Genomic DNA, 49997 nt, shown 5'->3' with positions numbered 1-49997 from the left:
CAGGAATAACAAAATCCATCATGGACCTTCCCCAACCCGCGCACCGGACTCCGGTCAACAGAAAACCTGTCACACAAGAGCCTGACACACAGGGTGCGGGCGTCGAGTGCGCAGGGAACCGTCGAAATGGAGTGAGAGCCGGGGAGCCTAGCCGAGCAGTCCGAGGATCTCGGTGCGGGCAAACATCCGGGCGGCCTCGCGCGCTGTCGGAGCACCGGCGTCGGGATCGGCCCCGGCGTCAAGCAGAACCCGGGCCACCTCGGTGTAGCCCTTGAAAACCGCGCCGGCCAGCGGAGTCTGGCCGCGGTCGTTCGCGGCGTTTGCCTCGGCACCGTGGTAGAGCAGAAGCTGAACGGTCTGGGCGTGGCCATGGTACGCGGCGAGCATCAGAAGGGAGTCGCCCGCGGCAGTGCGCATTCCAGCCGGCGCACCGGCATTAAGGTAGCTTCGCAGGAGCGCTGAATTGCCTTCCCTGGCGGCGTCAAACAGGGTATGCGCCAAGGCAATGGCCTCCTCGTCGGCACCCGTCGCTTCGGCTTCAGCGCCAGCCTTTTCACTCATCGATGGGGTCCCTTCAGGAATCCGGTCTGACGCCCCACCACTTGTCCGGCGTCGGGCGCAACGATTACTTCTTGGGCAGCCGGATAGGGCTCCTCGCCGTCCAGCACGGTCAGCACTTCGTGCGGGTCTACGGACCGCTTGATCAGGGCCAGGCCTACTGCTCCCATCTCGAAGTGCTGGGCCACAGATGTCAGCGTACCCACCTTGCGTTCTCCGGCAAATATGACGCTCCCCGGCGCCGGGAGCGTGTGCTGCGAGCCGTCCAATTGCAGGAAGACGAGCCGCCGGGGCGGGTGTCCGAGGTTGTGGACGCGGGCGATGGTCTCCTGGCCTTTGTAGCAGCCCTTGGACAAGTGGACCGAGGTCCGGAGGAGGTCGAGCTCGTGCGGAATGGTCTTCTCGTCCGTCTCGGCGCCAAGGCGGGGACGCCAGGCCGCAATACGGAGCGCCTCCGCGGCCAAGGAGCCGGCGAGGGCCATGCCCTCGACGGCCGATTCAAGCTCGGCCGCGGGAATGAGGTACTCGAACCAGGGACGCTCAAGGCCCGGATGGGAGCTTTCCTCCACCAAGCTGTAGGAATAGCCGCCGACGCCGATGTGCGGCCACGGATCCTCCCAGACGAGCCGCCCGGACCAGGCGTCAACGGGTTTCGTCGAGCCGACGACGGCCCAATCGGAAGACACGTCCGCCACCTCGACGCGCAGCATGAACCGCATTTTGTTGAGCCACTCCGCCAGCGGGGCGGCCTCGGCGGCCTCGACCAGCAGCCAGGTGGTCTCGCCGTCGTCCACCACGCGGGCGTCGAACTCGATGCGGCCCTGGATGGTGAGGAGCAACAGTTCGCTTGAGACGCGCGGTTGGAGGTTGGTCAGATGCTGCGAGGAAAGAGTGTTGAGCCAGCTCAGGCGGTCCGGCCCGGTGACCGTGACAACGCCCCGATAGGAAAGATCGACGACGGCGGTGCCCGCGGCGAGTGCGCGCTGCTCAGGCAGGGGCTGGCCGTAGTGCGCTGCGACGCCGGAGTCCTCGCCGCCGCCTTCTACAGCTCCGGAGCGCGACAATAGGGGGCTCTTGTAAGTCATATGTAGTAGAAGTCCTCGGGGCTCAGCGGTATTCCGGGTTTTCAAAATCGAAGCGCGTGCCGGCTTTCCATTCGTCCGGGAGGTTGCCGTACGCAGGAATGCCGCCTACGTCCTTGAGCATCCGGGCGTAGTGGAGCAGGTTCCAGGTCATGAAGGTGGTGTTCCTGTTGGTGAAGTCGCTCTCGGGGCCGCCGGATCCTTCGTCGAGATAGCTGGGGCCGGGGCCGACGGCACCGATCCAGCCGGCATCGGCCTGGGGCGGAATGGTGAAGCCCACGTGCTGAAGGCTATACAGGACGTTCATCGCACAGTGCTTGATGCCGTCCTCGTTGCCGGTAATCAGGCAGCCGCCGACTTTTGGATAGTAGGCCCACTGGCCTTTGCTGTTGAGCTGGCCCGAATGGGCGTAGAGCCGCTCGATGAGCTTCTTGGTCTGGGAGGAATTATCGCCAAGCCAGATAGGACCGGCCACCACCACGATGTCGGCCTCCAGCACGGCTGGATACAACTCGGGCCATTCATCCGTGGCCCAGCCGTGTTCGCGCATGTCCGGATACACGCCGGGGGCAATGTCATGGTCAACCGTGCGGATCACGCGGGTCCTGACGCCCTGCTTTTCCATGATGCGCCGGCTGATGGCAATCAGTCCGTCGGTATTGCTCACTTGTGGCGAAGGTTTGAGCGTCCCGTTGAAAAAGACGGCCTTGAGATCGTCATACCTGGCGGGTTTTGCTGCTTCGTTCACTTGCTGCTCCCTTTGGCTCGAACTGCGAAACGGGACGTTCAGTGAGACCTCTTCGGTGAGACCTTGGAGCTAGGAACAGGCTTTCCAGGGGGAGATCGTTCAGGAAAGCTTGTTCAGGAAAGCCGAAGCATGGGCCTCGAGCGACTTGCCCGGAGTGGACACGTCCCAACGCCACAATAGATTGCCATCCACGAGGCCGAAGATGCGTGTGGCCGCAGTGTATTCCTTGGAGTGGCCGCCGCGCATCACCATATCGGTGCTCAAGTGGATCTGGGGCCCCTTGATTTGGCCGTAGTACAGCTCGCTGATTCCACCGGGATGTGCGATCGTCACGGCGATGTCGAAACCGCCCTCCGCGTTCCGGAGGGCCTCGACGTCGTCGGCCGTCTTCAAGACCGGCACGATCTCCGCGGGAATCAAACCGGGGCCGCCGTCGGCGTCGAGCATTTTCCGCTCCAGCGCCCAGAAGCCCGTTTCGACGGTGAGGGGGCGCAATTTCATGCCGTCCTCATCGCTGAGCCAGCTTTCCGCGCGGTACTCCAGGTACGGCAGGCCGTGGTGCCTAAAGGAGACATGCTGGATGAAGTGCTCGGAATCTTCTTCACCACTTCCCAGCCGTCCCCGGCCTTCCCACTCACCAATGAGCCAGGAAAGCGGTACCAATTCGGGTGTCAGGTCGGAAGGGATTTCGATGGGCACAGCAATTACCTCAGTGGACCGGAAGGAACGGAAGCAGAAGCTCTACTTCTGGCCCTTGAAGAGACGGTAGACGACAAAACCAGCGAACCACGCCATCGAGAGGCTGGCCAAGCCGAGGAGGACAAGGAAGAAGATTTCAAATGCAAGTACGGACATGATGCCATCCTAACTGTTAGTAGATGAGTAGTTTGTCGATGAAGTAGCACATGGCGCCAACCGCCCAGACGGGAGCGACGCCCATGCCAAGAACGGCCGGGAAATTCAGCCGGCCGAGCCGAAGCGTCACCATCCGGCGGAAACTGACCAGGATCGAGCCGATGACAACGCCCACCACGATGGCGGCCACGATCGCGATGTCGGAAAACACCAGGCCGGCCAGCGGAGCCACCAACCCGGCCGCCACGATGCCCAGCGGCGCCACGACCCGGTCCGGCCAGCGCAACAGGCCGGCAAAGAGGGCGACCGCGGCGCTGAGGGCGGCGACCAACACCATTTCCTTGATGCCGTTGAACCTGGCCCCCGCGATCCAACCCGCGCCAAGGCAACTCAGCAAGACGCCGGCGCAGCTACCAAGAGTGGATTCCAGCCTTTGGGCCTGACCCGTTCCGCGGATCAGCTGCACAACGAACACTGCAATCACACCCGCCGCGATAAAGGCGGGAGTCGCGTCGAGAAATCCGGGTGCCGGGACTGAACCGGCAGCCAAGGCTGAACCCGCGCCGCTCAGCCCGATGACGGCGGCAAGGGTCTTTTTGGCGGGCACCGCCAGGAAATGCGGCCATCCGACGCCCACCGCGGCCGACGCCAGGACACCGACGGCGACCACCCCCTCCGTCGGGCCGTAAGAGCTGGCGACGAAAACTGCGAGCGCCACGAGGCCGACCACCCCGATGCTCCAAGACTTCACTGTGTCCCTATCCTCGCTGTGTCCCTATCCTCGCTGCGCCCTCTGCCCACAGAGTCCCCCGCGGGGACCCGTTTCGTTCCAAGCTGCGACTAACCTCCTGCCAATCCTGCCTCATGCGGCAGAAATATGTCGCAAACAGGGGCTGAAGGTGACACGAATCCCTGACGGCGCAGGGGCCTTTGGGTATACTCGGTTGTCAACAGCGCTTCTGTTGCCACGCTTCCGTTACAACGGAACTACGCCCCATAAGCAGCTACCGGCCGGTGGAAACCCGGTTCAGACGCCCGATGATGCGCGGACCGCCCATTGGAGGAACTATGTCGCACATCCTGCTCCTGACGAACAGCACCGGGTCGTCGGTAGACATCCTGCCCGCCTTGGAGCTCTTGAACCACCGGGTGCACATCCTTCCGGCAGAACCAACGGCATTGCTCGAAACCGACCCCACCGACGTCGTGTTCCTTGATGCCCGCAAAGACCTGGTGGGAGCCCGTTCGCTGACCCAGTTGCTCAAAGCCACCGGCTTGAGCGCGCCCCTCATCCTGATCCTTACTGAAGGCGGCATGGCTGCCGTCTCTTCTGCCTGGTCGGTGGATGACATCGTCCTCGACTCGGCCGGACCTGCTGAAGTCGAAGCCCGGGTCCGCCTGGCCGTGGCCCGCGCCATCCCCGGCGAAGAAGAAACCAACACCGAAATCCGTGCGGCCGGCGTCGTGATTGACGAAGCAAGCTATACGGCGCGCGTGAACGGGCAACCGCTCAACCTGACCTTCAAGGAGTTCGAACTCCTGAAGTATCTGGCCCAGCACCCGGGCAGGGTGTTCACGCGCCAGCAGCTTCTCACCGAGGTATGGGGCTACGACTACTACGGCGGCACGCGCACCGTTGACGTTCACGTCCGGCGCCTTCGTGCCAAGTTGGGCGCGGACCACGAAAACCTCATCAGTACAGTCCGCAACGTCGGCTACCGGCTGACGTTGGTCCGATTGACGGAAGACGAGCTCACGGAGGCCTAGGCTTCCGAAAATGCCCAGGCACACACCCTCGAAACGCAACGGAAAACAGGGAAGGCCCGGACTCATTGAGTCGGGGCCTTCCCTTGCTTGAGTGGAGGACATACGGGTCGAACGTATCGAGGCCACCCCACTGGTGGATCCCCCTCGCATCCCGCTTCGCAAAGCCGGACGAGATATAGACCTTACATGCCCAAGGCCGTGCCTGCAAAATCCATCCCGCCAAACCAGCCCGGGACGTATAGCCTTGCAGCATGAGCCCTGTGCACCCGGAGAACTGGCCCGTCCTCGTCGTCAAAGGCGCCTCGGATGACGAGTTGTTGAAAGACATCAAAACGCTCGCCGCAGCCGCCGAGGAGTCGGACGGCAATCCCCCGCTGTCCGAACAGACCCTGGTGATGTTGCGCGGAGCCGATGCCGGCGACCACTCAGTGCTCACACTGGCTCTCTACGCCCCCGACGAGCAGTCCGATCCGGCAAGCGGCCAGGACCTGGCGGGAATCGCCGTCGTGGTTGAAGCGGACGACGGGACCGGAGTCCTGGAAATGGCGGTTCACCCCAGCTACCGCAACCAGGGTGTCGCGGGCAGGCTGCTGGATTCGCTTCGGGACAGCCGCGGGCTTGCAGGCCTGAACGCTTGGTCCCATGGGAATCACGAGGCCGCCGCGGAACTCGCGGCCCGCTCCGGCTACGCCCCGGTGCGGGAACTGTGGAAGATGCGGCTCATGTCCTCCACGGCGGAACTGCCCGACGCCGTCCTCCCCGAGGGAGTCTCGCTGCGCGCCTTCGTGCCAGGACAGGATGAGTCCGCTTGGCTCGCTGCCAACAGGGCGGCATTTGCCCATCATCCCGAGCAAGGGTGCCTGACCAGGGCGGACCTGGAAGCCAGGATGGCCGAGGATTGGTTTGATCCCGCAGGCTTCCTGCTCGCCGTGAACCCGGCCGGGGAGTTGCTTGGCTTCCATTGGACCAAAGTGCACCCGAAGCAAGGTCCCCATCCGGCCATCGGAGAGGTCTACGTCGTCGGTGTGACCCCCGCAGCACAAGGTCTGGGGCTTGGCAAGGCGCTCACTATCGCCGGGATCAAGTATCTCCAGAGCCACAATCTGCACTCCGTGATGCTGTACGTGGACGCTGACAACACCGCCGCCGTCGCCCTTTACCAGAAGCTGGGCTTCGTGCGCTGGGACGTCGATGTCATGTATGCGCCCTTGACCCGGAAGTAACCCGAACCAAGGCGTATCTGAAAGGCTAGGAAATCTAGGATTCCGGGACGTGGAATCCTTGTAGGGTTGAATCAAGCCCCGCGCTGAACGAAGGAGAGCCCCATGAACCCGGACCCGGCCGGAACCACCAAAACCGAGGTCAAGGGAGCAACCTTGCCTCCCCGCTTCGGGTCTTCCGAAGTCCCGGCCGCGCGGGCCACCCAGGACCGTATCGATATTCCGGAATTTGCGCCCTCCCTTGAGCCGGAAGGCGACATCACTCCGGACCGTTTCCTGGACCGCGAGTTGAGCTGGCTCGCCTTTAACGCCCGCGTCCTTGAGCTCGCGGAGGATCCGGACCTCTTCCTCTTGGAGCGGGTCAATTTCCTCTCCATCTTCGCCTCAAACCTGGATGAGTTCTTCATGGTGCGCGTTGCCGGCTTGAAGCGCCGCATAGCCACCGGACTCGCGGTGCCCTCCCCCGCCGGGCTGAGCCCCATCGAAGTCCTGGAGCAGATCGGCGATGCCGCCCGAAAGCTGCAGGAACGCCATGCCCGCGTGTTTGCCGAGCAGATCCGTCCCGCTTTGGCCTATGAGCACATCCACCTCATGCGCTGGGACGAACTCGACGACGAGGCCCAGCACCGCTTGAGCATCATGTTCGGCGAGAAGGTCTTCCCGATCCTCACCCCGCTCGCCGTCGATCCCGCCCACCCGTTCCCGTATATCTCCGGCCTTTCCCTCAACCTGGCGGTGATTGTCCGCAACCCCGTGAGCGAGAAGGAACTGTTCGCCCGCGTCAAGGTTCCGGACCAGCTGCCGCGCCTCATTTCGATCGACGGACCCCGCGCCGGCGCGGTCCCTGGCCGTGTGGCACGGTTCATCGCCCTCGAAGAGGTCATCGCGGTGCACCTGGACAAGCTGTTCCCCGGAATGGAAGTCATGGAGCACCACACCTTCCGCGTCACCCGCAACGAGGACGTGGAAGTGGAAGAGGACGACGCCGAGAACCTCCTGCAGGCGCTTGAGAAAGAACTGCTGCGCCGCCGCTTCGGTCCGCCCGTCCGCCTTGAGGTCACCACGGACATCAACCCGAACATCCGCGCGCTCCTGGTGCGCGAACTCGGCGTCGAGGAATCCGAGGTCTACTCCGTCCCGGCGCCCCTGGATCTCCGGGGATTGTCTGTCATCGGCGGAATTGACCGCGCCGACCTTCACTACCCGAAGCACGTGCCCCACACCTCGCGGTACTTGAACGAATCCGAGACGGCCAAAGCCGCCAACGTCTTCGCGGCAATGCGTCGCCGTGACATCCTTCTGCACCACCCGTACGACTCGTTCTCGACGTCGGTCCAGGCCTTCCTCGAGCAGGCGGCCGCCGACCCCAAGGTCCAGGCCATCAAGCAGACCCTGTACCGCACGTCCGGGGATTCACCCATCGTGGACGCTCTGATCGACGCTGCCGAAGCAGGCAAGCAGGTCCTGGCCCTTGTGGAGATCAAGGCGCGCTTTGACGAGCAGGCCAATATTTCCTGGGCCCGCAAATTGGAGCAGGCCGGCGTGCACGTGGTGTACGGCATCGTGGGACTCAAGACGCACTGCAAGTTGTCCTTGGTTGTCCGACAGGAAGTTGATGGCCTCCGCCGGTATTGCCATATCGGCACGGGCAACTATCACCCCCGCACGGCCCGCTACTACGAAGACCTTGGCCTGTTGACCTCCAACGAGCAGGTGGGCGAAGACCTGTCCAAGCTCTTCAACCAACTCTCCGGATATGCTCCCAAGTCCACCTTCAAGCGGCTCCTCGTGGCTCCACGCTCGGTGCGGTCCGGCTTGATCGACAGGATCGAGACCGAGATCCGCAACGCCCGCGCGGGAATTACAGCGAGGGTCCAGATCAAGGTGAACTCCATGGTGGACGAGGCCATCATCGACTCCCTCTACCGGGCCTCGCAAGCCGGCGTGAAGGTCGACGTCATTGTCCGTGGCATCTGCTCGCTGCGTCCGGGAGTGCCCGGCCTGAGCGAGAACATCACGGTCCGCTCCATCCTTGGCCGCTTCCTGGAGCACTCGCGCGTGTTCGCCTTCGCCAACGGCAACGATCCGGTGGTCTACATCGGGTCCGCCGACATGATGCACCGCAACCTCGACCGCCGGGTTGAGGCCTTGGTACAGCTTTCCAGCCGCGAAGACATAGCCGAGGTCCTGGACCTGCTGCGCCGTTACATGGACCCGGGCACTGCGAGCTGGCACCTCGACAACCAAGGCCACTGGACCAGGTTCCACCGGGCCGACGATGGCACGCCGCTGTTGGACATCCAGTCCTGGCTGCTTGCCTCCCGGTCCCGCCAACGCGCAGTTGCCCGGCGGTAGGCAGCGAAAGTTGAAGAGCGATACACCTGTTGCGGACCAGACGGACCATCCCGGGGAGCCGATCGCCGTCACGGCGGCCGGCGCCATCCCTTGGCGGGTCACCAAGGGCGCCCTTGAGGTTCTCCTGATTCATCGGCCCAAGTACGACGACTGGTCCTGGCCAAAGGGCAAGCTCGACGCCGGGGAAACCATCCCCGAGTGCGCCGTGCGCGAGGTCGCGGAAGAAATCGGCCTCAAGGCTGCACTCGGAGTCCCCCTTCCTCCGACGCACTACCATGTGGCTGCCGGGCTGAAGGTGGTGCACTACTGGGCGACCCAGGTGAACGGTTCCATCATCAAGCCGGACGGCCGGGAAGTGGACGCCTACATGTGGGCCGCGCCGGACAAAGCGGCACGTTTCCTGAGCAACCCGACGGACGTTGGCCCCCTCCAAGCGCTGGCGAAGGCGCACCTGAATGGCGAGCTGGAGACGTGGCCGTTGATTTTGATCCGCCATGCCAAGGCCAAGCCACGATCCTCGTGGAGCAAGGCCGAAGGCAGCCGGCCGCTGGCTGTGACGGGCCTGAGGCAAGCGCTGGCAGTGGAACGGCTTCTGGGAGTGTGGAAGCCCGTGCGTATCGTGAGCAGTCCCTGGGCCAGATGCGTGTCCACCATCGCACCGTATGCCAAATCAGCCGGAGCCAAGGTGAAGCTGGTGGATGCCCTGACGGAGCACAGTCACCAGCGAAGCCCGAAAAAGACATCCGCGGTGATCGACGGCTTGTTCGACAAGCAACGCCCGGTTGCGATATGCACCCACAGGCCTGCCCTCCCCACCATCCTGAAGAAGCTTGGCGAGCGAATGGGCCTGGAGCCTTACGAGGCGCTTCCTTCCCAGGATCCGTATCTGGCCCCTGGCGAGATGATCGTGTGCCACGTGGCCCGCGGAAACGGCCAGCGCATAGTGGCCGTGGAACAGATCAAGCCCTTCGACGACTGACTCCAGTAAGCTGGGTGCGTGAGCATCCCAACCCCATATGAAGACCTCCTGCGTGACGTCATGGCCAATGGCACGCACAAGTCGGACCGCACGGGCACCGGCACGCGGAGCGTTTTCGGCCGCCAGTTGCGCTTCGATCTGAGCCAGGGTTTCCCGCTCATAACCACCAAGCGAGTGCACTTCAAATCGCTTGCGCTGGAGCTCTTGTGGTTCCTACGCGGCGAATCGAACGTGAAGTGGCTCCAGGACCAGGGCGTCACCATCTGGGATGAATGGGCGGACGCCGACGGCGAACTCGGCCCGGTTTACGGCGTGCAGTGGCGCAGCTGGCCGACTCCCGATGGCGGCCACATTGACCAGATCGCCGAAGTCATGAAGGGCCTGGCAGCCAACCCGGACTCACGGCGGCACATTGTCTCGGCTTGGAACGTGTCCGAGATCAAGGACATGGCCTTGCCGCCCTGCCACGCGTTCTTCCAGTTCTACGTTGCCGACGGCAAGTTGTCCTGCCAGTTGTACCAGCGCTCGGCCGACATGTTTCTTGGCGTTCCTTTCAACATCGCTTCCTATGCGTTGCTGACCTGCATGGTGGCCCAACAGCTGGGCCTTGAGCCCGGCGATTTCGTCTGGACCGGAGGGGACGTCCACGTCTACGACAACCACGTGGAGCAGGTCGCCGAGCAGCTCTCCCGGGAGCCTTACGAGTACCCGCAGTTGCACTTCGCCCGCAAGCCGGACTCGATCTTCGACTACACCCTCGAGGACTTCGAAGTAGTCGGCTACCGCCATCACCCCTCCATCAAAGCGCCTGTGGCGGTATGAGCACCCACGAAACCCCTGCCGCGGAGTCGCCTTCCTCCGAGGAGGCCGCGGAGGCCATGACCGGAATCGGCCTCGTATGGGCGCAAACGGCCGGCGGCGTAATCGGCAAGGGCGGCACCATGCCCTGGCACGTCCCCGAAGACCTGAAGCACTTCAGCGAGCTGACAACGGGACATCCGGTCATTATGGGCCGCAAGACCTGGGAGTCGTTCCCCGCGAAGTACCGCCCCTTGCCCGGGCGCACCAACATAGTGGTGACCCGGCAAAGCGGGTGGGCAGACTCGCCCGAAGCACGTGGCGCCGTCGTGGTCTCCTCCCTTGACGCGGCCCTGCTGGAGTCCCAGTTCGCTCCCGGCGGCCAGAACGTCTGGATCATTGGCGGAGGCGAAATCTACCGGCAGTCCATGGACATCGCGAATGTCGCCGTCGTCACCGTCATCGATTCCGACGTCGACGGCGACACTTTCGCGCCGGAGTTCGGCGAGGCCTGGAAACTTGAGGCGACGCGGCCGGCTGAAGGCTGGCTGACCTCCAAGAACGGCACCAACTACCGGATCGCCACGTGGCGCCGGACGGAAGACTGAGAATGCTGAAGAAACCTGAGACCCTGTTCGTCCTCGGCTACATGTTGTTGCCCCTCTTCGCGCTCTTGTCCGCGATCATTGGACTCACCATGATCCTGGGCGGCAACAAGATCCTGGGGATCATCGTCCTGGTAGTCGTGACGCAGGTCTTCGCTTTTGGCGCGTTCTACGCCCTGCGCGCCCGCAAGGCAGCCCTGTTGGAAGAGCCCGACGCCGGCAAGTAGGACGCGGCAAAGCTGCCGTCGCGGATTTCCTCGTGACGTAACCGACAGCGGCGGTGAGCCGCAAAAGTCTAGACTGTTTCAATGACTACAGCAGCTAATCCGTCCGTTGGACTGATCGGTTGGCGTGGCATGGTCGGCTCCGTCCTGATGCAGCGCATGCAGGAAGAGGGCGACTTCGCCAACATCAACCCGGTATTTTTCTCCACCTCGAACGCTGGAGGTGCCTCGCCGACCCTCGCTGGTGCAGCCGAAGGCAGCACCGGCAAGCTTGAGGACGCGTTCGATATTGAGACTCTTGCCAAGCTGCCGATTATTGTCACTGCCCAGGGCGGCGACTACACGAAGCAGGTCCACGGTGAGCTGCGCAGCCGGGGCTGGGACGGGCTGTGGATCGACGCCGCGTCGACGTTGCGCATGAACGACGATTCCATCATCGTGCTCGACCCCATCAACCGCGACGTGATCGACGCAGGCCTGTCCGGCGGCGTGAAGGACTACATCGGCGGCAACTGCACGGTCTCCTGCATGCTTATGGGGCTCGGCGGCCTGTTCAAGAACAACTTGGTCGAGTGGGGCACGTCCATGACGTACCAGGCGGCTTCCGGCGGCGGTGCCCGCCACATGCGCGAACTCCTCAACCAGTTCGGCGCCCTCAACAACGAAGTCAGCAGCGACCTGGACGATCCGGCCTCCGCGATCCTGGAAATCGACCGCAAGGTCCTGGCAACCCAGCGCACCGGCGTTGACGCCACCCAGTTCGGTGTGCCGCTGGCAGGTTCCCTGATCCCTTGGATCGATGCCGACCTCGGCAACGGCCAGTCCAAGGAAGAGTGGAAAGCCGGTGTGGAAACCAACAAGATCCTCGGCACGGGCGATGGAAAGCCGGGCAAGGACCATGTGGTCATGGACGGCCTCTGTGTCCGCATCGGTGCCATGCGCTCCCACTCCCAGGCGCTGACGCTCAAGTTGCGCGAGGACTTGTCCGTCGCCGAAATCGAGAAGCTCCTGGACGCGGACAATGAATGGGCCAAGGTTGTGCCCAACACCAAGGAGGCCTCCATGGCGGACCTCACCCCGGTGGCTGCCTCCGGCACCTTGGAAATCCCCGTGGGCCGTATCCGCAAGCTCGAGATGGGCCCTGAATACATCAGCGCCTTCACCGTGGGAGACCAGCTCCTCTGGGGCGCTGCCGAGCCGTTGCGCCGCATGCTGAAGATCGCTACCGGCACACTGTAGGCGTCCTGCCTCAGCCCTCCATGAACCGCAGGTACTTCGCGGCCTGGAGCTCGAAGGACCGCATGGCCGCCGGAGTCAGGCGTTCCGGGACGAACGGTTCGGGTTCGACGACGGCGCTCCGCCCGGTGCCGCTGCGGGACCATGTGCCCACCACTTCGCCGCCGGAGACGATCATCCGCTTGAAGACCCCGTTGCCGCCCGGAACGACCTTCTGGAAATGCTCCGGCGGCAGGACAAGGCTGCGGTCTGTGTACCCGAGCAGGAATTCATCGAATCCCGGCAAGGCGAGGACCGTCCGCGAGCCGGGAACGCCGCCGTCGAGCAGTGCCGCCGTCTCGGGCGACAGCCAATAGGGTGTTCCCCGGAAGTCGAGTTCAACAAGTTGGCCACGAATAGTCTCGTGGGCTGCCCGGACCTCGGCTTTGGGAATTTGGGTCCACCATGCGAAGTCAGCGAGCGTGGCCGGTCCGTGGCTGCGTATATACCTGAGCAGGAATTCGGCAATCCCGTCTTCACGGCCCAACGTCCTGGATTCCGGAATCCACTCATCGAAGGCGACGAACAGTTGCTGGCCAAGGGCTTTGCCTGCCGTGCCAGCCGGAGGCCCTTGGACCAGCCAAGCGTTCTGGCACAGAATCCAGAGCAAATGGATGCCGCGTTGGGCAGCGGTCACCTGGCCGGCGGATTCGAAGATCTTGAAAAGTTCCTCGCGAGTGGCGCCCGGACTACCGGTTACGCGTTCAAGGGCAAGATCCCGGCAAGTGGCGATGTCGGCCCCGTCGATGCCGAGCTCCCGGTGCCGGGCGGCGACGGAACGCATGGACCGATCGGTGGTGATAGCCAAGATCCAGCGCAAGTCACGGGGCGGAACCAGGTGGAGCGTCCCTCGCATGGGCCAAGAGCGGACCACCGTGCCCGTCTCCAGCGCTTCCAACACATTCGACAGGCGGGAACCGGGCACCCGCTGCCCCACGGCCCAGAACGCCGAAGCGAGGTCCTGGGCCTGCATGGCGCCCAGCCTGAAGACACATTCCTCCGGGCTGCTGAATCCCCCAAGCAATCCTTGGCTCGCAAGACGCAGCCTGCCCATGACCTTGGGAGTGACGCTGATCTTCACCGAAGCTGCCATGGGGCCATCATAGGGCTCATGGTGGACAGCTTCGGTCCTTAAAACAACGCTGGAGGAACTCCCATGCCGCTCACAGGGGCCTTCCAGCAGGCCCTCCTACGCTAGGTGAATGCTGTTCGGTGAGTTAGGTCCGCTGCTTCGGCCGCTCAGCCGACGGTTAGCGGCCGCTGGTTGGTGCGCCGCCGCCGTCGGACTTGTGTGCGGCCTGGCGATAGCTGTTGGTGCGGGGATTCGATTGTCCCCGCCGATGCAGGCCGTCCAGGAGGTGGGCCTCGCCGCCACCGGCGCCGCATCCCTCCTCCTGGGCCTTGCCGCCGCGTGCCAGCCTTCGTCCGATCGGCAGGTTGACGATCCCGAATCGGGCTTCCAGACAGGCGCGAGCGATCAAGTGCGCAGCTTCCTCCTTGCCGCTGTCGTCATGCTCCTGGGCGTGGCAGGCTTCGCGGCCGCCGGCTGGATCTCACCGGGTGGGCCCTCCCCGCAAAGCATCGCATTCAGCCAGATCTTCCTGCTGGGCGCCGCAAGCTGCGGGCTGACGTTCCTGCTGCTCAATAAGGTCCTCCCGACCGGAAAGCGCTGAAGCGCTCCTCCCGGCCAGCTATCCGGACTCCTACAGGGCCAAACCGATCAGTAGCGGCTCCGGATGCAGTTCGATGCCAAAGCGCTCGACGACGCCGCGGCGCACCTCGCGCGCGATGGCAACCAAATCCTCCGCGCTCGCTCCTCCCCTGTTGGTGATGGCCAGGGTGTGTTTGGTGGACAGCGAGGCCCGGCCGCCGGACACGCTCGAGGGATCGAGTCCGAATCCCTTTCCGAAGCCGGCTTGGTCGATCAGCCAGGCTGCGGACAGCTTGACGAGGCCATCGTTTCCAGCCGGGTACTGCGGCGCTCCGTCGGGCAGCGATGCAGCCGCCGCGGCCGGAACAATCGGGTTGGTGAAGAACGAACCCGTGGAATACGTGTCCCGGTCCGAAGCATCCAGGACCATCCCCTTGGAGGCACGGAGCCGCAGGACTTCGCGACGGACATCATTGGAATAGGCGCGTTTTCCGGCCTCGACCCCGAGGGACCGGGCCAGCTCGGCGTACCTGATGGGCGCGCTCATGCGTCCGAGCGGCAGCTGGAATTCGACGGTCAACACCACATAACGGGGTGAGCCCTCAGTAGTGGTCTGTTTGAGGATGGAGTCCCGGTAGCCGAACGTGAGTTCGGAGTTGGTGAAGGTTTGCACTGCATTGCGTTCACGGTCCCAGGTGCGGACGGCGGCGATGGTCTGTGAGACGTCGGCGCCGTAGGCCCCCACATTCTGCACAGGAGTGGCGCCCGTGGCTCCGGGGATGCCGGAGAGGGCTTCAAGTCCGGACCACGCGTGCAGCACGGAATGCTCCACCAGGGCATCCCAGTTGTGCCCGGCCTGGACCACCACGGAGACGCCTCCGCAGCTATCTTCCGAGTTGACGGCGAATCCCTGCGAAGCGATCTTGAGGACGGTGCCCGGGTATCCGGCGTCGGAGATCAGCAGATTGGATCCTCCGCCGATGATGAGCAGTTTCTCGCCTGCGGCATCCGCCGAGCGGACGGCGTCGATGATTTCCGCCTCGGTGCGGGCTTCCACGAAGGTGCCGGCAGGGCCACCAACGGCGGCCGTGGTCAGTTCGGAGAGCATCGTCTGGGTCACCAAACAAGCCTAGCGGGGATTGCGGCACCAGCCGACCCGAGGGGCACCAGCCCAGTCATGGGGCAGCAGCCGAGTCAGGAGTGCGCCGGTTCGGGTGAGCGCTTCCGGGAGACCGGCGCCAGGAAGAAGCTCGCTACCAGCAGGACCAGGACGGCGAGCAACGAATGCAGGATGCCGAAGTGCTCCGCCAGCAAGCCCAATAGCGGTGGACCGCAAAGGAAGGCTCCATAGCCGATCGTGGACACGACCGAAACCCGGGCAGCCGCGTGCGCTGGATCGTCCGCGGCGGCGGACATGCCCACCGGGAACCCCAAAGAGGCACCCAGGCCCCAGATGGCCAGGGCCACGAAGGCGAGCCAGGGAACGGGTGCGAAGACGAAGAGTCCCAGCCCGATGACGGCAGTGGCCGAGCACCAATGCATCACCGGAACACGGCCAAAGCGGTCCAATACCACCGTCCCGGCAAAGCGTCCCACCGTCATGAACGTGACGAAGATTCCGTAGCCCACGGCTCCGGCGGCGTCGGATTGACCGTGGCCATCGGTCAGCGCCAGGGCCACCCAGTCGCCGGCCGCGCCCTCTGCCAGGGCGAGCCCCAGGACAAGTACGCCGAGCAGGAGGGTACGGCGTTCACGCCAGGCCCGGGCCACCATGCGTTTGCTGTCCAGCGGTTCTCCCGGCTTCTGCTGGCCGGGCTGGATGATGGGCAGCGGCCCGGTTGAAGGATCTTCAAAGGTGTCCGGTTTTTCGGGCTTGAAGGCCTTTGCCCGCGCTACTGGCGTGGAGTCAGCACGGAACCACGCGGCCGCGGTCACCACGGATACCGCGACCACCAGGCCGGCCGCCGCCAGATGCCAAAAGACCGGCAGGGCAGCTGCAGCGGCCCACGCGCCGAGCCCCGCTCCCGCGACGGTGCCAAGGCTGAAGGATCCATGGAGACGGGGCATGATGTGCCGTTCAAGGGCGCGTTCCAGTGACGCTCCCTCCACATTGGACGCCGTGTTCCAGCTGGCCGTGCCGAGGCCGATCACCATGAGTCCAGCCGCAACAACCACCGGGTTAGCCAGCACAGACGTGCCAAGACCGGCCACTGCCAGGCCGAAGCCCACCATGGCGCCGCCGATCCTCGTGGTCAGTCGTGATCCGAGCCGGATAACGATCACCCCGGACGCGGACACGGAGAGGAACGAGGCCACCGTCATGCACATCAGCAGGAGGCCCACGGTCCCGGGCGTCAGGTGCAGGCCGTCACGGATGGCGGGCAAGCGGGAGACCCACGAGGAGAAGGCCAGGCCGCTGGCGCCGTACGCGACCACCACAGCAATGCGCCACCGCGACAATTCCGCCGCGGTGGCGCGACGTGGTGATTGTTGCTGCCTGCTCAAGCGAGCTTCACAACGGCCTGGGACTTCATCAGGACCTTCTGGCCGGCAAAGGTGACGGTCAGGTCGATGCGCGCGGTGCGGGCTTCGGCGTCGAGCGCTCCCACCACGCCGCCAACCTCGATCACGGCTCCGGGCTCGCTGGTCCCGGTGGTGTCGGTGACCAGGACCGGTTTGGTGAAGCGCGTCTGGTAGTCGACGACGGCGGCGGGGTCGCCGGCCCAGTCGCTGACCAGCTGAACGGCCGAGCCCATGGTGAACATACCGTGGGCGATCACTCCGGGAAGTTCGACGCTGGTGGCGAAGGATTCGTTCCAGTGGATGGGGTTGAAGTCGCCGGACGCACCGGCGTACTTGACCAGGTCCTGGCGGGTGACCTCGATGGTGGCGGTGCCGATCTCCTGGCCGACGGTGAGTTCTTCAAGTTTCAAGCTCATGGCTACTGTCCCTCTCCGCGGACCAGGATGGACGAGGTGGTGGTGGCGACACTTTCGCGCTGGTTGTCCTCGCGGACGGCGAAGATTTCCGCCCGGGTGGTGATCATGGCCCCGCCGCCCATGGCGCGGACGCCGTCGACGTGCAGTTCGGCGTGCAACTGATCCCCGGCAACGATCGGGCGATGGTGCGTGAAGCGCTGTTCGGCGTGCACCACGCGGCTGAAGTCGATCCCGGAATCCGGGTCCTCGATCAACTGGGCGTCCGCCCGCTGTGCGACGATGATCGCGAAGGTGGGCGGGGCGACCAGGTCGCTGTGGCCCAGGGCCCTGGCGGCATCGATGTCGAAGTGGGCAGGATGGGTGGCTTTCACGGCCCGGGCGAACTCCCGGATTTTTTCGCGGCCGACGTCGTACACCTCTGCGGCAGGGTAGCTGCGGCCCTGCAGGTTCGGGTTAACCGGATTTGATGTCATGCTCCAACCCTATCGGCCCGCGAGCCGCGAAGAAGTGCCAGCGCGCTACCCGGCGGTAGGTGCTCCGAACCATCTGGTGAGCGCGCCGGCGAGCCCAGACTGCGCCTCGTCGCCGACCCAGGCCACGTATCCGTCGGGCCGGATCAGCACTGCGGCTGGAGGCTGGACCTCGCCGAGTGCCGGGAGTTCCCAAGTGCCATGGTAAGTGGCGTCGATCAGCCGGACACGATCTGCCCACGGTGTGATGCCAATGCTGCCGGGTTCGCCAAGGTTGAGGAGCACCGGCCTGGCATCGTGCAGCAGGCTGAAGACTCGCAGCGGACCGCCCTGGGTGACAAGGTCGAGATCGGGCATGCGGCGTCCCAGCAGCGGGTGCCCCTCGCCGACGTCGTAATGTACATCGAGGCCCGACTGCATCGCGGCGAAGCGCTTGCGCGGTTCCTCCATGCCGAGGAGATCGGCGATGACCTCGCCCACGGCTTTCGTGCGTGCGTCCGGTCGGCGAAGCGCGACACTCGCCATCGTGTTGCGCAGCACGCGGGCCGCCACGGGGTGGCGCTCGGCGTGGTAGGTGTCGAGGAGGCTTTCCGGCGCTGTCCGCTTGACCACTTGGGCGAGCTTCCATCCCAGGTTCACGGCATCCTGCACGCCAGTGTTGAGGCCCTGTCCGCCGTCCGGGGCATGCACGTGTGCGGCGTCGCCGGCGAGCAGTACCCGCCTGTCACGGTAGCTCGCGGCCTGCCGGGTCATATCGGTGAATCTGGAGATCCAGATGGGACTGTGGATGCCGTAGTCCGTCCCGCATACGGCGATGAGCGCCTCGCTCAGGTCATGGAGGGTAGGTTCGGTGGCGGGCCCGATGTGCTGTTCGGTCACCATGACGCCCACGGGCCCACCCTCGGCGTAGACCACCTTGCCGTCGACAATTTTGTAGTCCAGCTTGCCGAAGGAGTGGATGCCATAGGCATTGGTGTGGACACCTAATGGCGGCGACTCGGCCATCTCGACCTGGGCGATCAGGGCGCTCGTGGTCGGATCCCAGCCGGGGAACTCAATGCCGGCTGCTTTACGGACCAGGCTGCGTCCGCCGTCGCACCCGACGAGGTACTCCGCGCGCAGCGGGCCGCCCGTGGAGATCCCGACGTCGACGCCGGTCTCGTCCTGCGCGAAATGCGTCACTTCGCGTCCGTAGTAGATCGGCACCGCCAGTTCGGCGACCCAGCCAGCCAGGATGCGCTCGATGTGGTTCTGCCACAGCCCGAGGCCGTAGTTGTGCCGCGTGGGAAAGTCGCTGATGTCGAAACGGACGCCGCCGAACCCGGCGACTTGGGCTATTTGCCCCTCGGACAGGAACCGATCGGCGATTCCGCGCTGATCGAGGACCTCGATGGTGCGGGAGTGCAAACCGCCTGCGCGGGACCCGGCGAGATCCTGGTTTGCACGTCGCTCCACAATCGCGACGTCGACGCCGGCCAACGCCAGTTCGCCCGCCAGCATCAGCCCTGTGGGGCCCGCTCCGGCGATCACCACCGCATGCTGGGTCATCGCCATGCTCGCGCTGCTTACTTCTTCAAGCCCTTGCGGACCTGCTGTCCGCGGACCACCATGCCCACGACATGCAGGACCAGGCCGAGCCCGATCACGAACAAGGACGTTACCGCGAGCCCTTGGTCATGGGAGGTATTGCCGATGATCGTGAGGATGATCCCGACGGCGATGAGCCCCATCGCGCTGAAAACCAGCGTCTTGTAGGCGGTAGAGGCAGTGGCCCAGAACTCGTTCAGCACCACCCAAGCTTAGGGCACGCAACCGGCCAACGCAGAGCGGGAGCCGCGTCCACAAACGCGCGACTGCAACGAACGCCCGCTCACATATGGCCGGTTCTAGACAGACGCCCGGTCACAAATGGCCGGTTCTAGACAGACGCCCGGTCACATATGGGCGGTTGTGGACGAACGCCCACTCACATCATCTGCAGGAGGAACCCGGCACTTGGGGACATACGTGACCGAGCGTCCCAGAAAGCTGGACATACGTGACCGAGCGTCCCGGAAAACCCCCAATTAGATGACCGAGCGTCCTGAAAAAGCCGGACATACGTGACCGAGCGTCGGGGGCTGCTGCGCTGCCCTTACAGCGAGGGCTGCACCCCGAAGGCCACGGCGAGTTTCATGATCTTTTCGGCGCGGCCGAGGCGCGGCAGGTCGGAGCCGTCGCGGATGACCCGGCCGTTGGCTTCGAAGTCGTTCATGAAGTCGGTGGCCCAGGCGACATCCGACGGCGTGGGACTGATGACCTCGTTGATGATCGTGGTCTGGTCGATGGCCAGGCAGAGCTTGCCTGTCATGCCCATGGTCACCGTGATGCCGGTCTGCTCGCGCAGGATCGGGTGGTTGGTGCCGACGGTGGGGCCGTCGATGGGTCCCGGCAGGTTGCCTACGCGGCTGGCCACAACGAGCTTGGCACGCGGGTAGGCCATCGCTTCAGGAGTGGCGGCCATGCCGGTGTCCCGGCGGAAGTCGCCCGAACCGAAGGCCAGGCGGAAGGCACCTTGGGCGCGGGCAATGTGGTTGGCCTCCTCGATGCCGAGGGCCGACTCCACGAGGGCGACCACCGGGGTCTTGCCGTCCATGCGGTGGAAGGACTCCGTCACCTGGTCCGCGGATTCGGTCTTGGCGAGCATGACGCCCAACAGGCCGGGCGTGCCCCGCAGCCCGGCGAGGTCATCGGCCCAGAACGGGCTTGTGGCGTCGTTGATGCGGACCCAGGCCTCGCCGCCGGCGGTCAGCCAGTTAATGACGTTCTCCCGGGCGGTGTCCTTCTGGGAGGGGTCCACTGCGTCTTCGATGTCAAGGATGATGGCGTCTGCGCGCGACGAGGCCGACTGCTCGAAAAGCTCCGTCTTCATGGCGTTCACGAGAAGCCAGGAACGGGCAATCTCGGCGGGAATCTTGCGGGTGGACCGAATGGATTCGGCGGCGGTGCTTGACGTCATGTATCTACCGTATCCGGCCAGCCGCCAGGAACGCTAAGAAACGGGCACCGGTGTGAGCATCAATACGAACAAAACGATTGTGACAGGCGGCCCCACGCCGACTTGGCGCGCTCAGGGGAGCTTGCTGCCCCGCGCAGCCACCCACAGGCCGTACCATTCGGCCCGCGTCATGGCTGCCGCAACGGCGGCGGCGTCCTTGCACGCAGCGATCCGCGCCGGGTTGGAACTGCCGAGCACCGGGGAAATACGGGCGGGATGCTTCATGAGCCACCCCGACATCACGGCCTCGGGGGTGACCCCCTTGGCTTCCGCGAGCTGGGCAACCAGAGCGGCAGTCGCACTGTCCGCGGCAGTGGGGGCATCCGGCGTCGAGCCCGTGTACCGGCCCTGGGCGAGGGATCCGTAGGCTTGCAGTTCAATTCCCTGGCTGACGCAGTGTTCCAAAGTGCCGTGCGGGAAGCTGTAGCCGAGGGCGTCGTCGTGGTTGACCAGGACGGTGCTCTCGAGCCAGGCCCGCCGGTGCAGGCTCATTTCCAGCTGATTGGCCACGATCGGCACCTCGAGCCGGTCCTGCAGGAAGGCGATCTGCGCGCCGGACATGTTGGAGACGCCCAGTTGCCGCACTTTGCCTTCCGCCATGAGCTGCCCGACGGCGGACGCCACCTCGGCGGGTTCCATCAGGGGGTCGGGGCGGTGGAGCAGCAGCACGTCGACGTAGTCGGTGCGCAACCGTTCCAGGCTTCCGTTGACCCGTTCCAGGATCGCGTCCCTGCTGAGGTCGTAATGTCCGTCGACGCCGGGCCGGCTGAGCCGGATTCCGCACTTGGTCTGGAGCTGGATCTTGTCCCGGAGCCCCGGCGTGCCGGCCAGGACTTCACCGAAGACTGCCTCGGCCTTGCCGTTGCGGTAGATGTCGGCATGGTCGAACAGGGCGATCCCGATGCCCATGGCCGCTTCGATCGCGGCCTCCGCCTGTTCGATTTCCGCAGCCCCGTATTCGCTGCCGTCCCACGGACCTCCGAGGCCCATGCATCCATAGATCAACCGGCCGCTCTTTGCACTCATTTTTCCAACTCTTTCACAACGCAAAGGAACGCGGGGTCACTTACGGCCCATCCCGAAGGACATTATGGGCCGTAAGTGACCCCGCGTCGCATGCAGGTTCTAGACGATCCAGGCCGTCGTGTTTGCCGGCAGTTGACCGCCCTCGAGCGGGGCGCTGCTCACGACGACGGTGCCCTCGGGAAGTGCCACCGGCTCGGTGCCGAAGTTGGTCACCGACTGCCAGCCGTTAGGCCTGGCGAAGTGCAGCACGGACTCGTTGCTGGACGGAATCCATTCAAGATTCTCGGCCGCCCGCAACTGCGACCGCAATTCCAGGGCCTTGCGGTACAGCTCCAGCGTTGATCCGGGAACGTTGTCCTGCGCGTCCACCGCGTAACCGGCGAACCATTCAGGCTGCGGCAAGTGGGCATGCGCATCTCCGAAGCCGAACGAGGAGCCTTCACTGGTCCACGGCAGCGGGACACGGCAACCGTCACGGCCCACGTCCACTCCCGGGTTACGGAAGAACGCCGGGTCCTGGCGCTGGCCGTCCGGGATGTCGCCGACTTCCTGCAGTCCAAGTTCTTCGCCCTGGTACAGGTATGCGGAGCCCGGCAGTGCGAGCATCAGCAGCGACGCGGCGCGGGCACGGCGCAAGCCGAGCTCGGCGTCGACGTCGGCAGGGGAACCGCCGTCGAGCAGCCATTGCTTGCCGTCCTGGCCCGAGCCGTCGCGGCCGCCGCCCGCGGGCAAGCCGTAGCGGGTGGCGTGCCGGACGACGTCATGGTTGGAGAAGACCCACGTCGACGAAGCACCGGAGGCCGCCGCCTCGCTGAGGTTCTTGGTGATGATCGTGCGGAACTGGCCGGCGTCGAAATCTGCCTTGAGGAGGTCGAAGTTGAACGCCTGGCCCAGTCCTTCGGGGCTGGCGTAGCGGGCACGGCGGTCCGCATGCACCCAGGCTTCGGCGACGGCCGTCCGCGGCGGGTTGTACTCATTGAAGACCTTGCGCCACTCGGCGTAGATTTCGTGCACCTCGTCGCGGTCCCAGAACGGGTGGGCGCCCAAAGCGTTTTCGCCTTCCTTGGGCAGCTCGGTCTTGGAAGGCAGAACCTCCGGCAGATCCTTCGTCAGGGCATGGGCGACGTCGATGCGGAAGCCGTCCACACCGCGGTCGGACCAGAAGCGCAGGGTCTTCAGGAAGTCCTCGCGAACCTCGGGGTTGTCCCAGTTGAAGTCGGGCTGCTCCTTGGTGAAGATGTGCATGTACCACTGGCCCGGGGTGCCATCCGGTTCGGTGATGCGTTCCCAAGCCGGGCCCCCGAAGACCGAGTCCCAGTCGGCCGGGGGCAGTTCACCGTTCTCGCCCAGGCCATCGCGGAAGATGTAGCGTTCACGCGCCGCCGAGCCCTTCGGGGAAGCCAGCGCCTCCTTGAACCATTCGTGCCGGTCCGAGGAGTGGTTCGGGACGATGTCCGCGATCAGTTTGATTCCTGCAGCGTGCAGGGCGGCCGCCATCTCATCGAAGTCGGCCAGAGTGCCCAACTTGGGGTCCACGTTGCGGTAGTCGTCGACGTCGTAGCCACCGTCAGCAAGGGCCGAGGGGTAGAACGGGCTCAACCAGACGGCGTCAATGCCGAGGGATTTCAGGTACGGAACCTTGGCGGTGATGCCCTTGATGTCGCCCAGGCCGTCGCCGTTCGCATCGTAAAAGCTGCGCGGGTAGATCTGGTAGACAGCCGCTTGGCGCCACCAGTTGGGATCGGCCATGCGCTCGGTGTCGGTGTGAGTTGCCATGGTGGCGGTGGAGGACAAAGGGAATCCTGTTCTGTGTCGACGCTGGATGGACATTGATGTCGAATTATTTATTTAGAATCTAAATTTAGTGCCTCTAGTATTATGTGACCCAGCTCTACAGGAGGTCAACAGCCATGCCTGAAATCGCAACTGCCACTCCGCAGATGCTCCGGCGGCTCAACGCGGCCACGGTTCTCGAAGTCATCCGTTCCTCCAACGCCGTGACCGTCTCGGAGCTTATGGACGCCACCGGCCTGACCCGCGCCACCACCATTTCGGTCTGCGAAGACCTCATGGCCCGCGGCTGGATCCGGGAGCTGGAAAACCAGCGCGATTTCGGCGCCTACCAGAAGGGGCGACCCGCGCGGCGCTTCGAGCTCGACGAAACTGCCGGTTGCGTCTTGGGGATCGACGTCGGCGTCCTCAAGACCACCGTGGTTGTCGCGGACCTGCGCGGCAGGACCATTGGACGGGCCAGCAAGCCATTTCCCGGCGTGGAGATCGAAGCGGACGAACGGATCCGGGTTATCAGCCAAACCGCACTGTTCGCCCTCGAGGCTGCCGGGGCGGCGCCGGACAGTGTCCTCGCGGTGACGGTAGGGCTTGCCGCCCCGGTGGGCCGCGACGGAAACATCCTCGTCAGCCAGCCGTTCTGGAGCCTGTTCGACGTCGGGCTGAAGAAGGCCCTGCACGATCTGCACGGGTGGGCTGTGGTACTCGAGAACGACGCCAACTTGGCCGCTCTCGGCGAGCGCTGGCGTGGCTCCGCCGTCGGGGTCGATGATCTCGTGGTGCTGTTGGCAGGCGAGCGCTTCGGCTCTGGCGTGATTGAATCCGGCAGGCTGCTCCACGGTACTGCCGGGGGTGCGGGTGAGATGGCCTACTTGGACATGGTGGACGGAGTAGGTTCACCCCACGGCCTCGCCGCGTTAGCCAGGATGTGGGCGGCGGAAGCCCTGGCGGGAAAGTCGAAAACCGCGCTGCGGACGGCGGCCGCGCCGGGCAGCGAGGTCACCGCACAACATGTGTTCGCAGCAGCCGCCGAGGGCGACAAGGTTGCACTGGGCATCCTGGACCGGCTTTCGGAGCGCCTGGCGCGGGTGGTCTCCACGGTGGCCATCTTGCTCAACCCGGAGCTCGTGGTGATCGGCGGCGCGGTGGCACATTCGGCGTCGGCCCTCCTCGAGCCGACCGCACGTAAGCTGGCTGCCTACACAGCCACTCCCCCGCGGTTGGCAGCATCCCCCTTGGGCGATGCGATTGTGGGCATCGGCGCGGTGCGCCACGCCCTGGACCGGGTGGAGGAGAACTCCTTGGATCTGGTGTTGCGGCGGGCCTGATCCCGCCGGTGTCCGGGACGCTGTAGCACCGGAGGCTAGTCCGGCATCGCCATGGTGCGCAGGTCCAGCTGGCGCAGCACCCGGTCGGCAACCTCGGGATCAGTGCCGGGTTCGCTCCGCGCCGCGACCACTTCCTGGCGGGCGGCGTCGAGGGCGATGGTCTGGACCGCGATCGCCAGTTCCCTGCCGCGTTGACGCTTTTCGGCGTCCGTCTCGTTCTTCAAGGTCCCGTCGAGTAGCTCGGCATGCAGGCGGGACATCCTTTCTTTCACGAGTGCCACCTTTTCCGCGGGCAACTCCTTCATCAGATCGTGTTCCTTGAGCGCGGAGATGGCGGCGGTCTGGGCGCGCTTGGCCAAGAGCCGCGAGGCATCCTTTTCGTGCGAACCGTCTTCGGATGCCTTGAGCACGCGCATGAGCCACGGAAGGGTCAGCCCCGGGAGCACCAAGGTGGCCAGCAGCACGGCGCATGCGATGACCAGGATCTCGTGCCGCGCCGGGAAGTCGCTACCGTCCGCAATAGTGGGCGGAAGCGCCAAGGCGAGCGCGAGCGTCGCGAGGCCGCGCATGCCGCACCAGGTCAAAATCAGGACCTCCTTGGGGGAGGTTGGCTGTAGCAGGTTCTTACGATTGCGGGCCGAGAGTGCCAAAAGCCCGAGCCAAGCGAAACGGACAACGAACACCAGTACGCAGACCGCCACGGCCGGGCCAATCATGCCGTAAATGGCTGTTCCTTCGTCCCGGATCACATGCCGGATTTCCAGCCCCACCAGGCCAAACGCCAGGCCCGTAGCGAGGAGTTCCACGACGTCCCAGAAGGCGGTACGGGTGACGCGTTCGGCCGCGTCCTGTGGCCGCGCGTGCCGCTGCGTCTCCAGGGCGGTGACGACGACGGCGATCACCCCCGAAGCGTGGAGTTCTTCCGCCAGGATGTAGGCGGCGAAGGGAATCACCAGGGTCACGGCACTTCGGGCCACCATGGAAGTGACCAACTTGGTGATGAGCTTGGTCAACCAGCCCATCGCCATGCCGACAATCACGGCCAGGGCCGCACCGAGGACGAATTGGAGCACGACGCCGGCGCCCAACCTGGTGCCGGAGACCGTAGCCGCCACCGCTGCTTGGAAGATCACGATCGCGGCGGCGTCGTTGAACAGGCCCTCGCTCTGCAGCACCGTGATGAGCCTGCGTGGCATGTGGACGCGACCAGCAACGGATTCGACCGCAACGGGGTCCGGCGGAGCCACCATGGCACCCAGTGCGATCGCCGCGGGTATGCCGATTCCTGGAATCATGAGCCACGCGGCGCCGGCAACGACCGCCGTCGTGACCACTACAAGCGCCACAGCCATAAGCAAAAGCGTCCGCCACCGCACCCGGAACACCGCCCAGGAACTCTTTTGGGCGGTCGCGAAGAGTAGCGGGGGGAGGAAGATCGGCAGGATCAGTTCGGGCGCGAGCTCAAATTCCGGGAACCCCGGAATGAAAGTCATCGCCGCAGCCAGCAACAGCATCAGCACCGGGTACGGAAGCCGCAAGCGGTCCCCCAAACCCACGGCGAAAACCGTTGCAAGCAGCAATCCAACAACGAGCGCCAACTGGTCCATGTTCCCGATTTCCCCATACTCCCGACGTCCAGTAGCGGCAACGTCCCGGCCACCTGCCGAGCGGGCCGCCCTACCAACATAGCCCGGCGGGGCGCATTCCAGCCCGGCAGGGCGGGGTCCTGCCCGGCAGTGCGCGGTTAAGACGCTGTGAGGGCTTCGACCACGGGCACCGAGCCGTCCCTGAAATTTATGGTGCGGCCGACAGTCTCAGGCAGTTCCAAGACAGCGGCTGCGACCAACGCAACGTTGGCCCGCGAGGTTTCCGTCCCGGCACCCGGATTTGCTGGGCTTACCTCAATGAGCGCAGACCCCGGATTGCTGGTCAGTGTCCCCGGGCCCAGGATCGTCCAGTCGAGATCAGTCGCGCGAAGGTACTCGTCCGCCGCCGCCTTGGCTTCCGCGTAGGCGTAGAAGCTGTTGTCCTCGGGAACCCCGTGGTCGGTGCCTGCCCCGAAGTAGGACACCATCACGTAGCGGGCCACGCCTGCTTGCCTCGCGGCATCCATCGAGCGGATGGCGGCGTCCCTGTCCACGGCATAGGTACGTTGCGGATTGCCTCCGCCTGCCCCAGCGGACCACACCACCCCGTCGTGGCCTTCCAGCGCAGAGGCGATCTCCGCAGTCGTCGAATTCTCGACGTCGAGCATCACCGGCGCCGAACCCGCCGCCGTGACGTCCGGTGCGTGGTCCGGATTGCGGATGAACGAAGTGACGGCGTGACCTTCGTTGCTCAGGATGCGGGAAAGTTGCAAGGCCACCTTGCCGTGGCCGCCAATGATTGCGATTCGACTCATGGACCCATTCTGTCGCAGTGGTCAAGCGCCGTGGCCAGCCCACCTCCAGGACGATCGATAATTTCCGAAAAATAGCCGTTCCGCATTCGCGGAAGGCGATGGGGAATTCGTCGAGTCTTCGGATAAATACGAGCGATATTTACTAAGCAGACTTACTTTAGTCCCCGCCAAATTTCCCCACCCAAGAGCCGGGAATCGGGGCCTCGCTGGTACCTCCGGCTACCGAAGAAGACCTGCGAGTGTTCTACGGAAAGCCGGAAATAAAAGCGAGTGGCATCCACTCGTGTGGAGTGAATTTCACATTTCTACACTCAAATCACCTGCAGCAGGAAAAGGAATACCTCGTTCATAAATCTCATTGATGGATTTATCCAAATAGCCGGGTTACATCCCGTTGATGGATTTATCCGAAATGGGCGGAATTGGGGCTTCCTCAGTGCTGCGCATTTAAGCAAAAGGGTCTCAACAAGCGCCATCCCTGCGCGGGCGTATCACTTCCCGGGCCAGCCAACCGACCGGCCCCAGAAACGATGAAACACGGGGATCTGACATGTATCAGCAGGAGTACAGGCACGGCGGGATCAGCGGAGGCAACCTCCTCGCCCTGATATTCGCGGGAATAAGAACGCTCGCCAGGTACAAGGCATCAATAGTCACCTGGGCAATCGTGGCAGCGGTGGCCTTTGCGGCCGTGACGATGCAGAACTACGCACAGGTACCTACGACGGCAACCGCGGGCGCCGCAATTGCTCCGCTCGTCGGCTCGGGAACGGAGATTGCCGCGCCTTCGCCGACCGCGGCCAGTACGGCCCCGGTTGGAAGCTCTGCCCCGGCAGCCACGCCGGCGCCAGTACCTTCACAGCCGCCGGCCGCCGTCGTGCCGTCAGCGCCCGCAGCGCCGCCGGCCGCAGTTCCGGCTCCGGCCGCTCCGGCCCAGGCGCCTGCGCCTGCGCCTGTCGCCAACGATTACACGGTGGTCAGCGGCGACACCGTGGGCTCGATAGCCGCCAGATTCGGCGTCGACGTCAACGCGATGCTGGCAGCCAACGGACTCAGCCCGTATTCCGTCATCGTGCCCGGTCAGGTGCTGAAGCTGGCGGGTCCTCCAGTTGCCGCGGCCGCGGCCGGACCAGCGCCAGCGCCCGCACCCGCACCCGCTCCCGCACAGGCTCCCGCGGCGGCTCCCGCTCCCGCGGTGCGAACCATCTATGTTGCGGGTTCAGGCGGTCAGGCCGCTGTGGACAGCTGCATTGGCCCCATCCATTTCACCCCCACGGACGCCTACTCGCTGTTCATCACCGAACATGATTTCTGCGGTGGATGGGCACGATTCTCGGGCATCGGCGTCGGCGAAACAGTGAGCATCCCCGGCTACGGTACGTACACGGTGACCGCGCGAGGCCAAGTTCCCCAGGGCGGGACCACCAACAATGTCGCAGCGGTATTCGGCGGCTTTCCTCGGGCGATACTGCAAACATGCATCCCGGGCACCAACCAGATGCTGGTGATTGCCCTGAATTAGGGATCCCACGCGAGCCGAATCCCGCGGTGCGGTGCACGGCGCTTCCATCCTGACCCTCTTTGGATCGGAGGAGGCCTCCCACATGGCGTGTCGTCGGCGTGTTGCGCCGAATTGTTTTTCAAAGAAGGTCAGGAAGGGAGGGCAAAATGTTCGGTCTCAAGAACTCGCCCCATAACCTCTATTTTGGGAGACTGAGTCAAGACCTGAGATTGGGGCGCACTTGGACGGACAGCAGTGGATCTGGGTTGCTGCGGTGCTGGTCATCGCCGCGATAGTGGCCATTGTCATGGCCTTTGGACGCCGGTAGAAATCCGCTGGTCTTTCCAAGCCACGCAGCTACCGGACGGCCGGCGTTTCGCATCATCGGCTTGGCTGTTTCGGCTCAGGCGCGGTCCGGGACCGACACGAGCCGCCCTGACCCGGACTGGGTCCCGCAGCCTGGCTGGGGCAGCTTCCCTAGCCGCTTCCCCTGGCGCGACAGCTTCGTGCGGATCCGCTCCGTGCGCCACAGCACGAGCAGGTGGAAAGAAAACATCAGCACAACTGTGATGCCAACGAAGACCACAAGGTCTATGAGATAGCGGCCAAAATCCACGAGCAAGGATGCCTTTCGGTCCGGACAACCTCCTGATCGTAGCCGGAGATAGCCCACAGACGAAATGAACCCCTACAGGGTGAACCTCAAGGAAACGCTAAGAAAAGATTAAGATTCAACTAAGACTTTTAGGCAACGTCGCAGGAGCGGGCCATGTGCGAAAAGCGCCGCCACTTGAGGATTGGGGGACACTCAAGTGGCGGCGTGACTCCAACGCTATCGGCATACAACCCGCCAAAAGTCAGATTTTTACGAAATCTTTACGGGCGAATGTTCGAGAGTCCCAGGCGCCGCCTGTCCCTCGCTGCCGGGCGGTGGCCGCGCATGGCGCGTAGCCACAGCGGTAGCTACACTCGGGCCGTTTTCGGGCGACTTCGGCGCATGAAAAAATCCCCCAGAACCGTTGAGTTCTAGGGGATTTTCTTGGTAGCGGTGGGGAGGCTCGATCTCCCGACCTCACGATTATGAGTCGTGCGCTCTAACCAACTGAGCTACACCGCCACGAATGAGAAAAACCTGCGCCAAGCCGGTCAAAACCGCCTTGACACAGGCCCTCATTCAGAGCCCCCCACCGGAATCGATCCGGTGACCTCGTTCTTACCAAGAACGCGCTCTACCACTGAGCTAGGGGGGCAACGAGTAAATACTCTACCGGAGGATTTCTCAGGCCACAAATCGGCTGCGAAACAGGGAAAAACGGCGTCGACATAATTTGCACCTGCGCCGCATCCTTGATCCAGAACGAGGCTGAAACTAGCCCACGAAGCGTGTCATCGGCCTCCACCACCACTTCGGCGAACTGCCGTGCCCGTCGGCGTCAGCACCGGCGTCGGGCATTGCGGTGCCGGCAACCACGCGGGCCCCTGCTTCCGCTGACGGGTCCGGCCCGGCACTTTGGACCGACTCCCCCGCCGGGACTTCAGCGGCCTCCTGCGGGGTCTTCGAGGGCCTAGCAGCAGTCTCCTGCCCAGCCTTGTCGAAGCCCAGGTTAAACCTGAACCACGGTTAAACAGGCAGAGACCGGCTCGAAAGCCGGCCTCTGTCCAGAAACCCAGGAACTAGTCCTGCTTACCACTTACCCTTGCGGTTGAAGTCGCGGTTGCCCGAGTCGCCGCCAGTGCGCGGCTTGCGTGCGCCGCGGTCGCCGTAGCTGCCGGACCCGGCGCCCGCGCTGCTGCGCTCGCTGTAGGAACGGCCGCCGCGGTCAGCGGAGGAACGCTCGCCACCGGCGTAGCCGCCGCGGTCGCCCTCGGACTTACGGAACTCCTTCTTGAAGCCACCATGGCCCTTGAAGTTTCCGCCGCGGCTGCCACCGGAGTAACCGCCACGCTCAGAGGCCGGCTTGCGGCCGTTGTCCAGCTCGAGGTGGATCAGCTCGCCGCCGATCCGGGTGCGGGACAGTGCACGCAGTTGCTCGGGGCTCAAGTCCGCCGGAAGCTCCACGAGGGAGTGGTCCGAGCGGATGTCGATGCCGCCGATCTGTGCCGAGGAGATGCCGCCTTCATTAGCAATGGCGCCAACGATCGAACCGGGCATGACGCGCTGGCGGCGTCCGACGGCGATCCGGTAGGTGGCGTTGCCCTCGGTCAGGGCGCGGGTCGGGCCACGGGAACCGAAGCCATCCTTGGAGCGCTCGCGCTTCTGGAATTCCGGTGCAGCCGGCAGTTCCTTGACCAGGAGCGGCTGGCCGCCCTGTGCCATGACAGCCAGCGCAGCGGCGATCTCCGAAGCCGGAACGTTGTGCTCCTCTTCGTAGGAAGCGATCAAGTCACGGAACGCTGCAACGTCCTCGGACTCGAGGGTCTCCGTGATCTTGTCCGCAAATTTGCCCAGGCGCAATGTGTTGACCGTCTCGGCCGTGGGCAAGTGCATCTGCTCAACCGGCTGGCGGGTGGCCTTCTCGATCGAACGCAGCAGGTACTTCTCCCGCGGAGTGATGAACAGGATGGCGTCGCCGCTACGGCCTGCACGGCCGGTACGGCCGATGCGGTGAACGTAGGACTCGGTGTCGTGCGGAATGTCGTAGTTGACCACGTGGCTGATGCGCTCAACGTCAAGGCCACGGGCCGCGACGTCGGTGGCAACCAGGATGTCGATGCGGCCTTCCTTCAGCGCGTCGACAGTTCGTTCGCGCTGCTGCTGCGGGATGTCGCCGTTGATGGCGGCAGCCTGGAAGCCGCGGGACTTCAGCTTGTCAGCAAGGTCCTCGGTGGCCATCTTGGTGCGAACGAAGGCGATGACGCCGTCGAACTCTTCCACCTCGAGGATGCGGGTCAGCGCATCGAGCTTGTGCGGGCCCATGACCTGGAGGAATCGCTGGCGCGTGTTGGCGCCAGTGGTGGTCTTGGACTTGACCGAGATCTCAGCCGGGTTGTTCAGGTATTGCTTGGACATGCGGCGGATCTGGCCCGGCATGGTGGCAGAGAACAGCGCAACCTGCCGGTCTTCCGGCGTCTGCTGGAAGATCTGCTCAACGTCTTCGGCGAAGCCCATGCGGAGCATCTCGTCGGCTTCGTCCAGGACGAGGTACTGCAGCTCGGACAGGTCCAGGGAACCCTTGGCAATGTGGTCGATGACGCGGCCAGGAGTACCGACAACAACCTGTGCACCGCGGCGCAGGCCGGCAAGCTGCGGGCCATAGGCGGAGCCACCGTAGACGGGGAGAACCGTGAAGTCATCAATGTGCTTGGCGTACGAGGTGAAGGCCTCGGCAACCTGGAGCGCAAGCTCGCGGGTCGGAGCGAGGACCAGGGCCTGGGTCTTGCGGGACGGGCCATTGAGGTCGTGGAGTTCGGCCAGGCGGGACAGTGCCGGTACTGCGAATGCTGCAGTCTTACCGGTGCCGGTCTGGGCAAGGCCCACGACGTCGCGGCCTTCGAGCAGCAGCGGAATGGTTGCTGCCTGGATCGGAGACGGCTTCTCATAGCCGACGTCCTGCAGCGCGGCCAGGACGCGGGGGTCGATTCCGAGGTCTACGAAGCGGATGCCCTCTTCATCGTCTTCGGCGGGTGCTGCAGCCTCGGCGGGAGCCTCAACCGGGGCCGGAGCCTCTGCAGGCGCTGCAGCCTCGATGAACTCAGCGGCGGGTGCGGTCTTGGCGGTCTCGGCGGCGGTCTCTGCGGCTTCGGCAGACTCGGCGGCGAACGGGTCGTTCAGGTTTTCGGGCATAGGGGAAAGTTTCCTCATCCATAGGGGGCCAGTCGGCGCGGCCCGGTTGGGCTTGGCCGCAGTACACGTTGCGGGCAGAAGAACCAGGTGGTTCTGGTGCTCGCAAGAAGTCCGGCGCTGTCGCAATCCCATGGCAGGACTTCCCGCTGCATCTCTTGGCTGCTATCTCAGCAGTCTGTACAGCGTTTTCTTCGCCCGGCTCTCCCTATGAAACTGCCCGCACACATTTTGCGGGCCCCAACACTGACCAGTCCTGCCTCAAGAATTGGGCAGGAAAAAGGGATTTCCGGAGTGGGGGATACATCCAGTGTAGGGCACGGATGGGCCCCATAGCGACTTAACGGCCGACGGCGGCGGTGAGCTTGCGCACAAAGCCCGGTTTCAGGCGTCCACCCCGTTACGGCGCATGAGCTTTTCGAAGCTGTCGTGGTAGTCGGACTGCAGGAGAATTTCTCCGTCCGCCTCGGCGTCGAGAAGCAACTGCATGTCATCGAGGTTGGGGTTGCTGAACCACTGCCCCACCGTGATGCCGTGTTTCGGCACAAATAGTTTGTGGATGTAGTCGCCTGCCGAAATGGACCCGGTCTTCACCACGCGCAGGTAGGTGCCGACCCGCCCTGCATCTGTGAAGCGCTTGACCCACTGCGGTTCATTCATGCGGCGCTGGAAAGTTGCGCACGGCACACGCGGGGAGGTGACCTCCACCTCGACCTCCAAACCGATCTTCCACCGTTCGCCGATCACGGCACCGCTGGTCTCGATCCCGGCAACTCGGAGGTTCTCCCCGAAGATTCCGGCGGGCATGTCTCTTTGCAGTTCATCTGCCCAGTAATCGGCGTCCGACTGGGAGTAGGCATAGAGCGCCTGGTCCTCGCCGCCGTGGTGGATCCGGCTCGCTTGGATGTCGCCGTGGATTCCCAGCTTGTGTACCTTCACCGGCCCGTCAACGGGCCGCTTGTCAATGGCCGTCACTCCGACCGACCCTTCGGGATCGGGCAGGAGCTCGTGTACCCGGCAAACAGCAAGCAACGATGCGGTATCCATGACTACAGTCTACGTAAGCAGCTACGGATCGAAGCGATATCCCATACCGGCCTCGGTGTGGAGGTGGCGCGGCTGTGCGGGGTCGCGTTCGAGCTTGCGCCGGAGCTGGGCGATGTAGACACGCAAGTACTGGGTCTCCTTGGCGTAGGCCTGCCCCCAGACCTGGGTCAGGATCTGCTGCTGGCTGACCAGCCGTCCGGCGTTGCGCACCAGCAACTCCAGGATGTTCCATTCCGTGGGCGTCAACCGCACCTCTGCGCCGTCTTTGGTGATCTTCTTGCCGGCCAGGTCAACCAGGAAGTCGGCGGTCTGGAGCGTCGGCACTTCATGCCGGGGCGCGGCCCGCCGCGAGGCGGCACGGAGCCTGGCGAGGAGTTCGTCAAGGCCGAACGGTTTTGTCACGTAGTCGTCGGCTCCGGCGTCGAGAGCCTCTACTTTGTCTTCCGAACCGTGCCGGGCGGACAACACGATAATGGGCATGGTGCTCCAGCCACGGATTCCCTTGATCACGTCCACGCCATCCATGTCCGGCAGCCCAAGGTCGAGCACCACAATGTCCACGGGTTGTTGGGCCGCAGCCTTCAGGGCGTCTTTGCCATTGCCGACGCTGATGGCGTGGTAGCCGTGGGCATGAAGGTTGATTTGCATTGCCCGGGCGATCTGGGCCTCATCTTCCACGATCAGCACGAGGTTCAAGGCCGCCCTCCTGTCCATAGAGGGAGTGTGACCACCATGGTCAGCCCGCCCCCGGGCGTCGTCTCAGCCATGAGCTTACCGCCCATGGCTTCGGTGAATCCCTTGGCGACGGCAAGTCCCAATCCGATTCCGCTGCGACCGTCCCGGCTGGACGGGGAATCATCGAGCCGTTGGAAAGGCTGGAAAAGCTCCAGGACTGCCGCGGGTGCGATTCCCGAACCATGATCAACCACCCGCAGTTCGCTGGCGGGCCGGCCATCCACCGTAATACCGGCGCCGGTCCGGGCCACGAGCACCACATCGGAATCAGGCGCGTACTTCACGGCGTTCTCCACGAGGTTCGCCACGACGCGTTCAAGCATCCCGGCGTCGGCCTCGATGTACGGAAGGTTGGCCGGCAGTTCGTTGCGGATGCGCTCCCCCGGGACGCCCCGCAAAGCCTCCGGCATGATCTGGTGCCAGCCCAGCCCGCGCAGCAGCGGGTTCACGGCATCTGCGGTGATACGGGACATGTCCAGCAAGTTATCCACCAAGTGGTCCAAACGGTCCGCGTAGTCCTCGATGGTGGCCAATAGTTCGCGCTCGTCTTCCGGGGCAAAAGTCACGTCTTCCTGGCGCAGACTGCTGACGGCAAGCTTGATCCCCGCGAGAGGAGTGCGGAGATCGTGGGAGACGGCGCGCAGGATGGAGGTCCGCATTTTGTTGCCCTCCGCCAAGCGTGCGTTGTCCTGCCTGCTCTTGACCAACTGCTGGCGCTCCCGAACCGCCACCACGAAGGCGCCGAACGCGGCGAGCATGCGCCGGTGCTGTTCGGAAAGCGGGCCACCCCGGAGCAGGAGCGTGTAATTGCGGTCGACGACGGCGGCATGGTCGGCGGCCGCATGGGTCACCGGCGGCTGAAGACCGGAGCTTGCAAGGACCTGCCAGCCGGAGCCCGGGGCGTCCGGCGAATCAAACGTGGACAGCAGCGTCACCGCGTCCATGCCGAGGTTGACACGGATCTTGTCCAGGAAAGACTCGAGGCTGCCGTCCGAGCTCAGGATACGAAGCGCCAATTCGCTCAAGGCTCTTGCCTCGGCGCCGGAATGCGCTGCCTCCTGGGCCCGCCGGGTTGCTAAACCGACCGCGAGCGCCACGCCGCAGGCCACCGCAAGGAAGATGACCAGGGTGAATAGCGTGGAGGGATCCGCGATGGATAAGGAGCCCACCGGATCGGCCGAGAAGTAGTTCAAGAGCATGCTGCCCAGGACCGCGGACACGACAGCTGGCCACAACCCCCCGATGGCGGCAACTGCCGCCGAGGCGGCGAGTTGGAAGAGCATGGTCATCGCGAAGTTCCGGTATCCCAGCGCGGAGACGAGGACTTCGATGGCGGAGGGTAGCAGGAGTGCCAGGACCAGGCCCGCCAGGATCCGGCGTCGCCCGATCCCCTTGGCTGCCTGAAGCTGCAGCCCTATTGCGTTCACATCAGCGGCGGCCATGGCTCAATTCTGGCACGGCTCACGTGCCCCGCCCGCGTCGGGGTTCCCCGCAGGCCGCTGCGGGGAACATGTCCGGCCTTAGGATGCTGGAATGAGCCATTCAACGACGAATCCCTCCGATGTCCTCGCCCTCGATTCCCTCTTGAGTCCGGAAGAACTGGAACTTCGGGAGAAGGTCCGCGATTTTACGGACCAGCGGATCCGGCCGAACATCGCCCGCTGGTACGAGGACGCTGTCTTCCCGCGGGAACTGCCGTTTGAACTCGGCGAACTGGGCGTCCTTGGCATGCATCTGGAGGGCTACGGCTGCCCGGGCCGCACCGCCGTCGAATACGGCCTCGCCGCCATGGAGCTCGAGGCCGGCGATTCCGGTATCCGCACTTTCGTGTCCGTCCAGGGCTCGCTGGCCATGACGGCGATCCACAAGTGGGGCAGCGAAGACCAGAAGGAACAATGGCTCCCCCGCATGGCCGCCGGCGAACTCATCGGCTGTTTCGCGCTGACGGAGCCGACCGCGGGATCGGACCCATCGTCGATGTCCAGCTTCGCGCGCCGCGACGGGTCTGGCGATGACGCCGGCTGGGTACTGGATGGTTCAAAACGCTGGATCGGGATGGCGTCGATTGCGGACGTCATGGTGGTGTGGGCCAACACCGACGACGGCATCCGGGGCTTCCTGGTTCCAGCCGGCACTCCTGGCGTGACCGCGACACCCATCGGTGCGAAGCTCTCCATGCGCGCTTCCATCCAGTGCGATGTAGCGTTCGACGGCGTCCGGCTGGGTCCGGAGGCCCTCCTCCCGGCTGCGATGGGCCTCCGTGGCCCGTTCACTTGCCTCAACGAAGCGCGCTACGGCATTGCTTGGGGTGCCATGGGCGCGGCCCGTGACTCCTACGAGGCCGCGCTCGAATATGCCGGATCCCGCATGCAGTTCGGCAAACCCTTGGCAGGCTACCAGCTGACCCAGGAGAAGCTTGTAAACATGCTCCTGGAAATCCAGAAGGGCACGTTGCTGGCACTGCACCTGGGACGGCTCAAAGATGCCGGCAAACTGCGCCCGGAACAGATCTCGATGGGCAAGCTCAACAATGTGCGCGAGGCAATCAAGGTCGCCCGCGACGCCCGGACCGTTCTTGGTGGCAACGGGACCACGCTGGACTACACGCCATTGCGCCATGCCAACAACCTGGAATCCGTGCGCACGTACGAAGGGACGGACGAGGTACACACCCTGATCCTGGGCCAGCACATCACGGGCGTCCCGGCTTTCCGCTAGTTTCCAGCGCGGGGATCAGGGTGTGACCGGAACGGGGTCCTTCTTCCCCGCGTCCTTCTTCCTGCTGTCCTGGCGGATGGTGGCGCTGATGACTGCGGCAACCGTGCACATCGCGGCCGCGCCGATCCATGCATAGGTGTAGTGGCCCGTAGCGTCGCGGATGTAGCCCGCGAGGAACGCGGCAGCCGCGGCTCCGAGCTGATGGGCGGCGAATACCCAGCCGAAGACCACTGAGCCGTCGGACCCGAATACCTTGCGGCAGATTGCTGCCGTCGGGGGCACGGTGGCCACCCAGTCCAGGCCGTAGACCACCACGAACAGGATCATGCTGGGTTCAACGGTCGAGCTCAGCAGCACGGGCAACACCAGCAGCCCGATCCCGCGGAACTGGTAGTACACCGCCAGGAGCACCTTGGGATTGAAGCGGTCCGTCAGCCAACCCGAAGCGATAGTGCCCACGATGTCGAAGATGCCGACGACGGCCAGCAAGCCTGCCGCGGTGGTTTCCGGCATTCCGTGATCGTGCGCAGACGGAATGAAGTGGGTACCGATCAGGCCATTGGTGGTGGCGCCGCAGATCGCGAAACCGGCAACCAATGCCCAGAAGGTGCGCACTCTGCTGGCGCGTTTGAGGACCTGCAGTGCACGCACGGCGGCGTTGGGCGTATTGGCGACTTCCGCCGTCGTCGGCCGCACTTCCTCGGCACGGCGTTCCTCAGCACTGTATTCCTCAGCGCCGTAGGGCTGGACCCCGACGTCGGCGGGTGAGTTCTTGAGCCAACGCAGCACGAGCGGCACCACGGCAAGCGCTCCGGCTGCGATAGGCAGCGAGGCGCCGCGCCAGCCGGGGCTCTGCGCAAGAACCGCGATGAACGGCAGGAACACAAGCTGCCCGGCAGCGCTGCCCGCCGTCAGGATGCCGATCACCAGTCCTCGGCTCTTGGAGAACCACGTGTTGGCGATGGTGGCCGCGAAAACCAGGGCCATGGAGCCGGTGCCGAGTCCGATCAGCACACCCCAGGTCAACAGGATTTGCCAGGACTCGTTCACGAACACGGTCAGTGCGGAGCCGAGGCCGATCAGGCAGAGCGCAATCGCCGTGACGGTGCGGATGCCGAAGCGTTCCATAAGCGCCGCGGCGAAGGGCGCCGTGAGACCGAACAGCACCAGGTTGATGCTGACGGCCAGCGACAGGACCGTTGTGGACCAGCCGAATTCCTGTTGCAGCGGCACCATCAGCACGCCGGGCGCCGCCCGGAATCCGGCTGCGCCCACAAGCGCCAGGAACGCTACGGCCGCCACCATCCAGGCGGGGTGAAGACGCCGCTTCCGAGGGGCCTTGGCGGTTGATCTGCCGGCGGAAAGCTTGGTGGGGTCGGGTGCGGTCATTCGGAGGGCTCCGATTCGTTCGGGAGGTCACGGCTGGCGGGAGCAGTGGCCAAGGCCAACGGGTGTTCCGATCGCGTGAGGCTGTGCCAGCTGGTGTTGGCCGCCGTCAGCCGGGCCCCGCAGTGGGAGCATGTATCAGCCGAAGCCGTGGGAAGTCCGCAATCGTTGTGGATCACACGCATATGGGCGTTGTCCGCTGGCGCATCGAGATGCTTCTCGGACCACAGGATGATCGCGTTCAAGACAGGCAAGGCGTCTTCGCCTTTGGGGGTGAGGACGTACTCTTGGCGGGTGCGGGCGCCGTCGAAGTAGGGCCGCTGGGCAAGGAGGCCGGAGTCGACCAGCCAACCCAGCCTTTTGCTGAGGACGTTGTCTGCGATGTGCAGGCGTGACTTGATCGCATCGAAGCGGCCGTTGCCGAAGAAGACCTCCCGAAGCACCAAGCTTCCCCATGGATCTCCGAGGATATCGAGCCCACGCGCCAGGCTGCACGAACGCTCGGACCAATCGGATCGTAAAGGCATGGCTCGAGATTAGCTGGCTTTTCTAAAGAAAGCTAGACCTTTTGCGTCCGGCGCTCCCCAGGGCGCGCCGTCCTGACCTCTTTTGAAGACAGAGCAGGCCGCGACTCGCCGGGTTTGCGGCGTGTCGCGGCCATGTTGCTCTTCAAAGAAGGTCAGGAAGGCGCGGACGTTAGTCCGTGATGTTGCCGATCGCCTGCTCGAGGTCGGCGATCAGGTCTTCAACTTCCTCGATGCCGCAGGAAAGCCGGATCAGGTTGACCGGTACGGCCAGCTCCGTTCCCTTGACCGAAGCGTGTGTCATCTCCGAGGGGTAGTTCATGAGGGACTCGATTCCCCCCAAGGACTCAGCGAGCGTGAACACCTGAGTGGACTCGGCCACCTTGCGGGCCGCGGCTTCGCCGCCTTTGAACTGCACGGAAATCATGCCGCCGAACTTCTTCATCTGCTTGGCCGCGAGCTCGTGGCCCGGGTGGGATGGCAGTCCCGGATAGAGGACGGCTTCGACTTCGGGACGCTCGAGCAGCCACTCGGCCACAGCCTGCGCGTTCTCGCTGTGGCGGTCCATGCGCACACCGAGCGTCTTGAGGCCTCGGGTCGTCAGGAACGCATCCATGGGTCCGGACACGGCGCCAACGGCGAACTGCACGAAGCCGATCTTCTCGGCCAGTTCGGCGTCCTTGACCACGATCGCGCCGCCCACCACATCCGAATGCCCGCCGATGTACTTGGTGGTCGAGTGGACCACGACGTCGGCACCCAAGGCGAGCGGGGTCTGCAAGTAGGGCGAAGCAAAGGTGTTGTCGACCACCAGGAGGGCACCGGCGTCGTGCGCTACTTTGGCGAGCGCTTCGATATCGGTGATCTTCATCATCGGGTTGGAAGGCGTTTCCACCCAGACGATGCGGGTTTTGTTCGCCGCGACGGCGGCAGCAACGGCGTCAAGGTTGGACATGTCCACTGGTGTGTTGCCGATGCCCCACTCGCCAAGCACCCGGTTGATGAGCCGGTAGGTTCCGCCATAGGCATCGTTGCCGAGAACGATGTGGTCGCCGGGCCGGGCTACTGCCCGGATCAGCGAGTCCTCCGCGGCGAGGCCCGAGCTGAAGCTGTAGGCGTGGGAGCCTCCCTCGAGCGCGGCAAGCTGCTCCTGCAGCGCATCGCGGGTAGGGTTGCCGCCCCGGCCGTATTCGTAGCCGTCACGCAAACCGCCTATGCCGTCCTGGGCATACGTCGAGCTGAAGTGCAGCGGCGGAACCACTGCGCCCGTACGCGGTTCGAAGGCCTGGCCGGCGTGGACGGCACGCGTGTTGAATCCTGCTTCGATTGCAGACATGTGAACTCCTAGTGTCAGTTGCTCAGGTAGGCGAGAAGGTCGTGGCGGGTCAGGATGCCCACGGGTGCTCCGACGAACGTCACCATGACGGTGTCGACGTCGGAGAGCAGCTCGCGCGCGGCGGAGATCGTTTCGAGGGAGCCGATGACCGGCAGGCGCTCCCCCATGTGCTCGGAGATCTTGTCGGTCAATTTCGCCTCGCCGCGGAACAGCTTGCTGGTCAGTGTCCGCTCGTCGACGGCACCGAGGACCTCGCCCATGACCACCGGCGGTTCCTGCGAGAGAACCGGGATGTGCGAGACCCCGAACTCGTTCATGATGTTGATGACATCGCGGACGGTTTCGTTGGGATGGATGTGGACGAGGTCCGGCATCTCGCCGGTCTTCGACTTCAAGACCTCCCCAACGGAGGCCTCCTCGCCGCCGGAGAGGAAGCCGTAGGAGCGCATCCACTTGTCGTTGAAAATCTTCGCCAGGTAGCCGCGGCCGGAGTCCGGCAGGATCACGACGACGACGGCTTCCTCGCCAAGGTCCTTGGCCACCTGCAGTGCGGCGACCACTGCCATGCCGGAGGAGCCACCCACCAAGAGGCCCTCCTCGCGGGCCAGGCGCCGGGTCATCTCGAAGGAATCCGCGTCGCTCACGGCAATGACATCGTCCGGAACGGTCTTGTCGTAGTTGGCCGGCCACATGTCCTCGCCGACGCCTTCCACGAAGTACGGCCGCCCGGTGCCGCCCGAGTAGACCGAGCCTTCCGGATCAGCGCCGATGACCTTGACCCGTCCGCCGTCGGAATCCGGCCGGTCAGCCGAGACATCCTTGAGGTACCTGCCCGTGCCGGTGATCGTGCCGCCGGTGCCCGCGCCGATCACAACGTGGGTGATCTTCCCGTCGGTATCGCGCCAGATCTCGGGCCCCGTGGTTTCGTAATGGCTTCCGGGAGCGGCGGGGTTGGAGAACTGGTCGGGCTTGTAGGCTCCGGGGGTCTCGGACACGAGGCGGTCGGAGACGCTGTAGTAGCTTTGCGGGCTGTCCGGGGCCACGGAGGTGGGAGTGACCACAACTTCGGCGCCGTACGCCTGAAGCACGGCACGCTTGTCCTCGCCCACCTTGTCCGGAACGACGAAGACGCAGCGGTAGCCTTTTTGCTGGGCCACCAGGGCAAGTCCGACGCCGGTGTTGCCCGAGGTAGGTTCCACGATGGTTCCGCCCGGCTTGAGCTTTCCGTTCCGTTCGGCTTCCTCGATCATCTTCACCGCGATGCGGTCCTTGATGGAGCCACCGGGGTTCACATATTCGAGCTTCACCAGGATGGTGGCTTTGATGTCCCCGGTCACGTGGTTGAGCTTGATGAGCGGTGTATTGCCAATGAGGTCCAGGACGGACTGGGCGTACTTCATAGGTACCAAGTTACCGCTTGGTCGGGACTGCTTTGGTGCAGGGACGGCCCGGGGCACGTCCGCTTCGCTCCTAGCCAAAGGACCCCCTCCCGGGGCAAGCTAGCGGGGACGCCACCAAGGAAAGGACATGCACCATGGATTGGACCCTCGAAGTGGTTGTGCTCCCTGTGAGTGACATTGACCGTGCCATCGAGTTCTACCGTGACAAAGTCGGCTTCAACCTTGACCACAACACCACCAACGAGCACATGCACGTGGCCCAGCTGACTCCCCCGGGCTCCGGATGTTCGATCGTCGTCGGCGACCTGCCGGCGCAAAGCGAGATGGCGCCCGGTTCCATGCGGGGCCTCCAACTTGTGGTGGCGGATGCGCGCGCTGCCCGCGATGAATTGCTCGGCCGCGGGGTCGAAGCCAGCGAAATCGCCGTCTTCGACGAGCGCGACGGCGGTACGTTCTTCGGCTTCAGCGATCCGGACGGCAACACCTGGGCGGTCCAGGAACTCAAGGTCCGGGCCGAGAAACCGTTGATACCGGCGGAGGCCCGCGGACGGTTCGGGGAGTAGTTCCGGGGCCGGCTCACTCGGCCGCTGAAGTGCTCCCGGCCGAGGAGTCGGTCTGCCAGAGGCCCAGTATGTTGCCTTCGGTGTCCTTGAAATACGCGTAGTACCCCATGCCCGGAACAGCGTCCTTGCCTTTGACCACCGAACCGCCCGCATTCTCGATCTGGCCAAGCGCAGCCTCGATGTCTTCTACGTCAACCGTGAGGACGGGCGTCTTCAACTCTTCCGAGCGGGGGAACAGCGCACCGTTAATCGCCCCGGGCGCGCTCGGCATGCCCGTCTGCGGGTCCGAAGGCGTGGTGATGGCGATGGTGTAGTCCATCTCCTGCATGGGGTTGAGCGTCCAGCCGAAGGCACCCGTGTAGAAACTGTTGGCCCGCTCCTTGTCGTCAGCGGGGATTTCAAAATGCACTACACCGGCCATTGCGTTCTCCTGAGATTGTCCTAGAAGGCGCAGACGCCCCGCGCCACAGCTGGAGTCTAGTCGTGTGGGTTTAGGGGCGTAAGGGCCTTGAGCGCACCTCTTTTCCAGTGTTGTCGGACAAGCATGCGACCATGAATGAATGACCATCGTCGATGCCCCACCCGCCGCCGCGGCAGCAGCGGACGCATCGGTTCGATGGCACCCCGGTGTTCCTTTCGATCTCCTCCGGACGCTCGGGATCCTCATGCGCGGCAACGGTGATCCGTCCTTCGCGGCACATAAAGACGGCGTGTGGATGGCTTTCACGACGCCGGATGGCCCGGTCACGTTGCGGCTCACGGCCGCTGGCCTCGGCGCCGAGACGCACGTCGATGCCCAGGCTTGGGGTCCCGGCGCGGGCTCCGCCGTCCGTTCCGTGCCTGCGCTGTTAGGGAGCGGGGACGACTGGTCCGGCTTTGACGAAGCTGCGTTTCACGCCACCCTTCCGAGGATGGTCAGGGAAGCCCGACGCCGGAACCTCGCCATCCGCTTGCCTACCACCGGTCGCGTGGTGGACTCCCTCGTGCCCACGATCCTTGAGCAAAAGGTCACCACTATCGAAGCCCGCCGGGGCTACCGCTACTTGATGTACCGCTACGGCACCGCAGCCCCGGGCGCCGGCCGCGCTTCGACGTCGGGCTTTCCGCCGGGCCTGCTCGTCCCGCCGGTCGCCGCCCAGTGGTTGGCCATTCCTTCATGGGAATGGCACAAGGCCGGCGTGGGTCCCCAGCGTTCGGCGACCGTCATGCGGGCGTTGCGATCCGCCGTCGCGCTTGAACGGCTTGCCTCACTCAGCGCGGCGGAAGCCGGGGCCAAGATGCAGACCATTCCGGGCATAGGGGTCTGGACGGCTGCCGAGGTTGTCCAACGGACCCATGGCTGCCCGGACTCGATTGCGGTGGGCGACTACCATTTGGCCTCGTACGTCGGTTACGCGCTCACGGGCAGGAAAACGGACGACGCTGGAATGATCGCCCTCCTGGAACCTTGGCGCGGGCACCGGCAACGGGTAGTCCGGATGCTCGGGCTGAGCGGCTTCCGAAAACCCACGTTTGGACCGCGGATGACCATCCAGGACCACCGTCGCCACTGACTCCTAGCAACGCCGGGACCGCTTGATCCGGACGATGAGGCCGGCGAATCCTCCGGCCAGGTCATCGGCGTTGACCTTGAAGTAGGACCAGCCCGCACTCGTGAAAGCTTCGTCCCTCCGGTTGTCCCGTGTCTGCTGTTCCCGCGTGAGATGCGGTGCGCCGTCGTACTGCACGGCGATCCGGAACCGCCGGTACCCCAGGTCCGCGGACGGCGACCACGGATCGTCCGGGTCGAGGCGGAGCTGCAATTCCGGTTCAGGCAACCGCGCATCCAACATTGCGAGCCGCAAGAATGTCTCGGGAAAAGAATCTGCTCCGACCCGCATGTCTTCGAGGGCGAGCCGGGCCTTCTCGACGCCTTTCATGTTCGGATGCTGCCGGATCAGGAGCCGCAACCCCTCCCTGGTGGCGTAGGGCCCGTTCCTTCCTTCAAAGACCGTCCGAGGCATGCGGATCAACTGATCACCCATGGCAACCAGGTACCGCAGCGGCAATTGATGCGCCAAGTCAAGCCACGTCCGCGACGGGGAGGACACTGGAATTCCGTCTATTTCGTTAACTTCGCCCGGGAGGAAGGCCGAGCCTGGTCAGTACCGCGGCGCCCTCATGGGACACCCAGGCACCGGGGGTTGCCGCGGCGAGGATCCGCGCCCGTTCGGCAAACTCAAATTCACGGCCCGCAGGCAAGTGGATGAGCCGGCCGCCGTCGGACACGTCCCTGGCCCGGAGCCGCTTCAGAGGGACGCAAAGCACCCGGGATTGATAGACCGTGAAAGGACGGTCATTGAGTTCCTCCGGCAGCGGCACGATGCGGACCATGGAATCCAGTTTGTCCGCAAATGGAGGGCCTCAAGGAGTTATCCACAGGGAGATTTCCAACCACGGCAACGGGGTTAAAGGCCCAGCCGGGCGATCGCTTCTTCCCGCATGTCGATCTTGCGCACTTTGCCCGACACCGTCATGGGGAAGCTCTCCCTGATGTCGACGTAGCGAGGGATCTTGTAGTGGGCCAGTTTGCCGCGGCAGAACTCCTGCACTCCGTACAAATCCAGGGCTGCTCCCGGTTTGAGGATGATGCAGGCCATCAGCTCTTCCCCGTATTTGGCATCAGGAACACCGATGACCTGGACGTCCTGGATGGCGGGATGCCGGTAGAGGAACTCCTCGATTTCGCGGGGATAGACGTTCTCCCCTCCGCGAATCACCATGTCCTTCATGCGGCCTTCGATCACGATGAAGCCGTCCGGATCCATCCGGGCAAGGTCGCCGGTGTGCATCCAGCCCTCGCCGTCGATGGCCTCGGCAGTCTTCTCCGGCTGGCCCCAATACCCGTCCATCACGGCGTAGCCCCGCGTGCATAGCTCGCCGATCTCTCCCCGTTCCAATGTTTCGCCGGTGCCGGGGTCCACGATCTTCGACTCGAGCCGCGGCATGGTCCGCCCCACCGTGGTGGTCCGCTGCTCCAGCGTGTCGGCTGCAAGGGTCATGGTGGACACCGGGGAGGTCTCGGTCATGCCGTAGCAAATGGCCACGTCCCGCATGTTCATTTCAGCGATGACGCGCTCCATGACCTCGATGGGGCACAAGGAGCCGGCCATGACTCCGGTGCGCAGGGTGGAGAGGTCGTAGGAGGCGAAATCCGGCAAAGCCAACTCGGCGATGAACATGGTGGGCACCCCATAGAGTGAGGTCCCGCCAAAATCCTGCACAGCTTCCAGGGTGGCCGCCGGGGTGAATCCGCGGCCGGGAATGATGGTGGCTGCCCCGAAGCTCAGGGCGTTCAGGTTCCCGATGACCATGCCAAAACAGTGGTAGAACGGCACCGGAAGGACCACCCGGTCGTGTTCCGTGTATCCCAGCAGCCTGCCGATCTGGTTGCCGTTGTTGAGGATGTTGTGATGGGTCAGCGTGGCACCCTTGGGGAAGCCTGTGGTGCCCGAGGTGTATTGCAGATTGATGGGATCGTGTGGGTCCAGTTCGGCCATGCGGTCCTTGAGGGCTGAGGGTCCGACGTCGTCCGCCCGCTTGAGCAGCTCGGCGTACGTCAGCTCGGCGTCAGTTTGCGGCTCCCCTGCGTTGAGCATTTCCAGGCCCAGATCGGGAAGGAACACCAGCTCCCGAAGCTCAGGACAATCAGCCAAGGCCTCCCGGGCCATGCCCACGTAGTCGCTGTTCCTGTCCGATGGAGCGGCCACCAGCATCCGCATGCCGTTCTGGCGGACCACGAACTCGAGTTCGTGGCTGCGGTACGCCGGGTTGACGTTGACCAGGATCGCGCCCGCCTTCGCCGTGGCATATTGCAGGATCGTCCATTCGGCGCAGTTCGGGCTCCAGATGCCCACACGGTCGCCCTTGGCCACGCCCATGGCGAGCAGCGCGCGTGCCAGCCGGTCGACGTCGTCGTTCAGCTTTTCGTAGCTCCAGCGCCGGGCCTCGGCACCGGGCACGAGGGCGGCTTCGATCAGCGCGTCCCGCAGCGGAAACCGCGCTGCGACGCGTTCAAAGTTGGCGCCGATGGTCTCTTCAAGCAGCGGGACATCAGTGTCCCCGGCTGTGTAGGAAAGCATGAACGCACGCTACCAAGTCCGCGGGGCCAAGAGAAGGCTTTTGCTTGGAAGTCCTACAAAATATTTCAGGGCCTCCCCGGGGCAGCCGGTAAGGTGATTCCCATGAGTGCACCCATCGACCTGCAGGCCACGTTCATTCCCAACGACGGCGAATTCTTCCGCGTCAAGCTCGCGCTGGAAATCGCGATCGACGAAGTGGTGAACGAACCCGGCTGCATCCGCTACGAGCTCACCGAAGCCAACGAGGACAAACTGGTCCTGACCGAGCAGTGGGCCTCCGAGGAACACCTCAACGTGCACTCCAAGGGCATCGCCGTCCAGGACCTCAACGAATCCCTCAGCGCGCTGCTGGCCGAGCCGGTGAAGCTCGAGCGCCTCTAGGAGTTTTCCGCGCGCTGCTTTGCGATGTGCGCGTGGACCTCGTTCATGTCGAGCCCCTTGACGGCCTCGATGACCTGCTCCAGCTGGGGTCCGTTCAGCGCGCCGGGCTGCGAGAACACGAGGACCTTTTCGCGGAAGGCCATGAGCGTGGGGATCGAGGAGATACCGGCTTCGGCGGCAAGCTGCTGCTCGGCCTCGGTGTCCACCTTGGCGAAGAAGACATCGTCATGCTTCTCGGAGGCGGCCTGGTACGTGGGGGCGAATTGCCGGCAAGGGCCGCACCACGCAGCCCAGAAATCCACCAGGACAATGTCATTGCCCTCGATGGTCGATGCGAATTGCTCGCCGGTGATGTCAACTGTAGCCATGCTTCCACGGTACGCGACGACGCGTTCGAAGTCGCCCTTGTTCGCTACCCGGCAAACCGGGAATAAAGCACGACGGCGGTCGGCCGGCTCAGCGCCGCCCGGTGCCTTCGCCTAGTGCCACAGGTGCGGGGCGGTTCTCCGCGCGCCAGGCAGCGCGTTGTTCTCGCGCCATTCGTGAATCCATTCCGGAAGCTCGAGGTCTGCCGGGGGCTCGCCGAACTCGGCGAGGATTTCCTCCTGGCTTACGGGCCGCCCCTTGGCGACAAGCCGCGTGGCAATGTGCGCACGGGCGTAGATCTCGCCGTCGACAACCATGCGCTGTTCGAAGTAGATCGCTTTGGAATCGAGCCCGATGATCTTTGACTCGATGGTGTACTGCTGCCAAAGCTGCAATGATTTCCGGAACGCGATGGTTTCCCCAGCAGCCACCGGACTCCAGCGCCGGCGACGCATTTTCTGCCAGATTCCCGCACGCACCATGAGGTCGAAACGTCCGAGGTCCATCAGGGAGAAATACATGCCGTTATTGACATGCATTGCAATGTCGATGTCCGTAGGAAGCACACGCATGGGCAACGAGGACGTACCCCAAACGCTGAGCCGGCTCCGCCTGGACGAGGTGAACAAGAGCAAGAGGGTTCGGAGAAGCAAATGCATAACCGCCATGTTACTCCGCAGTAACATTTCGGGGTAGCTTCGTTTTGTGTGTCGTCAGATGGCATGTCGTTTACCGCTGGTTCACATGCCATGGGAAGAATGTCTGGAAATAATTACAGATGGCACCAAGGAGATTCCGTGAGCACCACCCAAACCATGAGGACGCCCGCAGATGTGTGGCCGGAACTTCCGCTCCACCAGGAACTGGTGTTGCAAGACACCCGCGGTAACAGGATCGTGGGCACCTTGGACGGGATGACAGAGGATCGCAGCACACTCTGGATCCAGTTGGCCGGAGGCCTCGGCCGGCAACTTGTGCACCACATGGACGGATACTGGCTGGAGCCGGGCAGCGCGAGCTGAAGCTGGCGACGCGGAAATTCGCTGGCGACACGATAAAGGCCTGTCGACACCGGAATTCGGGTGTCGAGAGTCCAGCGGCGCCGCGCAGAGAATTTTCCGCGTCGAACGGCCGCCCTGAACGGCCGCCCTGAATGAACACACAAAAAATCCCCGGAACCATAAGGTTCCGGGGATCCAATGTTGTGGCAGATGAGGGATTCGAACCCCCGTAGGCGTTGCCAGCTGATTTACAGTCAGCCCCCTTTGGCCGCTCGGGTAATCTGCCGAACTTCAAAAGAAGTCACTCCCATTCATCGTTTCGTTTCCGAACCGGTAAGCGCGAGCAAGACAACCTTACAGAACTTCTGCCGAAGAATCGAATCGAGGCATTGAGGGCCCAAAATCGCCTGGATCTCAGGCGCCGCCAAGAATCCGGCCAGCCAACTTGGCCTCGAAACTGGCAGCCTGCTCCGGCGTGATCTGGTTGAGCTGCACCGCCCGCAATAAGTCCGCATGGACACCATCCATCCGAGCTGACGCCTCCGGGACCGGGCTCAAGACCACGGAAGCCGCGAGCGCTGCGGCTGCAACCGCGCTTGCGGCGGTGGCGGCGGACTTGGTGACGTAACGGACGGCTTGGTTGCTCATGGTGCTCCCTTTCAGGATTTGCTCTTCAAACTGATTCAACTCTGTCGGGGCAGTCTCAGTTCCGGCCCTGTGTGTGCTGTGAGCGAACTGTGAACGCTCAGCACATGCCGGGCGCTTCCGTATTAGGCTGGTTGGCAGACAAAGCCGCCCGTTTCCGGGCCGCAACGCACCACCAATCGAAGGAGAGTCATGGCAGGCGAATCCACGTTCGACGTCGTCAGCAAGGTAGACAAGCAGGAAGTCGCCAACGCGCTCCACCAGTCCCAGAAGGAAATCGCACAGCGATACGACTTCAAGGGCGTCGGCGCGGAGATCGACTTCAGCGGCGAAAAGATCCTCATGAAGGCCAACTCCGAGGACCGCGTTCTCGCTGTTCTGGACGTATTCCAGTCCAAGCTCATCAAGCGCGGCATCTCGCTGAAGTCCCTCGACCAGGGCGAGCCTTACCCTTCCGGCAAGGAATTCCGCCTCGAATGCTCCATCAAGGAGGGCATCGCCCAGGACATCGCGAAGAAGATCAACAAGATCATCCGTGACGAAGCCCCGAAGTCCGTCAAGTCCCAGATCCAAGGCGACGAACTCCGCGTCACCTCGAAGTCCCGCGATGACCTGCAGGAGACCATGAACATCCTGAAGAAGTTCGAAGAGGCCGATCTCCAGTTCGTGAACTTCCGCAGCTAAGGCCGGTTCTGCCCGAAGTACGACGACGGCGCGTTGCCCCCTGAGCGGGCAACGCGCCGTCGTCGTTTCTTATGCAGCGGCGTGTCACGCCACGCAATTTTTTGGGCTAGTGGTCCGGCCGAGACCCCGGAATTCCGGAACTGGAACGATCTGCGGAGGTCAAAAGCTTGCAGCGCGTGACAGCAACTCCGAAGCAACTCCGAATTATGAGGGGATGACTGGACGGCCGCCGGCTAGGAAAGCGGGCGTCCGGCCATCCGCTCGAGCCGTTCGATTCGGTCCCTCATCGGCGGGTGCGTCGCGAAGAGTTTGCTCATTGCGCCGCCGCGGAACGGATTCGCAATCATCAGGTGCGAGGTGTTCACGAGGCGCTGGTCCTGTGGCAGCGGCGCTTGCTTCACGCCCGCTTCGATCCTGCGCAGGGCTGAGGCGAGCGCCAGCGGATCGCCGGTGAGCTCCGCACCGTCCTGGTCGGCGTCGTACTCCCTGGTGCGCGAAATGGCGAGCTGGATCAGCGACGCGGCAAACGGGGCCAGAAGCGCCATGGCAATCATGGCAAACGGATTGGCGTTCCGCCGGTCCCCGCCGCCGAAGAACAGCAACATCTGGCCCACTGAAGTAATGACGCCGGCGACGGCGGCCGCGATGGAGGAGGTGAGGATGTCGCGGTTGTAAACGTGCATGAGCTCGTGGCCGAGGACG

Annotated in this window: 51 protein-coding genes and 3 tRNA genes (1 of these 54 only partly in view); 17 read left to right on the top strand and 37 right to left on the bottom strand. The window is 64.2% G+C overall.

What is annotated here, in order from left to right:
* Nucleotides 1–147 precede the first annotated feature (147 nt).
* The 5 genes from J2S96_RS16360 to J2S96_RS16340 form a co-directional block, all read right to left on the bottom strand.
* Nucleotides 148–561 (bottom strand): ankyrin repeat domain-containing protein, encoded by a 414-nt coding sequence (locus tag J2S96_RS16360; RefSeq protein WP_306865744.1) that lies wholly within the window; start codon nucleotides 559–561, stop codon nucleotides 148–150.
* The gene (ygfZ, locus tag J2S96_RS16355) at nucleotides 558–1643 is read right to left on the bottom strand and encodes a CAF17-like 4Fe-4S cluster assembly/insertion protein YgfZ (protein ID WP_306865742.1); all 1086 of its coding nucleotides are present in this window, start codon (nucleotides 1641–1643) and stop codon (nucleotides 558–560) included. Before ygfZ ends, J2S96_RS16360 begins: the two co-directional genes overlap by 4 nt.
* A gap of 22 nt (nucleotides 1644–1665) precedes the next feature.
* A complete protein-coding gene (locus tag J2S96_RS16350; protein ID WP_306865740.1) occupies nucleotides 1666–2388 on the bottom strand; it encodes a flavodoxin family protein in 723 nt (240 codons plus the stop codon).
* Between the two features lie 99 nt (nucleotides 2389–2487).
* Nucleotides 2488–3087 carry an FABP family protein gene (locus J2S96_RS16345; RefSeq protein ID WP_306865738.1) on the bottom strand — a complete coding sequence of 200 codons (600 nt, stop codon included), beginning with the start codon at nucleotides 3085–3087 and terminating at the stop codon, nucleotides 2488–2490.
* Nucleotides 3088–3259: 172 nt separating this feature from the next.
* On the bottom strand, nucleotides 3260–3994 hold the full coding sequence (locus tag J2S96_RS16340) for a permease (protein WP_306865736.1): 735 nt from the start codon (nucleotides 3992–3994) through the stop codon (nucleotides 3260–3262).
* Nucleotides 3995–4311: 317 nt separating this feature from the next.
* Between J2S96_RS16340 and J2S96_RS16335 the strand changes: the two genes are divergently transcribed.
* The 8 genes from J2S96_RS16335 to asd all read left to right on the top strand — a co-directional run bounded on the left by J2S96_RS16335 (nucleotide 4312) and on the right by asd (nucleotide 12430).
* On the top strand, nucleotides 4312–5010 hold the full coding sequence (locus tag J2S96_RS16335; RefSeq protein WP_306865734.1) for a winged helix-turn-helix transcriptional regulator: 699 nt from the start codon (nucleotides 4312–4314) through the stop codon (nucleotides 5008–5010).
* A 251-nt stretch (nucleotides 5011–5261) separates the two neighbouring features.
* Nucleotides 5262–6233, top strand: a complete 972-nt coding sequence (gene mshD / locus J2S96_RS16330; protein ID WP_306865732.1) for a mycothiol synthase — start codon at nucleotides 5262–5264, stop codon at nucleotides 6231–6233.
* Nucleotides 6234–6335: 102 nt separating this feature from the next.
* Nucleotides 6336–8585 carry an RNA degradosome polyphosphate kinase gene (locus tag J2S96_RS16325; RefSeq protein ID WP_306865730.1) on the top strand — a complete coding sequence of 750 codons (2250 nt, stop codon included), beginning with the start codon at nucleotides 6336–6338 and terminating at the stop codon, nucleotides 8583–8585.
* A gap of 10 nt (nucleotides 8586–8595) precedes the next feature.
* Nucleotides 8596–9564 carry an NUDIX hydrolase gene (locus tag J2S96_RS16320; RefSeq protein WP_306865728.1) on the top strand — a complete coding sequence of 323 codons (969 nt, stop codon included), beginning with the start codon at nucleotides 8596–8598 and terminating at the stop codon, nucleotides 9562–9564.
* A gap of 18 nt (nucleotides 9565–9582) precedes the next feature.
* The gene (locus J2S96_RS16315; protein WP_306865726.1) at nucleotides 9583–10386 is read left to right on the top strand and encodes a thymidylate synthase; all 804 of its coding nucleotides are present in this window, start codon (nucleotides 9583–9585) and stop codon (nucleotides 10384–10386) included.
* Nucleotides 10383–10970 (top strand): dihydrofolate reductase, encoded by a 588-nt coding sequence (locus tag J2S96_RS16310; RefSeq protein ID WP_306865723.1) that lies wholly within the window; start codon nucleotides 10383–10385, stop codon nucleotides 10968–10970. Before J2S96_RS16315 ends, J2S96_RS16310 begins: the two co-directional genes overlap by 4 nt.
* Before the next feature lie 2 nt (nucleotides 10971–10972).
* Nucleotides 10973–11194 carry an NF038396 family protein gene (locus J2S96_RS16305; protein WP_306865721.1) on the top strand — a complete coding sequence of 74 codons (222 nt, stop codon included), beginning with the start codon at nucleotides 10973–10975 and terminating at the stop codon, nucleotides 11192–11194.
* A gap of 81 nt (nucleotides 11195–11275) precedes the next feature.
* A complete protein-coding gene (asd, locus tag J2S96_RS16300) occupies nucleotides 11276–12430 on the top strand; it encodes an aspartate-semialdehyde dehydrogenase (RefSeq protein ID WP_306865719.1) in 1155 nt (384 codons plus the stop codon).
* Nucleotides 12431–12440: 10 nt separating this feature from the next.
* Here the strand turns inward: asd and J2S96_RS16295 are convergent, their stop codons facing one another.
* Nucleotides 12441–13559, bottom strand: a complete 1119-nt coding sequence (locus tag J2S96_RS16295; protein WP_306865718.1) for a winged helix DNA-binding domain-containing protein — start codon at nucleotides 13557–13559, stop codon at nucleotides 12441–12443.
* Nucleotides 13560–13806: 247 nt separating this feature from the next.
* Here J2S96_RS16295 and J2S96_RS16290 point away from each other — a divergent pair, with 247 nt between their 5' ends.
* Complete coding sequence (locus tag J2S96_RS16290) at nucleotides 13807–14139, top strand: hypothetical protein (RefSeq protein ID WP_306865716.1); 333 nt, start codon at nucleotides 13807–13809, stop codon at nucleotides 14137–14139.
* 30 nt (nucleotides 14140–14169) lie between these two features.
* Here the strand turns inward: J2S96_RS16290 and J2S96_RS16285 are convergent, their stop codons facing one another.
* From J2S96_RS16285 to J2S96_RS16245, 9 genes are all read right to left on the bottom strand, one after another.
* Nucleotides 14170–15237 carry a UDP-N-acetylmuramate dehydrogenase gene (locus J2S96_RS16285; protein WP_306865714.1) on the bottom strand — a complete coding sequence of 356 codons (1068 nt, stop codon included), beginning with the start codon at nucleotides 15235–15237 and terminating at the stop codon, nucleotides 14170–14172.
* Nucleotides 15238–15311: 74 nt separating this feature from the next.
* Entirely contained in the window at nucleotides 15312–16622 is a 1311-nt protein-coding gene (locus J2S96_RS16280; protein WP_306865712.1) for an MFS transporter, read from the bottom strand.
* On the bottom strand, nucleotides 16619–17056 hold the full coding sequence (locus J2S96_RS16275) for a MaoC family dehydratase (protein WP_306865710.1): 438 nt from the start codon (nucleotides 17054–17056) through the stop codon (nucleotides 16619–16621). The genes J2S96_RS16280 and J2S96_RS16275 overlap by 4 nt, the downstream gene beginning before the upstream one ends.
* 2 nt (nucleotides 17057–17058) lie before the next feature.
* On the bottom strand, nucleotides 17059–17529 hold the full coding sequence (locus tag J2S96_RS16270) for an FAS1-like dehydratase domain-containing protein (RefSeq protein ID WP_306865707.1): 471 nt from the start codon (nucleotides 17527–17529) through the stop codon (nucleotides 17059–17061).
* A gap of 45 nt (nucleotides 17530–17574) precedes the next feature.
* Nucleotides 17575–19080 (bottom strand): FAD-dependent monooxygenase, encoded by a 1506-nt coding sequence (locus tag J2S96_RS16265; RefSeq protein WP_306865705.1) that lies wholly within the window; start codon nucleotides 19078–19080, stop codon nucleotides 17575–17577.
* An 11-nt stretch (nucleotides 19081–19091) separates the two neighbouring features.
* Nucleotides 19092–19316, bottom strand: coding sequence for a DUF3188 domain-containing protein (locus J2S96_RS16260; protein WP_306865703.1), 225 nt, complete (start codon nucleotides 19314–19316; stop codon nucleotides 19092–19094).
* Nucleotides 19317–19660: 344 nt separating this feature from the next.
* Nucleotides 19661–20524: an HpcH/HpaI aldolase/citrate lyase family protein gene (locus J2S96_RS16255; RefSeq protein WP_306865701.1), complete on the bottom strand. Its 864-nt coding sequence runs from the start codon at nucleotides 20522–20524 to the stop codon at nucleotides 19661–19663.
* 111 nt (nucleotides 20525–20635) lie between these two features.
* Nucleotides 20636–21589, bottom strand: a complete 954-nt coding sequence (locus J2S96_RS16250) for an aldo/keto reductase (RefSeq protein ID WP_306865699.1) — start codon at nucleotides 21587–21589, stop codon at nucleotides 20636–20638.
* A 99-nt stretch (nucleotides 21590–21688) separates the two neighbouring features.
* On the bottom strand, nucleotides 21689–23383 hold the full coding sequence (locus J2S96_RS16245) for a glycoside hydrolase family 13 protein (protein WP_306865697.1): 1695 nt from the start codon (nucleotides 23381–23383) through the stop codon (nucleotides 21689–21691).
* Nucleotides 23384–23499: 116 nt separating this feature from the next.
* Between J2S96_RS16245 and J2S96_RS16240 the strand changes: the two genes are divergently transcribed.
* Nucleotides 23500–24705 (top strand): ROK family transcriptional regulator, encoded by a 1206-nt coding sequence (locus J2S96_RS16240; protein ID WP_306865695.1) that lies wholly within the window; start codon nucleotides 23500–23502, stop codon nucleotides 24703–24705.
* Between the two features lie 35 nt (nucleotides 24706–24740).
* Here J2S96_RS16240 and J2S96_RS16235 read toward each other — a convergent pair whose 3' ends face one another.
* Nucleotides 24741–26312, bottom strand: coding sequence for a Na+/H+ antiporter (locus J2S96_RS16235; protein ID WP_306865693.1), 1572 nt, complete (start codon nucleotides 26310–26312; stop codon nucleotides 24741–24743).
* Between the two features lie 137 nt (nucleotides 26313–26449).
* Nucleotides 26450–27106 (bottom strand): NAD(P)-binding oxidoreductase, encoded by a 657-nt coding sequence (locus J2S96_RS16230; protein ID WP_306865691.1) that lies wholly within the window; start codon nucleotides 27104–27106, stop codon nucleotides 26450–26452.
* 550 nt (nucleotides 27107–27656) lie between these two features.
* On the opposite strand from J2S96_RS16230, the gene J2S96_RS16225 reads away from it, so the two are divergent.
* Nucleotides 27657–28628 carry a LysM peptidoglycan-binding domain-containing protein gene (locus tag J2S96_RS16225; protein ID WP_306865689.1) on the top strand — a complete coding sequence of 324 codons (972 nt, stop codon included), beginning with the start codon at nucleotides 27657–27659 and terminating at the stop codon, nucleotides 28626–28628.
* A gap of 382 nt (nucleotides 28629–29010) precedes the next feature.
* Here J2S96_RS16225 and J2S96_RS16220 read toward each other — a convergent pair whose 3' ends face one another.
* The 7 genes from J2S96_RS16220 to J2S96_RS16190 form a co-directional block, all read right to left on the bottom strand.
* On the bottom strand, nucleotides 29011–29223 hold the full coding sequence (locus tag J2S96_RS16220; RefSeq protein WP_306865687.1) for a hypothetical protein: 213 nt from the start codon (nucleotides 29221–29223) through the stop codon (nucleotides 29011–29013).
* Between the two features lie 424 nt (nucleotides 29224–29647).
* Nucleotides 29648–29724 (bottom strand) — tRNA-Met (locus J2S96_RS16215).
* A gap of 61 nt (nucleotides 29725–29785) precedes the next feature.
* Nucleotides 29786–29857: transfer RNA gene (locus J2S96_RS16210), tRNA-Thr, on the bottom strand.
* 434 nt (nucleotides 29858–30291) lie between these two features.
* Nucleotides 30292–32391, bottom strand: a complete 2100-nt coding sequence (locus J2S96_RS16205) for a DEAD/DEAH box helicase (protein ID WP_306865685.1) — start codon at nucleotides 32389–32391, stop codon at nucleotides 30292–30294.
* Nucleotides 32392–32772: 381 nt separating this feature from the next.
* The gene (locus J2S96_RS16200) at nucleotides 32773–33435 is read right to left on the bottom strand and encodes an MOSC domain-containing protein (protein WP_306865683.1); all 663 of its coding nucleotides are present in this window, start codon (nucleotides 33433–33435) and stop codon (nucleotides 32773–32775) included.
* A 21-nt stretch (nucleotides 33436–33456) separates the two neighbouring features.
* The gene (locus J2S96_RS16195; protein ID WP_306865752.1) at nucleotides 33457–34131 is read right to left on the bottom strand and encodes a response regulator; all 675 of its coding nucleotides are present in this window, start codon (nucleotides 34129–34131) and stop codon (nucleotides 33457–33459) included.
* Nucleotides 34128–35612: a sensor histidine kinase gene (locus J2S96_RS16190; RefSeq protein WP_306865681.1), complete on the bottom strand. Its 1485-nt coding sequence runs from the start codon at nucleotides 35610–35612 to the stop codon at nucleotides 34128–34130. The genes J2S96_RS16195 and J2S96_RS16190 overlap by 4 nt, the downstream gene beginning before the upstream one ends.
* A gap of 91 nt (nucleotides 35613–35703) precedes the next feature.
* Between J2S96_RS16190 and J2S96_RS16185 the strand changes: the two genes are divergently transcribed.
* The gene (locus J2S96_RS16185) at nucleotides 35704–36888 is read left to right on the top strand and encodes an acyl-CoA dehydrogenase family protein (protein ID WP_306865678.1); all 1185 of its coding nucleotides are present in this window, start codon (nucleotides 35704–35706) and stop codon (nucleotides 36886–36888) included.
* Nucleotides 36889–36903: 15 nt separating this feature from the next.
* On the opposite strand, the gene J2S96_RS16180 is transcribed toward J2S96_RS16185, so the two are convergent.
* The 4 genes from J2S96_RS16180 to J2S96_RS16165 form a co-directional block, all read right to left on the bottom strand.
* The gene (locus J2S96_RS16180; RefSeq protein ID WP_306865676.1) at nucleotides 36904–38277 is read right to left on the bottom strand and encodes an MFS transporter; all 1374 of its coding nucleotides are present in this window, start codon (nucleotides 38275–38277) and stop codon (nucleotides 36904–36906) included.
* Nucleotides 38274–38801: a winged helix-turn-helix transcriptional regulator gene (locus J2S96_RS16175; RefSeq protein WP_306865674.1), complete on the bottom strand. Its 528-nt coding sequence runs from the start codon at nucleotides 38799–38801 to the stop codon at nucleotides 38274–38276. The genes J2S96_RS16180 and J2S96_RS16175 overlap by 4 nt, the downstream gene beginning before the upstream one ends.
* 169 nt (nucleotides 38802–38970) lie before the next feature.
* Nucleotides 38971–40134: a cystathionine gamma-synthase gene (locus J2S96_RS16170; protein WP_306865672.1), complete on the bottom strand. Its 1164-nt coding sequence runs from the start codon at nucleotides 40132–40134 to the stop codon at nucleotides 38971–38973.
* A 14-nt stretch (nucleotides 40135–40148) separates the two neighbouring features.
* Complete coding sequence (locus tag J2S96_RS16165; protein WP_306865670.1) at nucleotides 40149–41534, bottom strand: cystathionine beta-synthase; 1386 nt, start codon at nucleotides 41532–41534, stop codon at nucleotides 40149–40151.
* 134 nt (nucleotides 41535–41668) lie between these two features.
* Here J2S96_RS16165 and J2S96_RS16160 point away from each other — a divergent pair, with 134 nt between their 5' ends.
* The gene (locus J2S96_RS16160) at nucleotides 41669–42097 is read left to right on the top strand and encodes a VOC family protein (RefSeq protein ID WP_306865668.1); all 429 of its coding nucleotides are present in this window, start codon (nucleotides 41669–41671) and stop codon (nucleotides 42095–42097) included.
* A gap of 13 nt (nucleotides 42098–42110) precedes the next feature.
* Here J2S96_RS16160 and J2S96_RS16155 read toward each other — a convergent pair whose 3' ends face one another.
* Nucleotides 42111–42518, bottom strand: a complete 408-nt coding sequence (locus J2S96_RS16155) for a VOC family protein (protein ID WP_306865666.1) — start codon at nucleotides 42516–42518, stop codon at nucleotides 42111–42113.
* Nucleotides 42519–42657: 139 nt separating this feature from the next.
* On the opposite strand from J2S96_RS16155, the gene J2S96_RS16150 reads away from it, so the two are divergent.
* Nucleotides 42658–43650 carry a DNA-3-methyladenine glycosylase family protein gene (locus J2S96_RS16150; RefSeq protein WP_306865664.1) on the top strand — a complete coding sequence of 331 codons (993 nt, stop codon included), beginning with the start codon at nucleotides 42658–42660 and terminating at the stop codon, nucleotides 43648–43650.
* Between the two features lie 3 nt (nucleotides 43651–43653).
* Here J2S96_RS16150 and J2S96_RS16145 read toward each other — a convergent pair whose 3' ends face one another.
* The 3 genes from J2S96_RS16145 to J2S96_RS16135 form a co-directional block, all read right to left on the bottom strand.
* The gene (locus J2S96_RS16145) at nucleotides 43654–44187 is read right to left on the bottom strand and encodes a hypothetical protein (protein ID WP_306865662.1); all 534 of its coding nucleotides are present in this window, start codon (nucleotides 44185–44187) and stop codon (nucleotides 43654–43656) included.
* A 19-nt stretch (nucleotides 44188–44206) separates the two neighbouring features.
* Nucleotides 44207–44470: a hypothetical protein gene (locus tag J2S96_RS16140; protein ID WP_306865660.1), complete on the bottom strand. Its 264-nt coding sequence runs from the start codon at nucleotides 44468–44470 to the stop codon at nucleotides 44207–44209.
* A gap of 74 nt (nucleotides 44471–44544) precedes the next feature.
* Nucleotides 44545–46218 (bottom strand): AMP-binding protein, encoded by a 1674-nt coding sequence (locus J2S96_RS16135; RefSeq protein ID WP_306865658.1) that lies wholly within the window; start codon nucleotides 46216–46218, stop codon nucleotides 44545–44547.
* Between the two features lie 102 nt (nucleotides 46219–46320).
* Here J2S96_RS16135 and J2S96_RS16130 point away from each other — a divergent pair, with 102 nt between their 5' ends.
* Nucleotides 46321–46599 (top strand): putative quinol monooxygenase, encoded by a 279-nt coding sequence (locus J2S96_RS16130; protein ID WP_306865657.1) that lies wholly within the window; start codon nucleotides 46321–46323, stop codon nucleotides 46597–46599.
* On the opposite strand, the gene J2S96_RS16125 is transcribed toward J2S96_RS16130, so the two are convergent.
* Together J2S96_RS16125 and J2S96_RS16120 are read right to left on the bottom strand one after the other, a co-directional pair.
* On the bottom strand, nucleotides 46596–46967 hold the full coding sequence (locus J2S96_RS16125; protein ID WP_306865655.1) for a thioredoxin family protein: 372 nt from the start codon (nucleotides 46965–46967) through the stop codon (nucleotides 46596–46598). The genes J2S96_RS16130 and J2S96_RS16125 overlap by 4 nt on opposite strands.
* A gap of 111 nt (nucleotides 46968–47078) precedes the next feature.
* Complete coding sequence (locus J2S96_RS16120) at nucleotides 47079–47624, bottom strand: acyl-CoA thioesterase (protein WP_306865653.1); 546 nt, start codon at nucleotides 47622–47624, stop codon at nucleotides 47079–47081.
* A 138-nt stretch (nucleotides 47625–47762) separates the two neighbouring features.
* On the opposite strand from J2S96_RS16120, the gene J2S96_RS16115 reads away from it, so the two are divergent.
* A complete protein-coding gene (locus tag J2S96_RS16115; RefSeq protein WP_306865651.1) occupies nucleotides 47763–47987 on the top strand; it encodes a hypothetical protein in 225 nt (74 codons plus the stop codon).
* Nucleotides 47988–48170: 183 nt separating this feature from the next.
* Here the strand turns inward: J2S96_RS16115 and J2S96_RS16110 are convergent.
* Nucleotides 48171–48252, bottom strand: a tRNA-Tyr gene (locus J2S96_RS16110).
* Between the two features lie 128 nt (nucleotides 48253–48380).
* Complete coding sequence (locus tag J2S96_RS16105) at nucleotides 48381–48614, bottom strand: hypothetical protein (RefSeq protein WP_306865648.1); 234 nt, start codon at nucleotides 48612–48614, stop codon at nucleotides 48381–48383.
* Between the two features lie 189 nt (nucleotides 48615–48803).
* Here J2S96_RS16105 and J2S96_RS16100 point away from each other — a divergent pair, with 189 nt between their 5' ends.
* Nucleotides 48804–49295 (top strand): YajQ family cyclic di-GMP-binding protein, encoded by a 492-nt coding sequence (locus J2S96_RS16100; RefSeq protein WP_306865646.1) that lies wholly within the window; start codon nucleotides 48804–48806, stop codon nucleotides 49293–49295.
* A gap of 233 nt (nucleotides 49296–49528) precedes the next feature.
* Here the strand turns inward: J2S96_RS16100 and htpX are convergent, their stop codons facing one another.
* Nucleotides 49529–49997: the 3' portion of a zinc metalloprotease HtpX gene (gene htpX / locus J2S96_RS16095; RefSeq protein WP_306865644.1), read on the bottom strand. It continues 401 nt past the right edge of the window; the window shows 469 of its 870 coding nt (coding positions 402–870); its start codon lies beyond the right edge, outside the window; its stop codon occupies nucleotides 49529–49531.

This window comes from Arthrobacter bambusae (assembly GCF_030812595.1).
Lineage (GTDB): Bacteria > Actinomycetota > Actinomycetes > Actinomycetales > Micrococcaceae > Arthrobacter > Arthrobacter bambusae_B.
This window is presented reverse-complemented; position numbering and strand designations above follow the sequence as displayed.

Excerpts from the sequence above, each read along its gene's own strand:
- J2S96_RS16295 (WP_306865718.1), bottom strand. The coding sequence starts at position 13,559 with ATGGCAGCTTCGGTGAAGATCAGCGTCACTCCCAAGGTCATGGGCAGG.
- J2S96_RS16100 (WP_306865646.1), top strand. The coding sequence starts at position 48,804 with ATGGCAGGCGAATCCACGTTCGACGTCGTCAGCAAGGTAGACAAGCAG.
- J2S96_RS16250 (WP_306865699.1), bottom strand. The coding sequence starts at position 21,589 with ATGAGTGCAAAGAGCGGCCGGTTGATCTATGGATGCATGGGCCTCGGA.
- J2S96_RS16205 (WP_306865685.1), bottom strand. The coding sequence starts at position 32,391 with ATGCCCGAAAACCTGAACGACCCGTTCGCCGCCGAGTCTGCCGAAGCC.
- mshD (WP_306865732.1), top strand. The coding sequence starts at position 5,262 with ATGAGCCCTGTGCACCCGGAGAACTGGCCCGTCCTCGTCGTCAAAGGC.
- J2S96_RS16185 (WP_306865678.1), top strand. The coding sequence starts at position 35,704 with ATGAGCCATTCAACGACGAATCCCTCCGATGTCCTCGCCCTCGATTCC.
- J2S96_RS16305 (WP_306865721.1), top strand. The coding sequence starts at position 10,973 with ATGCTGAAGAAACCTGAGACCCTGTTCGTCCTCGGCTACATGTTGTTG.
- J2S96_RS16155 (WP_306865666.1), bottom strand. The coding sequence starts at position 42,518 with ATGGCCGGTGTAGTGCATTTTGAAATCCCCGCTGACGACAAGGAGCGG.
- J2S96_RS16235 (WP_306865693.1), bottom strand. The coding sequence starts at position 26,312 with ATGGACCAGTTGGCGCTCGTTGTTGGATTGCTGCTTGCAACGGTTTTC.
- J2S96_RS16240 (WP_306865695.1), top strand. The coding sequence starts at position 23,500 with ATGCCTGAAATCGCAACTGCCACTCCGCAGATGCTCCGGCGGCTCAAC.
- J2S96_RS16120 (WP_306865653.1), bottom strand. The coding sequence starts at position 47,624 with ATGCATTTGCTTCTCCGAACCCTCTTGCTCTTGTTCACCTCGTCCAGG.
- J2S96_RS16160 (WP_306865668.1), top strand. The coding sequence starts at position 41,669 with ATGGATTGGACCCTCGAAGTGGTTGTGCTCCCTGTGAGTGACATTGAC.
- J2S96_RS16135 (WP_306865658.1), bottom strand. The coding sequence starts at position 46,218 with ATGCTTTCCTACACAGCCGGGGACACTGATGTCCCGCTGCTTGAAGAG.
- J2S96_RS16130 (WP_306865657.1), top strand. The coding sequence starts at position 46,321 with ATGAGTGCACCCATCGACCTGCAGGCCACGTTCATTCCCAACGACGGC.
- J2S96_RS16230 (WP_306865691.1), bottom strand. The coding sequence starts at position 27,106 with ATGAGTCGAATCGCAATCATTGGCGGCCACGGCAAGGTGGCCTTGCAA.
- J2S96_RS16255 (WP_306865701.1), bottom strand. The coding sequence starts at position 20,524 with ATGACGTCAAGCACCGCCGCCGAATCCATTCGGTCCACCCGCAAGATT.
- J2S96_RS16290 (WP_306865716.1), top strand. The coding sequence starts at position 13,807 with ATGCAGGCCGTCCAGGAGGTGGGCCTCGCCGCCACCGGCGCCGCATCC.
- J2S96_RS16360 (WP_306865744.1), bottom strand. The coding sequence starts at position 561 with ATGAGTGAAAAGGCTGGCGCTGAAGCCGAAGCGACGGGTGCCGACGAG.
- J2S96_RS16140 (WP_306865660.1), bottom strand. The coding sequence starts at position 44,470 with ATGGTCCGCATCGTGCCGCTGCCGGAGGAACTCAATGACCGTCCTTTC.
- asd (WP_306865719.1), top strand. The coding sequence starts at position 11,276 with ATGACTACAGCAGCTAATCCGTCCGTTGGACTGATCGGTTGGCGTGGC.
- J2S96_RS16150 (WP_306865664.1), top strand. The coding sequence starts at position 42,658 with ATGACCATCGTCGATGCCCCACCCGCCGCCGCGGCAGCAGCGGACGCA.
- ygfZ (WP_306865742.1), bottom strand. The coding sequence starts at position 1,643 with ATGACTTACAAGAGCCCCCTATTGTCGCGCTCCGGAGCTGTAGAAGGC.
- J2S96_RS16170 (WP_306865672.1), bottom strand. The coding sequence starts at position 40,134 with ATGTCTGCAATCGAAGCAGGATTCAACACGCGTGCCGTCCACGCCGGC.
- J2S96_RS16190 (WP_306865681.1), bottom strand. The coding sequence starts at position 35,612 with ATGGCCGCCGCTGATGTGAACGCAATAGGGCTGCAGCTTCAGGCAGCC.
- J2S96_RS16270 (WP_306865707.1), bottom strand. The coding sequence starts at position 17,529 with ATGACATCAAATCCGGTTAACCCGAACCTGCAGGGCCGCAGCTACCCT.
- J2S96_RS16225 (WP_306865689.1), top strand. The coding sequence starts at position 27,657 with ATGTATCAGCAGGAGTACAGGCACGGCGGGATCAGCGGAGGCAACCTC.
- J2S96_RS16105 (WP_306865648.1), bottom strand. The coding sequence starts at position 48,614 with ATGAGCAACCAAGCCGTCCGTTACGTCACCAAGTCCGCCGCCACCGCC.
- J2S96_RS16165 (WP_306865670.1), bottom strand. The coding sequence starts at position 41,534 with ATGAAGTACGCCCAGTCCGTCCTGGACCTCATTGGCAATACACCGCTC.
- J2S96_RS16265 (WP_306865705.1), bottom strand. The coding sequence starts at position 19,080 with ATGGCGATGACCCAGCATGCGGTGGTGATCGCCGGAGCGGGCCCCACA.
- J2S96_RS16180 (WP_306865676.1), bottom strand. The coding sequence starts at position 38,277 with ATGACCGCACCCGACCCCACCAAGCTTTCCGCCGGCAGATCAACCGCC.
- J2S96_RS16310 (WP_306865723.1), top strand. The coding sequence starts at position 10,383 with ATGAGCACCCACGAAACCCCTGCCGCGGAGTCGCCTTCCTCCGAGGAG.
- J2S96_RS16335 (WP_306865734.1), top strand. The coding sequence starts at position 4,312 with ATGTCGCACATCCTGCTCCTGACGAACAGCACCGGGTCGTCGGTAGAC.
- J2S96_RS16200 (WP_306865683.1), bottom strand. The coding sequence starts at position 33,435 with ATGGATACCGCATCGTTGCTTGCTGTTTGCCGGGTACACGAGCTCCTG.
- J2S96_RS16275 (WP_306865710.1), bottom strand. The coding sequence starts at position 17,056 with ATGAGCTTGAAACTTGAAGAACTCACCGTCGGCCAGGAGATCGGCACC.
- J2S96_RS16125 (WP_306865655.1), bottom strand. The coding sequence starts at position 46,967 with ATGGCTACAGTTGACATCACCGGCGAGCAATTCGCATCGACCATCGAG.
- J2S96_RS16175 (WP_306865674.1), bottom strand. The coding sequence starts at position 38,801 with ATGCCTTTACGATCCGATTGGTCCGAGCGTTCGTGCAGCCTGGCGCGT.
- J2S96_RS16325 (WP_306865730.1), top strand. The coding sequence starts at position 6,336 with ATGAACCCGGACCCGGCCGGAACCACCAAAACCGAGGTCAAGGGAGCA.